The organism is Roseateles chitinivorans, from assembly GCF_050632235.1.
Classification (GTDB): Bacteria; Pseudomonadota; Gammaproteobacteria; order Burkholderiales; family Burkholderiaceae_C; genus Roseateles; species Roseateles chitinivorans_A.
Genome location: NZ_CP192584.1, coordinates 1,872,268 through 1,929,938, shown reverse-complemented (window position 1 = coordinate 1,929,938; position 57,671 = coordinate 1,872,268). Strand labels below are relative to the sequence as shown.

The 57,671-nt window shown below is 69.0% G+C and carries 43 protein-coding genes, 1 other RNA gene and 2 pseudogenes (2 of these 46 only partly in view); 14 read left to right on the top strand and 32 right to left on the bottom strand.

The genetic code is table 11. The features are described 5' to 3' along the window. The 5 genes from ACQ859_RS08615 to ACQ859_RS08595 all read left to right on the top strand — a co-directional run. On the top strand, positions 1-531 hold the 3' portion of the coding sequence (locus tag ACQ859_RS08615; RefSeq protein WP_197507037.1) for an RNA polymerase sigma factor. The gene continues 3 nt to the left of window position 1, outside the view; only the last 531 of its 534 coding nucleotides appear in the window; its start codon lies beyond the left edge, outside the window; the stop codon is at positions 529-531. A 10-nt stretch (positions 532-541) separates the two neighbouring features. Beyond that, entirely contained in the window at positions 542-1,453 is a 912-nt protein-coding gene (locus ACQ859_RS08610; RefSeq protein WP_431265433.1) for an anti-sigma factor family protein, read from the top strand. A 64-nt stretch (positions 1,454-1,517) separates the two neighbouring features. Continuing rightward, positions 1,518-3,275 (top strand): ABC transporter ATP-binding protein, encoded by a 1,758-nt coding sequence (locus ACQ859_RS08605; protein WP_431265432.1) that lies wholly within the window; start codon positions 1,518-1,520, stop codon positions 3,273-3,275. Further along, a complete protein-coding gene (locus ACQ859_RS08600; protein WP_431265431.1) occupies positions 3,262-5,037 on the top strand; it encodes an ABC transporter ATP-binding protein in 1,776 nt (591 codons plus the stop codon). The genes ACQ859_RS08605 and ACQ859_RS08600 overlap by 14 nt, the downstream gene beginning before the upstream one ends. Before the next feature lie 149 nt (positions 5,038-5,186). Continuing rightward, the gene (locus ACQ859_RS08595; protein ID WP_431265430.1) at positions 5,187-8,144 is read left to right on the top strand and encodes a PKD domain-containing protein; all 2,958 of its coding nucleotides are present in this window, start codon (positions 5,187-5,189) and stop codon (positions 8,142-8,144) included. Between the two features lie 105 nt (positions 8,145-8,249). Here the strand turns inward: ACQ859_RS08595 and ACQ859_RS08590 are convergent, their stop codons facing one another. From ACQ859_RS08590 to ACQ859_RS08500, 19 genes and pseudogenes are all read right to left on the bottom strand, one after another. Further along, positions 8,250-8,435: a hypothetical protein gene (locus tag ACQ859_RS08590; RefSeq protein ID WP_431265429.1), complete on the bottom strand. Its 186-nt coding sequence runs from the start codon at positions 8,433-8,435 to the stop codon at positions 8,250-8,252. Between the two features lie 19 nt (positions 8,436-8,454). After that, positions 8,455-9,390 carry a UDP-3-O-acyl-N-acetylglucosamine deacetylase gene (lpxC, locus tag ACQ859_RS08585; RefSeq protein WP_431265428.1) on the bottom strand — a complete coding sequence of 312 codons (936 nt, stop codon included), beginning with the start codon at positions 9,388-9,390 and terminating at the stop codon, positions 8,455-8,457. Positions 9,391-9,414: 24 nt separating this feature from the next. Next, positions 9,415-11,514, bottom strand: a complete 2,100-nt coding sequence (locus ACQ859_RS08580; RefSeq protein ID WP_431265427.1) for an ATP-binding protein — start codon at positions 11,512-11,514, stop codon at positions 9,415-9,417. 349 nt (positions 11,515-11,863) lie between these two features. Then, entirely contained in the window at positions 11,864-13,099 is a 1,236-nt protein-coding gene (gene ftsZ, locus ACQ859_RS08575) for a cell division protein FtsZ (RefSeq protein WP_088406129.1), read from the bottom strand. A gap of 123 nt (positions 13,100-13,222) precedes the next feature. Beyond that, positions 13,223-14,452, bottom strand: a complete 1,230-nt coding sequence (gene ftsA / locus ACQ859_RS08570) for a cell division protein FtsA (protein ID WP_431258925.1) — start codon at positions 14,450-14,452, stop codon at positions 13,223-13,225. 8 nt (positions 14,453-14,460) lie between these two features. Beyond that, positions 14,461-15,297, bottom strand: coding sequence for a cell division protein FtsQ/DivIB (locus tag ACQ859_RS08565; RefSeq protein ID WP_431258926.1), 837 nt, complete (start codon positions 15,295-15,297; stop codon positions 14,461-14,463). Between the two features lie 52 nt (positions 15,298-15,349). Further along, positions 15,350-16,375, bottom strand: a complete 1,026-nt coding sequence (locus ACQ859_RS08560; protein ID WP_431265426.1) for a D-alanine--D-alanine ligase — start codon at positions 16,373-16,375, stop codon at positions 15,350-15,352. After that, entirely contained in the window at positions 16,372-17,832 is a 1,461-nt protein-coding gene (gene murC, locus ACQ859_RS08555) for a UDP-N-acetylmuramate--L-alanine ligase (RefSeq protein ID WP_431265425.1), read from the bottom strand. Before murC ends, ACQ859_RS08560 begins: the two co-directional genes overlap by 4 nt. Further along, complete coding sequence (gene murG, locus ACQ859_RS08550; protein WP_431265424.1) at positions 17,829-18,938, bottom strand: undecaprenyldiphospho-muramoylpentapeptide beta-N-acetylglucosaminyltransferase; 1,110 nt, start codon at positions 18,936-18,938, stop codon at positions 17,829-17,831. Before murG ends, murC begins: the two co-directional genes overlap by 4 nt. Continuing rightward, the gene (gene ftsW, locus ACQ859_RS08545; RefSeq protein ID WP_431265423.1) at positions 18,935-20,218 is read right to left on the bottom strand and encodes a putative lipid II flippase FtsW; all 1,284 of its coding nucleotides are present in this window, start codon (positions 20,216-20,218) and stop codon (positions 18,935-18,937) included. The genes murG and ftsW overlap by 4 nt, the downstream gene beginning before the upstream one ends. Then, positions 20,215-22,206 (bottom strand): UDP-N-acetylmuramoyl-L-alanine--D-glutamate ligase, encoded by a 1,992-nt coding sequence (gene murD / locus ACQ859_RS08540; RefSeq protein WP_431265422.1) that lies wholly within the window; start codon positions 22,204-22,206, stop codon positions 20,215-20,217. The genes ftsW and murD overlap by 4 nt, the downstream gene beginning before the upstream one ends. A gap of 17 nt (positions 22,207-22,223) precedes the next feature. Further along, entirely contained in the window at positions 22,224-23,402 is a 1,179-nt protein-coding gene (gene mraY, locus ACQ859_RS08535) for a phospho-N-acetylmuramoyl-pentapeptide-transferase (RefSeq protein ID WP_067276945.1), read from the bottom strand. Further along, entirely contained in the window at positions 23,392-24,864 is a 1,473-nt protein-coding gene (locus ACQ859_RS08530; RefSeq protein ID WP_431266495.1) for a UDP-N-acetylmuramoyl-tripeptide--D-alanyl-D-alanine ligase, read from the bottom strand. Before ACQ859_RS08530 ends, mraY begins: the two co-directional genes overlap by 11 nt. Before the next feature lie 59 nt (positions 24,865-24,923). Next, a complete protein-coding gene (locus ACQ859_RS08525; protein ID WP_431265421.1) occupies positions 24,924-26,435 on the bottom strand; it encodes a UDP-N-acetylmuramoyl-L-alanyl-D-glutamate--2,6-diaminopimelate ligase in 1,512 nt (503 codons plus the stop codon). A 13-nt stretch (positions 26,436-26,448) separates the two neighbouring features. Further along, on the bottom strand, positions 26,449-28,281 hold the full coding sequence (locus tag ACQ859_RS08520) for a peptidoglycan D,D-transpeptidase FtsI family protein (protein ID WP_431265420.1): 1,833 nt from the start codon (positions 28,279-28,281) through the stop codon (positions 26,449-26,451). After that, positions 28,278-28,616, bottom strand: coding sequence for a cell division protein FtsL (gene ftsL, locus ACQ859_RS08515; protein WP_431265419.1), 339 nt, complete (start codon positions 28,614-28,616; stop codon positions 28,278-28,280). Before ftsL ends, ACQ859_RS08520 begins: the two co-directional genes overlap by 4 nt. Further along, a pseudogene (gene rsmH, locus ACQ859_RS08510) lies at positions 28,613-29,628 on the bottom strand (16S rRNA (cytosine(1402)-N(4))-methyltransferase RsmH). Before rsmH ends, ftsL begins: the two are co-directional and overlap by 4 nt. A gap of 5 nt (positions 29,629-29,633) precedes the next feature. Further along, a complete protein-coding gene (gene mraZ / locus ACQ859_RS08505; protein ID WP_431265418.1) occupies positions 29,634-30,062 on the bottom strand; it encodes a division/cell wall cluster transcriptional repressor MraZ in 429 nt (142 codons plus the stop codon). A gap of 398 nt (positions 30,063-30,460) precedes the next feature. Then, complete coding sequence (locus ACQ859_RS08500) at positions 30,461-31,573, bottom strand: MBL fold metallo-hydrolase (protein WP_431266494.1); 1,113 nt, start codon at positions 31,571-31,573, stop codon at positions 30,461-30,463. A gap of 218 nt (positions 31,574-31,791) precedes the next feature. On the opposite strand from ACQ859_RS08500, the gene ACQ859_RS08495 reads away from it, so the two are divergent. Continuing rightward, positions 31,792-32,478 (top strand): TetR/AcrR family transcriptional regulator, encoded by a 687-nt coding sequence (locus ACQ859_RS08495; protein WP_431265417.1) that lies wholly within the window; start codon positions 31,792-31,794, stop codon positions 32,476-32,478. A 15-nt stretch (positions 32,479-32,493) separates the two neighbouring features. Here ACQ859_RS08495 and ACQ859_RS08490 read toward each other — a convergent pair whose 3' ends face one another. From ACQ859_RS08490 to ACQ859_RS08480, 3 genes are all read right to left on the bottom strand, one after another. Next, positions 32,494-34,320: a methyl-accepting chemotaxis protein gene (locus ACQ859_RS08490; RefSeq protein WP_431265416.1), complete on the bottom strand. Its 1,827-nt coding sequence runs from the start codon at positions 34,318-34,320 to the stop codon at positions 32,494-32,496. Between the two features lie 221 nt (positions 34,321-34,541). Beyond that, positions 34,542-35,552 (bottom strand): carbonic anhydrase, encoded by a 1,011-nt coding sequence (locus tag ACQ859_RS08485; RefSeq protein ID WP_431265415.1) that lies wholly within the window; start codon positions 35,550-35,552, stop codon positions 34,542-34,544. 87 nt (positions 35,553-35,639) lie between these two features. After that, positions 35,640-36,863: a multidrug effflux MFS transporter gene (locus tag ACQ859_RS08480; protein WP_431265414.1), complete on the bottom strand. Its 1,224-nt coding sequence runs from the start codon at positions 36,861-36,863 to the stop codon at positions 35,640-35,642. A gap of 221 nt (positions 36,864-37,084) precedes the next feature. Between ACQ859_RS08480 and ACQ859_RS08475 the strand changes: the two genes are divergently transcribed. The 4 genes from ACQ859_RS08475 to ACQ859_RS08460 all read left to right on the top strand — a co-directional run bounded on the left by ACQ859_RS08475 (position 37,085) and on the right by ACQ859_RS08460 (position 40,194). Then, the gene (locus ACQ859_RS08475; RefSeq protein WP_431265413.1) at positions 37,085-38,044 is read left to right on the top strand and encodes a Gfo/Idh/MocA family protein; all 960 of its coding nucleotides are present in this window, start codon (positions 37,085-37,087) and stop codon (positions 38,042-38,044) included. Between the two features lie 44 nt (positions 38,045-38,088). Continuing rightward, an RNA gene (gene rnpB, locus ACQ859_RS08470) (RNase P RNA component class A) lies at positions 38,089-38,424 on the top strand. Between the two features lie 96 nt (positions 38,425-38,520). Beyond that, positions 38,521-38,988 (top strand): GNAT family N-acetyltransferase, encoded by a 468-nt coding sequence (locus ACQ859_RS08465; protein WP_431265412.1) that lies wholly within the window; start codon positions 38,521-38,523, stop codon positions 38,986-38,988. Positions 38,989-39,081: 93 nt separating this feature from the next. Continuing rightward, positions 39,082-40,194, top strand: coding sequence for an acyltransferase family protein (locus ACQ859_RS08460; protein ID WP_431265411.1), 1,113 nt, complete (start codon positions 39,082-39,084; stop codon positions 40,192-40,194). Positions 40,195-40,209: 15 nt separating this feature from the next. On the opposite strand, the gene ACQ859_RS08455 is transcribed toward ACQ859_RS08460, so the two are convergent. The 3 genes from ACQ859_RS08455 to ACQ859_RS08445 all read right to left on the bottom strand — a co-directional run bounded on the left by ACQ859_RS08455 (position 40,210) and on the right by ACQ859_RS08445 (position 44,093). Beyond that, entirely contained in the window at positions 40,210-41,274 is a 1,065-nt protein-coding gene (locus ACQ859_RS08455; protein ID WP_431265410.1) for an FHA domain-containing protein, read from the bottom strand. Continuing rightward, entirely contained in the window at positions 41,256-42,701 is a 1,446-nt protein-coding gene (locus ACQ859_RS08450; protein WP_431265409.1) for a S1 family peptidase, read from the bottom strand. Before ACQ859_RS08450 ends, ACQ859_RS08455 begins: the two co-directional genes overlap by 19 nt. Positions 42,702-42,791: 90 nt before the next feature. After that, positions 42,792-44,093, bottom strand: coding sequence for a cyanophycinase (locus tag ACQ859_RS08445; protein WP_431265408.1), 1,302 nt, complete (start codon positions 44,091-44,093; stop codon positions 42,792-42,794). A gap of 422 nt (positions 44,094-44,515) precedes the next feature. Between ACQ859_RS08445 and ACQ859_RS08440 the strand changes: the two genes are divergently transcribed. Next, entirely contained in the window at positions 44,516-47,350 is a 2,835-nt protein-coding gene (locus ACQ859_RS08440; RefSeq protein WP_431265407.1) for a TonB-dependent receptor, read from the top strand. 158 nt (positions 47,351-47,508) lie between these two features. On the opposite strand, the pseudogene pyrC reads toward ACQ859_RS08440, so the two are convergent. The 7 genes and pseudogenes from pyrC to ACQ859_RS08405 form a co-directional block, all read right to left on the bottom strand. Continuing rightward, positions 47,509-48,542: pseudogene (gene pyrC, locus ACQ859_RS08435) on the bottom strand (dihydroorotase). Between the two features lie 178 nt (positions 48,543-48,720). After that, complete coding sequence (locus ACQ859_RS08430; protein WP_088406152.1) at positions 48,721-49,455, bottom strand: amino acid ABC transporter ATP-binding protein; 735 nt, start codon at positions 49,453-49,455, stop codon at positions 48,721-48,723. Positions 49,456-49,465: 10 nt separating this feature from the next. Further along, positions 49,466-50,131, bottom strand: coding sequence for an amino acid ABC transporter permease (locus ACQ859_RS08425; protein ID WP_431265406.1), 666 nt, complete (start codon positions 50,129-50,131; stop codon positions 49,466-49,468). 1 nt (position 50,132) lies between these two features. After that, complete coding sequence (locus tag ACQ859_RS08420; RefSeq protein WP_431265405.1) at positions 50,133-50,867, bottom strand: amino acid ABC transporter permease; 735 nt, start codon at positions 50,865-50,867, stop codon at positions 50,133-50,135. A gap of 78 nt (positions 50,868-50,945) precedes the next feature. After that, positions 50,946-51,839: an amino acid ABC transporter substrate-binding protein gene (locus ACQ859_RS08415; protein ID WP_431258948.1), complete on the bottom strand. Its 894-nt coding sequence runs from the start codon at positions 51,837-51,839 to the stop codon at positions 50,946-50,948. A gap of 164 nt (positions 51,840-52,003) precedes the next feature. Beyond that, positions 52,004-52,933 carry a LysR substrate-binding domain-containing protein gene (locus tag ACQ859_RS08410; RefSeq protein ID WP_431265404.1) on the bottom strand — a complete coding sequence of 310 codons (930 nt, stop codon included), beginning with the start codon at positions 52,931-52,933 and terminating at the stop codon, positions 52,004-52,006. Between the two features lie 11 nt (positions 52,934-52,944). Further along, positions 52,945-54,801, bottom strand: a complete 1,857-nt coding sequence (locus tag ACQ859_RS08405; RefSeq protein WP_431265403.1) for an ABCB family ABC transporter ATP-binding protein/permease — start codon at positions 54,799-54,801, stop codon at positions 52,945-52,947. A gap of 98 nt (positions 54,802-54,899) precedes the next feature. Between ACQ859_RS08405 and ACQ859_RS08400 the strand changes: the two genes are divergently transcribed. The 3 genes from ACQ859_RS08400 to ACQ859_RS08390 all read left to right on the top strand — a co-directional run. Further along, a complete protein-coding gene (locus tag ACQ859_RS08400; protein WP_431265402.1) occupies positions 54,900-55,367 on the top strand; it encodes an acyl-CoA thioesterase in 468 nt (155 codons plus the stop codon). A gap of 286 nt (positions 55,368-55,653) precedes the next feature. Beyond that, positions 55,654-56,994: a dicarboxylate/amino acid:cation symporter gene (locus ACQ859_RS08395; protein ID WP_431265401.1), complete on the top strand. Its 1,341-nt coding sequence runs from the start codon at positions 55,654-55,656 to the stop codon at positions 56,992-56,994. Between the two features lie 277 nt (positions 56,995-57,271). Further along, positions 57,272-57,671: the 5' portion of an ABC transporter substrate-binding protein gene (locus tag ACQ859_RS08390; RefSeq protein ID WP_431265400.1), read on the top strand. Its footprint extends 959 nt past the window's final position; only the first 400 of its 1,359 coding nucleotides appear in the window; its start codon is at positions 57,272-57,274; its stop codon lies off the right edge, out of view.

Genomic DNA, 57,671 nt, shown 5'->3' with positions numbered 1-57,671 from the left:
CCCCTGGTCCTCGACGAAGCGCTCCCGCTGCTTCCCCGCCTGCGCCGCCACGCGCGGCTGCTGTGCGGCGACCATGCCCGGGCGGACGACCTGCTGCAGGACACGCTGGAACGCGCCGCCCGCAAGGGCGCGCTGTTCCATGCCGAGCCCGGACCGACGCGCCAGGACGCCCTGCGCAACTGGCTGCTGACGCTGATGCACCGGCTCTACCTGAACCAGCGGCGCGACGCGCGCGAGGCGCTGCACGATTCGCTGGACGAGGACGACGCGCCGCAGCCGGCGATCGAGGAACCGCAGCAACGCGTCGCCATGCGGCTGGATCTCGAACGGGCACTGGCGGCCCTGCCCGCGACCGCGCGCGAGATCCTGCTGCTGGTCTGCGTCGAGGAACTCAGCTACCAGGACGCCGCCCGCGTGCTGGACGTTCCGGTGGGCACGGTGATGTCGCGGCTGTCGCGCGCCCGCGAGCGGCTGCGGCTGTCGATGGACGGCGCGGCACCGGGTCGCCCGCCGCTGCGGGTGGTGAAATGAGCGCCGCACCATGACGCCCGACGACATCGACTTCGACGAATCCACCCTCCACGCCTACGTGGACGGACAACTGCCGCCCGAACGCGCCGCCCAGGTGGCGGACTGGCTGCTGCGCCATCCGCGCGCCGCGCAGCAGGTGCTCGGCTGGCGCGAACAGCGCGAGTCGCTGAAGGCGCTGCATCGTGACTGGCTCGATGAGCCCGTGCCGGCATCCCTCACCACCGCGCTGCGCCCGCCCGCGGCCGCGAATGCGTCGCGCTGGCCGCGCGCGTGGGCGGCGGCGCTGCTGCTGGCCGTCGGTCTCGGTGCCGGTGGCGCCGGCGGCTGGGGCGGTCATGCGTGGTGGTACGGCAAGAAGGAAGCCGCCGAGATGGCCGCCGCTGCCGCAGCGGCGCGTGCCGCCGGCCGCGACCCGTCCATCCCCGAATACGTCCGCGACGCCGCCATCGCGCACGCCGTGTACCAGCCCGAGAAGCGCCATCCGGTCGAGGTCGGCGCCGACCAGGCCGACCACCTGATCCAGTGGCTGAGCAAGCGGCTCGGCCAGCCGCTGTACGCACCGGTCCTGCGCGACTACGGCTGGAAGCTGGTCGGCGGCCGCCTGCTGCCGGCCGGCGACGACGCCACGGCCGGAGCGTCCGCCAGCGCGGCGCTGGCCCGCGCACAGTTCATGTACGAGAACGAGGCCGGCGAGCGCTTCACGCTCTACGTCAGCACCGGCGCGAGCTCGCCCGAAGCGCCGGTGGCCTTCCGCCTGATGCGGCGCGTCGAAGCGGGCCAGACCACGCGCAGCCTCTTCTGGATCGACGGCAAGCTCGCCTACGCGCTCAGCGGCAACTTCGACGAGCGGCGCCTGCGCGTGCTCGCCGACCTGGTCCACGCGCGCATCGGCATGATCGCGCGGGCGTCCTCCGCGCCCTGAGGCTCGCCCGGACCATGGCCCTGACCTTCCGGCGGTCAGGACCCGGCGGGCACAATGCGCCGCCATGTCGTCGTCCCTCTCACGCCTGATCCTCGGTCACATCCGCGGCCATTGGCGGCCGTACGCGGCCAGCGCGCTGATGCTCAGCACCATCGCCGTCCTGACGGTCTGGATCCCGCGACAGGTCGGCCACGTCGTCGACGCGCTGGTGTCGCACCGCCTCGCCGGCTGGCACCTGATCGGTCAGCTCGGCCTGCTCGTGCTGGCCGGCCTCGCGATCTACCTGCTGCGCGTGGGCTGGCGCCTGGCGCTGTTCCGTACCGCCTACGAACTCGGCCGGCAGCTGCGCATGCGGCTGTACGCGCAGCTGACGAATCAGGGCCCCGCGTTCTTCCACGCGCAGCGCACCGGCGACCTGATGGCGCTGGCAACCAACGACGTCGACGCCATCGAGATGGCCGCCGGCGAGGCGCTGCTCGCCGCCTTCGACGGCTCGCTGACGCTGGTCCTCGTGCTCGGGATGATGACCATCAGCGTCGACTGGCGTCTGGGCCTGGCCGCGCTCGTGCCCTTCCCGCTCATGGCCTATGCGTTCTGGCGCATCTCGTCGCGGATCCACGTGGCCTCGGCCGACTCGCTCAAGCGCTTCTCGACGCTGAACCAGCAGGTGCAGGACAGCCTTGCCGGGGTGCGTACCGTGCGGGCGCTGGGCCTTGTGCGTCGCAGCCGCGAGCAGTTCGGCGAGCTCGCCCGCGAGGCCGGCGACGCCGCCTACCAGGCGCAACGCTGGGAGGCGATGTTCGAGCCGGCCGTGGGCCTGTCGCTCGGCGCGGCGACGGTGATCGCGCTGGGCGTGGGGGCCTGGCTCGTCGGCACGGACGTCATCAGCATCGGCCAGTTGACCGCGTTCACGATGTACCTCGGCCAGTTGATCTGGCCGATGTTCGCGGCGGGCTGGGTGCTGTCGCTGCTGGAGCGCGGTCGCGCGGCCTGGTCACGGCTGCAGCCGGTGCTCGACGCGCCGGTCAGTCTGGTGGACACCGGCACCCGCGAGGTGCCGGCACATGCCGACCTCGCATGGGACCAGGTGTCCTTCCGCTATCCCGGCATGGCGCAGTCGACGCTCGAGGACATCGCCCTGACGCTGCCGCCGGGCCGCACGCTGGGCATCGTCGGCGCGACCGGTTCGGGCAAGTCGACGCTGCTGCGCCTGCTGCTGCGGCAGTACGAGCCCGACGCGGGCACCGTGCGGCTGGGCGGCATCCCCGCGCCGGAGATCCGCCTGGCCGCGCTGCGACGCACGCTGGCCTGGGTGCCGCAGGAGCCCTTCCTGTTCTCGGCGTCGGTCGCGGACAACATCGCCCTCGCGCGCCCGGATGCGACGCGCGAGCAGATCCGCGCGGTGGCGGAACTCGCCGCCGTGCACGACGACATCACGCGGCTGCCGCAGGCCTACGACACGCTGGTCGGCGAGCGCGGCGTGACGCTGTCCGGCGGCCAGCGCCAGCGCATCGCGATCGCGCGGGCGCTGCTGGCCGAAGCGCCGGTGCTGCTGCTGGACGATGCGCTGTCGGCCGTCGACAGCGGCACCGAGACGCAGATCCTCGACCACTGGCGCGCGCTGCGCCAGCGGCATCCCGAGCGCAGCCTCGCCGTCGTCAGCCACCGGCTGTCGGCAGTGATGGAGGCCGACGAGATCGTGGTGCTGAAGCAGGGCCGCATCGTCGAGCGCGGCCGTCACGACGAACTCCTCGCGCTGGGCGGCTGGTACGCCGGCCAGTGGCGCTATCAACAACTGGAGGCCAGCCTTGACGCCGCCTGAGAAGAGCGCCCAAAGCGCTCAGAACGACCACTCCCCGCGCGAGGCGCTGGCGCTGCTGGCGCAGGCCGCCGCGCCGGAGCGCCGCGGGCTGCTGAAGGGCCTGGGCTGGCTGGTCGTCGCCGCGTCGCTCGAGGCGATCGGCCCGATCCTGGGCAAGCACTTCATCGACGCGCACGTGCTGCCGCGGAATTTCGAGCTGGGCTCGATGGCGCTGCTGCTGGGCGCGATGCTGCTCGCGGGCTGGACCGCGAGCCTGCTGCGCTACGCGCAGCTGCGCCGCATGGCCTCGGTCGCGCGGCGGTCGGTGCTGCGCCTGCGCGAGCAGGTCTATGCGCACGTGCTCGCGCAGCCGATGGCCTTCTTCGACCGCAGCATCACCGGACAGCTGCTGAGCCGCATCACCAACGACACCGACGCGGTCAACAACCTGTACCGGCAGGTGCTGTTCGTGATGCTGGACTCGACCATCGTCGTGGCCGGCGCGCTGGTCGCGATGGCGTGGCTGGACTGGCGGTTGATGCTGATCGTTCTGGCGCTGGTGCCGGCCAGCTCCGGGATCATCTGGCTCTACCAGCGCGCCAGCAGCGGCCCGGTGCAGCGGGCCCGCGCGCTGCGCGCCGAGCTCAACGCCCAGATGGCCGAGAGCATGGCCGGGATGGCGATGCTGCAGTCGGCCGGCGCGGCGCAGCGCTTCGCGGCGCGCTACGAGACCGCCAACCGCGCGCAGCTGGAGGCGCGCGTGCAGGAGCTGCGCGCCAACGCCTGGCTGCTGCGTCCGGCGCTGGACCTGCTCAACGTGCTGCTGATCGTCACGGTGATCTACGGCTTCGGGCTGCGCGAGGTGTCCGGCATCGAGGTCGGCCTGCTGTACGCGTTCCTTGCCTACATCGCGCGCGTCGTCGAGCCCCTGATCCAGATCACGATGCAGTTCAGCCAGCTGCAGCAGGCGCTGGTCGCGGCGTCGCGCGTGCGCGCGCTGCTGCGCGAACCCAGCGAGCCGCGCTCGTATCGGCCGGACCTCGTCGTCGGCGCGGGCGCGATCCGCTTCGAACACCTGCAGTTCGCGTACAAGCCGGAGCAACCGGTGCTGCGCGACCTGGACCTCGACATCCCGGCCGGCAGCTTCGTCGGCATCGCGGGTCACACGGGCTCGGGAAAATCGACTCTGCTGGCGCTGCTGCTGCGCTTCTACCAGCCGCAGCAGGGCCGCATCCTGATCGACGGCCAGCCGCTGGACCAGTTGCCCGACGAGACCTTCCACGCTGCACTGGGCTTGGTGCCGCAGGAGCCTTACCTGATCGCCGGCAGCGTGCGCGAGAACATCCGCATGGGGCGAGCGATTTCCGACGAGAAGATCGAGGCGGCCGCCCGCGCCTCGCGCGCGCATGAGTTCCTCAGCGCCCTGCCGCAGGGTTACGACAGCCGGCTGGGCGACGGCGGGCTGGCGGTGTCGACGGGGCAGAAGCAGCTGATCGCGCTGGCCCGCGCACTGGCCGGCGATCCGCGCATCCTGCTGCTGGACGAGGCGACGGCCAACATCGACAGCGCCACGGAGGCGCAGGTCGGCGAGGCGCTGCGCGCGCTGCGGGGCCGGGTCACGGTGATCGCGATCGCGCACCGGCTCTCGACCATCCGCGAGGCCGACCAGATCGTGGTGTTGAACCACGGCCATCTGGACGAGCGCGGCACGCACGACGAGCTGATGGCGGTCGACGGCGGGATCTACCAGCGACTGGTGCAGCTGCAGGCCTTGGAGGAGTGACCCGACGGGTCGCACATCGCACAGGCATGAACTGACCCTCCTCGAATGAGGGATCAGAACAGCGTTGAGGCACGGGCGAGTGGCGCCCGATTCCCTAGAATCCGCGCGCCCTGGACGTCAGATCCTGCGGCTTCCAGGGAGTTCTCCTCATGCATCGATTCCTTCGCGGGGCGCGTCGCGTCCTGCTGTCCGCCGTTGTCTTGTCCGCGCTGAGCGCCTGCGGCGGCGGCGGCGGCGGCTCGACGCCGGTCACGCCGGTGGCGACCAACAATCCACCGCGCGCCAGCATTCTGGGCGGCGGCGATGTGCGGCCCGCTGCCGACGGCGCCGCGGGACTGGCCGCGACCCTGGGCGGGCTCGTGCGTCTGGACTCCGGAAGCAGCACCGATCCCGACGGCGATCCGCTCAGCCAGGAATGGAGCCTCGTGGCCAAGCCGACCGGCAGCCAGGTGACGCTGACCGACACGCAAGCGCGCGCGCTCCAGTTCCGACCGGATGTGATGGGCGTCTACACGGTCGCGCTCAAGCTCACCGATGGCCGGGGAGGCGTCATGACGCAGCAGGTGTCCATCAACGTGGACAACCGTGCGCCCTCGGGCAACGTCGTGGTCACCCCGGTCTTCACGGCAGTGCCGACCGAGCTGCCCCAGCAGTCCATGAGCATCGGCGGCACGGCGCTGTTCGACGCGGCGCAAAGCAGCGATCCGGACGGACACCCCGTCTCCATCCGCTTCGAACTGACGAGCCGGCCCGACGGCAGCGCCGCCCGACTGACCGTCGACGGCAAGCAGGCGAGGCTCGAGGCCGACCTGGGCGGCCTCTACCGGGTCAAGGTGATCGGCAGCGACGGCCGCGCCAGCTTCGAGACCACCTACTCGATCTCCGCCGACCACCGCGCGCCTACGCCCACCGTCACGGTGCAGACCGAATTCAAGCCGGTACCGACCGAAGAGCCGCCGCGCAGCATCACCGTCGGCGCCACGATCGTCGTCGACGCTTCCGGGAGCATGGGCTCGGACGGACGGCTGGCGGACCTGCGCTTTGAACTGGTGGGCAAGCCGGCGGGCAGCGCCGCGGTCATGGCACCGGACAACCGACGCATCTTCCTCGGCACCGATCTCGCGGGCACCTACAAGGTCAAGGTCACCGGCACCGACTCGCGCGGCGCCAGCTTCGTGAACACGCATGTCTTCGTCGCCGACAACCGCGCGCCCCTGCCGGTGATGGTCAACTCCATCCTCGTCAGCGAGCAGTTCACCGCGCCGGTGACGCTGGACGGCACGGTGGGCTACATGGCCCAGCTGGACAGCAGCAACTCGACCGACCCCGACAACAACATCACCGGCCGGACCTGGAACCTGACCAGCCGACCGGCAGGCAGCGCGACCGCGCTCTCGGCCACGACGGGCGCGTCGATCAACCTGCTGCCTGACACGCTCGGCGACTATGTCGTCTACCTGACCGTCACCGACGCCCTGGGCGCGCGCAGCAGCAAGGTCATCACCGTGCGCGTGGGCAATCGCCGCCCGGTCGCCGAGATCGGCACCAACTCGACGCCGCAGGCGCTTCCCGCCGCGCCCGTGCAGAACCTGGCCAGCGGCACCCAGATCACGCTGCGCGGCGGCAACAGCGTCGATGCCGACGGCGATCCGCTGACCTATCTGTGGACGATCGACAGCCGGCCCGCAGGCAGCACCGCCGCCCTGTCTTCGAGCAGCGCCGTCAACCCGAGCCTGACCGTGGACCGGGATGGGACCTTCGTCATCCGCCTGCGGGTGACGGACACCGCGGGCGCCTATTCGGAACGCACGATCCAGTTGAACGTCGGCCCTCGCGGCCCGGTGGCCCTGGTCGATCGCGCCCGCGTGACCATGGTCACCGGCGACACGGCACGCGCCACCGGCGCGCTGAGCTTCGACCGCGACGGCGGAAGCCTGAGCTATCAGTGGACGCTCGACGTCCGGCCGGCCGGCAGCAGTGCCACGATCCCGACCCCCAGCCAGGCCGCGCTGAACCTGGTGCCGGACGTCGCCGGCCAGTACGCGGCCACCGTCACCGTGTCCAACGGCCAGCAGAGCGCCAGCGCCACGGTCGAGCTCAACGTGATTCCCGCCATCGGCGCCAGCGCGACGCTGGCCTTCACGCCGCTCGAGGCGCACTACAGCGCTTCGCTCGACAAGCTGGTCCTGTCGACCGCGTCGCCCGACGCCTTGCGCGTCGTGGATCCCTTCAGCGGCTCGGTGCAGACGATCGCGCTGCCCGCCCCGCCGTTCAATTTCAGCGTGAGCCCGAACGGGCGTCTGGCAGCGGTGATCCACCAGGGCGGCCTCGTCACCCTGGTCGACCTGGTCACGCTCACGGCGATCCGGACCTCGCATACCGGAGGCAGCCAGTACGAGGCGCTCGTGGACGACGAGGGGTTCATCATGCTGCTCGCCGGCGGCGCGAACTCCCTGCTGATCACGATCAACGGCTACACGGGCGCCTACGTGATCGACCACGACTACGCCTCCGTCAGCTACGACGTGGGCAGCAGCCGCGGCGGCGTCGTGGCAGGTCGACTGAACCGCGTCTTTTCGGTGGATAGCATGTCCTCGCCGGGCGTCACCGGCTTCTCCTACCGCTCGCCGACACCGGCCACGGTGCCTCCGCCTCCCAGCAGCGTCCCGCAGAACAACACCTACTACGCCGAGGCCCCGTTGTCCCTGACGGAAATCCAGGATGTGGTGGTCTCGACCAACGGACGTTATTTCCGTACTGCGGACCGGCAGTACGCCGGCGCGCTCAACGGTGTCGTGAACGGCGTCGTCAGCTTCAGCAACTTCGCGGCGACCGGAGAATCGCTGGTCGTGGAGCCCACGACGATGCAGTACGGCAGCGGCTGGTGGTACGGCGGCGCCTACGACCTGCCCACCACCTACAAGCGCTTCACGACCGGGCTCTTCCTGCCCGACGCCGCGCCGCTGCCCGCGCCGGTCATCGGCGGCCAGCAGAGCCGCCTGCTGCGGGTGTTCCACAGCACCGCGGGTCGCCACGTGCTGCTGCTGCAGACCGGCGGCACCACGCCGCGGTCCTCCGGCACCAGCTACTACGTGGTCGCGCGCTGACGCGCCGATACAGGCAGCGCCATGACAAAGGGCCGCCGGATCACTCCGGCGGCCCTTCTTCATTCAGGCGTCGCGATGCACTCCGCGGCAATCAGCCACCGGCGCTCACACCAGCAGCACCAGCCGCTCCAGGATCAGCACCGCGAAGAAGCCGATGCCGGCGATCACAGTCCGCTTGATGAGCAGGATGCCGCGGCGACGCCAGATCGGCTGTCGGGTGCCGATGTAGACGGCGAAGCACAGCAGGCCGGCGGCCAGCAGCAGCGCGAAGACGAGACGGAAGACCAGCACCTTCAGCGACCCGCCGCGCTCACCACGCCGGCGCCAGCTCGGCGAAGCCCACCGGCGCCTCGCGCTCGTCCTCGAAGGTGACGATCTCGTAGGCCTCGGCGTCCGACAGCAGCTCGCGCAGCAGCAGGTTGTTCAGCGCGTGCCCGCCCTTGAACGAGGTGTACGCCGCCAGCAGCGGATGTCCCACGACCTGCATGTCGCCGATCGCGTCCAGGATCTTGTGCTTCACGAACTCGTCGTCGTAGCGCAGGCCCTCGGCGTTCAGCACGCGGTAGTCGTCGACGACGATCGCGTTGTCCATGCTGCCGCCCAGCGTCAGGCCGCGCGAACGCATCAGCTCGATGTCCTTGGTCATGCCGAAGGTGCGCGCCCGCGCGATCTCGCGCTTGTACTGGCCGCTGCCCATGTCGAACACGTACTGCTGCCCCGTCGCCGACACCGCCGGGTTGTCGAACTCGATCTGGAAGCTCAGCGTGTAGCCGTGGTGCGGCGTCAGCTTCGCCCACATCAGGCTCTTGCCCTCGCCCTTGCGCACCTCCACGGGCTTCTTCACCCGCAGGAACTGCTTGGGCGCGTTCTGCAGCTCGATGCCCGCCGACTGCAGCAGGAAGACGTAGCTCGCCGCCGAGCCGTCCAGCACCGGGACCTCGTCCGCGTTGATGTCGATCAGCAGGTTGTCCAGCCCCAGCCCGGCGCAGGCCGACAGCAGATGCTCGATCGTCTGCACCTTGGGCAGGCCCGGATCGCCCTGCGGGCTGATCGTCGTGGCCATGCGCGTGTCGCAGACGCTGTGCGTGTTCACCGGGATGTCGACCGGCTGGGCCAGGTCGACGCGCCGGAACACGATGCCGGTGCCCGGCGCCGCCGGCCGCAGCGTGATCTCCACCTTCTGGCCGCTGTGGATGCCGACCCCGACCGCGCGGGTCAGCGATTTGATGGTGCGTTGCTTGATCATGAGGCGCATTGTCCCAAAACGGGGTCAACCCTGCTGGGCACTGGCCTGGATCACGGCCACGTGGTCGGCCACCGCCACCGGCAGCCGCAAGGTCACCACCGTGCCGTGCCCCGGGCTGCTGTCGACCCGCAAGGAGCCACCCAGCACCTTCGCGCGCCGCTGCAGCCCGCGCAACCCGCGGCCCTGCGCGATCGAGGCGACATCGAAGCCCTCGCCGTCGTCCTCGACGCGGATCTCGACGCGCTTGCCGAGGTCGCGCGTGACCACCCGCACCCGCGACGCCCGCGCATGCTTGAGCGCGTTCGTCAGCGCCTCCTGCATCAGCCGCAGCACGTGCAGCGCATCGGGCGGCTCCAGCCACTCCAGCGGCGGCAGGTCGTGCACGTCCCATTCGAGCTTGAGCCCGCCCAGCTGCAACCGCTTGCCCAGCCGGTAGCGCATCGTCGCCAGCAGCGACACGATGTCGTGGCCCACCGGCTCCAGCGAGTCGATCACCAGCCGGAGATCGTCCACGCACTCGCGCAGCACGGTCACGACCTGCTCCTGCGGCATCGTGCCCTGCTCCACCGCCACCATCGCCGACAGCAGCGACGAACCCAGCCCGTCGTGCATGTCCTGCATGATCCGCTGCCGCTCCAGCAGCAGCGCCTGCTGGCGCTCGACCTCGCGCAGCTTGTCGTGCTGCGCGCTCAGCTCGATGCTCTGCTCCTGCAGCCGCTGGGCGAGTTCCCCGTTGGCGCGCTCCACGCCGCGCAGCGCCTCGATGTAGCGGAACTGCACCGCGTACAGGAAGCTCGCCAGGATCACCAGCGTCGCGAAGGGCATCAGGTAGATGTGCTCCGGCCACCACCAGCCCGCGAGCAGGCCCAGGTCGTGCACGCCCAGCGCGACGCCGATCACCAGCGCGCCCGCCATCACACGCAGCTCGCGCGTGCCCTGGCGCCAGGCCACGCTGGCGACGAACCCCGTGCCCGCCAGGCCGACGACCGCGTTGCAGATATGCAGCAGCACCAGGGCGTCGAAACCGTTGCCCCACAGCGGCACCGACGACAGGCTGGAGATCAGGACGAAGAGCGCAACGCCCTTCTCGAAGCGGGCGAAACGCTGCCGCGCGAACCGCAGCGCGAAGAGGAAGGTCAGCAGCATCACCCACGACATCGACGCGTGCGTGACCCACCAGAACCATTCGAGCGCGTCGCGCGTGCGCGGCAGGTCCAGGTGGTAGTGCAGGTTGCGAACCAGCCACGCGACGGTGGCCAGCGAGAACAGCAGGTAGGAGGAATCCTCGCGGCGCTTGATCCACAGCACGAGCGCGAACAGTCCCAGCGTCACCAGCGTCAGCCCGGTCGCCTGAGGCACGCCGATCTGCAGCACCCAGCGCCGGTCATGGCGCGGCTCCAGGTCCTCGCGCGCGCCCAGCCACACGCTGGACACCGAGTAGTAGCCGGACTGCATCACCGGCACCGCGATGACGACCTCGATCTCGCGCGCCTGCTGGATCTCGGTCAGCGCGGCCGGCAGCACCACCCACAGCGGCCGCACCCATTGCTCGCGCGCGCCGGACTGGTTGTCGAAGACAGGCCGCCAGCCGTCGTCGGTCTTCACCAGCACCGCCGCCGCCAGCGCCACCAGCCGCGGCATGTAGAGCGCGACGCTGGTCGGCCAGCGGCCGTTCGGCGCGGCGTAGCGGACGCGGTACCAGCGCATCTGGAAGCGCGCATCGCCGGTGTTGCTGGTGGCGTCGCGCTGCTGCACCTCGGGCAGCTCGACCCGCTGCCACGCCGTCGGATCCGCCGGCGGCAACAACCCCTGCGGCAGCGCGCCGTCCGCGCCGTCCATGACGCGCAGCGCGCGCCACCAGGCCTTCAGCTGATCCGGCGTCCAGTCGCTGGTGGCGACCTCCGCCGCGATCGCGCGCTGCGCGCCGGCGGGCGGAGCGACCTCGGGCACCGGCCGCGCCGGTCCGAGCGGCGACGCCTGCAGGACCTGCGCATGCGGTGCCGCGCCGGTCGCATGCGCGGGCTGACCGCCCTGCGCGCGCCCCACGTCGGGCGCCAGCGCGAACAGCGCCAGCACCAGGCTGGCCAGCAGCGCGATCAGCAGCGGCGTGGACGGACGTCGCACCCACGCTCGCGCCCGAGGCGCGCGCGCGGCCGACGACGTTTCCCCAACCTCACCCTGGACCATGCATCCGCTCTGTCTTGTGATCGCGCGCCAGTGTGCCGAAGTTCACAGTCCGGGACGAGCCTTGAATTGCAACAAAGGCCCCTTGAATGCGGGCGCCCAGCAGCTGCCGCAGCCACCGGTTGGGATGCACCGCTAGGCGCAAACCGCAGCCATAGCCCAGCTATGGCGAGGATTTGCAACGACGCGGGGCGCCCAACTGGCGGCTGTGGCGGCTGCTGGGACGAAAAAGGCCGTGGCCCTTGCGGGACACGGCCTTGAAGCTGATGGCGTTCGAGGGAGGTCGGTCTCAGTCCGCCTGCTTGCGCAGGAAGGCCGGGATCTCGATCTCGTCCATGCCGTTGGACGACAGCGCCTCGACCTTGGCCGCGGCGGTGCGGCCATGGCGCCAGACGCTGGGCACGCTCATGCCGCCGAAGTCGGAGGCCGACATCGGCGCAGCGGCCGGCGAACCCTGCGCGGCGGCCGAACCCGGCATCACCACCGGCTGCGTCAGCACCGGCATGTTGTCGGTGCCGGTGCGCAGCTGCGGCTGCTGCACGACCAGCTGCGGCTGCTGGCGCGCCGCGGCGCGCTGGCTCAGGCCGGTCGCGATCACGGTGACGCGCAGCTGGTCACCCAGCGATTCGTCGTAGGCCGTGCCGTAGATGATGTGCGCGTCTTCAGCGGCGTAGCGCTTGATCGCGGTCATCGCGTTGCGGCTCTCGGCCAGCTTGAAGTTGTTGCGGCTCGCCGCGATCAGCACCAGCACGCCGCGTGCGCCGGACAGATCGATGCCTTCCAGCAGCGGGCAGGCGACGGCGCCTTCCGCGGCCTTGGACGCGCGGTCCGGACCGGCCGCCACGGCCGTGCCCATCATCGCCTTGCCCGGCTCGCTCATCACGGTCTTCACGTCTTCGAAGTCGACGTTGACCAGACCCGGCATGTGGATGATGTCGGAGATACCGCCGACCGCGTTCTTCAGCACGTCGTTGGCGTGCGCGAAGGCCTGGTCCTGGGTGACGTCGTCGCCCAGCACTTCCAGCAGCTTGTCGTTCAGCACGACGATCAGCGAGTCCACGTTGGCCTCGAGTTCCTGCAGGCCCAGGTCCGCGGCCTTGCCGCGGCGGTTGCCTTCGAACTCGAACGGCTTGGTGACCACGCCGACGGTCAGGATGCCCATTTCCTTGGCCACGCGGGCGATCACGGGCGCCGCGCCGGTGCCGGTCCCGCCGCCCATGCCGGCGGTGATGAACAGCATGTGCGCGCCGGTGATGGATTCGCGGATGCGCGCCTCGGCTTCCTCGGCGGCGGTTTTGCCGACCTCGGGTTTCGCGCCGGCGCCCAGGCCGGTATGGCCCAGTTGCAGGAGTTGATCGGCCTTGGAGCGATTCAGGGCTTGGGCATCCGTGTTGGCCACGATGAATTCCACGCCCTGGACACCTTGGCTGATCATGTGCTCGACCGCGTTGCCGCCGCCGCCGCCCACGCCGATCACCTTGATCTGGGTGCCTTGATCAAACTCTTCGATCATCTCGATCGCCATATCAAACCTCCTGTCCATATTGTGCAGTTGCCATCAGCAAAATAGAAGTGGGATCCACCCTTTTTTAGGGGGCAAAACCCTCAAACGTCGTAAAGAAAGCGTGAGCCGGTCAGTGCCAGCTTCTTAGAAATTCCCCAGGAACCAGTCCTTGGCGCGACCGAACAAGGTCTTCACGGACCCCGCCTGCTGCGCCGCCTTGAATCCCCGTGTGCGCGACAGCCGCGCTTCCTCCAACAATCCCATCACGGTGGCCGAACGGGGATTCGCCACCATGTCGAACAACGCGCCGTTGTAGGTCGGATTTCCCCGACGTACCGGTTTCAGGAAAATATCCTCGGCCAGTTCCACCATCCCCGGCATCACCGAGGACCCGCCCGACAGGACGATTCCCGACGACAGCAGCTCTTCATAGCCGGATTCCCGGATGACCTGGTGGACCAGCGAGAAGATTTCCTCGACCCGAGGTTCGATGACCCCGGCCAAAGCCTGCTTGGAGAGCATGCGGGGTGCCCGGTCGCCCAAACCCGGCACTTCCACCTGATCCGACGGATCCGCCAGCAATTGCTTGGCCACGCCGTGCTCGACCTTGATTTCCTCCGCATCCTTGGTCGGGGTGCGCAGCGCCATCGCGATATCGCTGGTAATCAGGTCGCCGGCGATCGGAATCACCGCGGTATGGCGGATGGAACCGCCGGTGAAAATCGCCACGTCGGTGGTGCCGGCGCCGATGTCGACCAGCGCCACGCCCAGGTCGCGCTCGTCGGAAGTTAGTGCTGCCAAACTGGAAGCGCTAGGATTCAGGACGAGTTGCTCGACCTCCAGCCCGCAGCGGCGCACGCACTTGACGATGTTCTCTGCGGCGCTCTGGGCGCCGGTCACGATGTGGACCTTGACCTCCAGGCGGCCGCCGCTCATGCCGATCGGCTCTTTCACCTCATGGCCGTCGATGACGAATTCCTGCGGCTCCACCAAAAGCAGGCGCTGGTCGTTCGGGATATTGATGGCCTTGGCGGTTTCCACCACCCGGGCGACATCCACCGGCGTGACTTCCTTGTCCCGCACGATGACCATCCCGGTCGAGTTCTGGCCGCGGATATGACTGCCGGTAATCCCGGTATAAACCCTCGAGATCCGGCAGTCGGCCATCATTTCGGCCTCTTTCAGGGCCTGCTGGATGGACTGGACGGTGGCGTCGATATTGACCACGACGCCGCGCTTGAGACCGTGACTCGGCGCGACGCCCAGACCGGCGATGCGCAATTGGCCGTCCCCCATCACCTCGGCCACCACCGCCATGATCTTGGCGGTGCCGATGTCCAACCCGACGACCAAATCCTTGTATTCCTTGGCCATGCCTGTCCTCAATTCTTCTTGGCGCCCTTGGGCGCAGTGGTAACCGTCGTCACGCCCGCGAGCCGGACCGCATATCCGGATTCGTGGCGGAGGTCCGCCGATACCAGCGCGGTGCGGTAGCGGGCGGTGATCTGGGGAATGCTGGCGATGAATTGGCCATACCGGGCGACGACCTCGGCCTCGCTGCCGCGGCCGAGTTCCACGACGGCGCCCTTTTCCAGGGTGGCCTTCCAGGAGCCGCGACCCGACAAATCCAGCCGGGCGACGCCCTCGTCCAGTTTTCCGTGGGTCAGCGGATCGAGTTGCCGCCACATCGCCAGCATCGCCGCCGAGGATTTGGCGGGACCGGCCAGCGTGGGCAGGTCCTCGTCCTCGACGTCGCCGAGATTGGCCTCGAAAACCTCGCCGAAACTGTTGACCAGCCGGGTATCGACGACCGCCTCGCTGTCGGCGTCGGCGTTGTCGGCCTTGGTTTCCCAGTAGGCGGCGGGCCGGTGCTCCTCGAGCGCGACGATCAGGTGCAGCGGCCAGACGCGGCGCACCGTGGCGTGACGCACCCAGGGCACCGCCTCGAAGGCGGCGCGCGCCTGCTGCAGGTTCATCGTCAGGAAATTGCCGCTCAGCCGGGGCAGCGCGTTCGCGCGCAGCGACGCGCTGCTGTTGCGGCTCACGTCGCCCTCGACCGTGATCGACTTGATCGAGAACGCCGGTTGTCTCGCCAGCCAATGCAGACCCACCGCCCCCGCGGCCAGCGCCACGATGGCCAGCAGCAGGCCGGCCACGCCGTTCATCACGCGGATGTCCGGCGGCAGCGGGCTGGCGGTGTGGGTGAAGGTGGCGCCCATGGCGGTGGCTCGGGGTCTCGTGCGCGTGTCTGCGGGGTCGTCGAGGGCCGACTCAGGCCTGGCTGTCCAGCCGCGATTGCGACAGGAGATACAGGCACAGCTTCGGATAGGAGATGCCAACGGCGGCGGCCGCCTTCGGCACCAGGGAATGGGAGGTCATGCCCGGCGAGGTATTGATCTCCAGCAGGAACAGCTGACCGTCGGACTTGCGGCGCATCACGTCGACGCGGCCCCAGCCGCGCGCGCCCAGCGAACGGTAGGCGGCGAGGACCAGGTCCTGCACGCGGGCCTGCTCGTCGGCCGGCAACTGACCGACCAGATACTGGGTCGTGTCGGTGAAGTACTTGTTCTGGTAGTCGTAGTTGCCGCCCTCGGCGCGGATCTCGATGACCGGCAGCGCGATCGCGTCGGCGCCCTCGCCCAGCACCGGGCAGGTCAGCTCGGCGCCGTCGACGAATTCCTCGCACAACACTTCGGCGTCGTACTTCGCGGCGAGTTCGACGGCTTCCTGCATGTCGGAATAGCCCATCACCTTGCTCGCCCCGATGGAGGACCCCTCGTGCGGCGGCTTGACGAAGATCGGCAGGCCGAGCTCATCCGGCACGACGCGGACGCGCTCGCGCTGCAGCTCGCCGCGCTTGAGGCTGACCCAGCGCGGCGTCGACAACTTGTCGGCCAGCCAGACGCGCTTGGTGGTGATCTTGTCCATCGCGATGGCCGAGGCCATCACGCCGGAACCGGTGTACGGGATGCCCATCAGTTCGAGCGCGCCCTGCACCGTGCCGTCCTCGCCGTGGCGGCCGTGCAGCGCGATGAAGGCGCGCTGGAACCCTTCGGCTTTCAGCTCGAGCAGGTTGCGCTGGCCCGGGTCGAAGGCATGCGCGTCGACGCCTTCCGACTGCAGCGCGGCCAGCACGCCGCTGCCCGACATCAGCGAGACCTCGCGTTCGGCGGAGTCGCCGCCGAAAAGCACGGCGACCTTGCCGAGCGACTTCGCATCGATGCGATCGATGGCCAGGTGCTGATACAGCGCGGACGGCGCCGAAGGTGCCGAGGAGTTGTTGAGGTCCGTGGTCATGCGCGGCCTCCCTTCGTCATGAGTTCAACGGTGCGCGCGGGGACGGCGGCGATCGAGCCGGCCCCCATCACGATCACCACATCGCCGGCGCGCGCCTGGTGGGCGATCGCCTGCGGCAGTCCCTGCCAGTCGCCGACGAAGCCCGCCGCGGTGCCGCGGTCGGTCACCGCGCGCGCCAGGCTTTCGCCGCTGATGCCGGGCAGCGGGGACTCGCTGGCGGCATAGATCTCGGTCAGCAGCACGCCGTCGGCCTGCGCCAGGACGTCGGCGAATTCCTCGAAGCAGTCGCGGGTGCGCGTGTAGCGGTGCGGCTGGAAGGCCAGCACCAGCCGGCGGCCCGGGTACGCGCCGCGCGCGGCCTTCAGCACGGCCTGCATCTCGACGGGGTGATGGCCATAGTCGTCGATGAGCAGTGCGGTGCCAGTGCCTGCCGCGTCGGCCGATGCCGCATCGGCGCTCGCCCCTGCGTTCATCACCGGCAGCTCGCCGTAGGACTGGAAGCGACGGCCCACGCCGCCGAAGTTCGCCAGGCCTTGCAACAGCGCGGCGTCGTCGACGCCCAGCTCCATCGCCATCGCGATCACCGACAACGCGTTCAGCACGTTGTGCTGGCCGTTCAGGCGCAGCAGCACCTTCAGCGGCGGCAGCTCACGGCCCTGGCGATCGCGACGCATCGCGACGAAGCGCATGCCGCCGCCCGCCTCGGCCGCGACGTCGGTCGCGCGCACGGCGTTGCCGTCTTCGAGTCCGTACAGGATCACCGGCCGCGACAGCATCGGCACGATGCTGCGCACGCCCGCGTCGTCGCCGCACAGCACCGCCGCGCCCCAGAAGGGCATCCGGTGCAGGAAGTCGACGAAGGCCTGACGCAGACGGGCCATGTCGTGCCCGTAGGTGTCCATGTGGTCGGCGTCGATGTTGGTGACGATCGCCAGCTGCGGCAGCAGGTGCAGGAAGGAGGCGTCGGATTCGTCCGCCTCGACGACCATGTGCAGCCCGCCGCCCAGTGCCGCGTTGGCGCCCGCGGCCAGCAGCTGTCCGCCGATCGCGTAGCTCGGATCAAGTCCCGCCTGCTGCATCACCGTCGTCAGCAGCGAGGTCGTCGTCGTCTTGCCGTGCGTGCCGGCGACGGCGATGCCCAGGCGCGGGCGCATCAGCTCGGCCAGCATCTGCGCGCGCAGCAGCACCGGGATGCCGTGCTGGTGGGCGGCCATCAGCTCGGGGTTGTCGGCCTTGATCGCGCTGGACTTCACCAGCACCTGCGCCGCGCCGACGTGCTCGGCCGCGTGGCCGATCATCACGTCGACACCGAGCGTGCGCAGGCGGCGCGTGGTGTCGCTCTCGCCCTGGTCGGAGCCGCTGACGCGGTAACCCTGTGCCGCCAGCAGTTCGGCGATGCCGCTCATGCCGGCACCGCCGATGCCGGTGAAGTGGATGCGCTGGAGGGCGTGTTTCATGCGCGCGCTCCATGGGTGGACTTGGCGTCCCGTGCATTCACGAGCGCTTCCAGCTCGTCGGCCACGCGGCCTGCCGCGCGCGGACGCGCCAGCGAGCGTGCCTTGGACGCCATCGCCAGCCAGTGTTCGCGCGGCTGCTGCAGCAGGTCGAACAGCGCCTGAGCGCTCAGCTCGCCCTGCGGCAGGTGCGTGCCGGCACCGTGCTGCGCCATGTACTGCGCGTTGTCGCGCTGGTGCGAGGTCGTGCTGACGACCAGCGGCACCAGGAGACTGGCGACACCGGCGGCGCACAGCTCGGACACCGTCACCGCGCCGGCGCGGCAGATCACCACGTCGGCGTCGGCCAGGCGCTGCGCCATGTCGTTGATGAAGGGAACGACTTCAGCCTGCACGCCGGCCTTCGCGTAGGCGGCCTGCACGAGCGGGAAGTTCGCCTCACCCGTCTGGTGCGTGACCAGTGGGCGCTGATGCTCGTCCCACAGCGCGAGCGTCTGCGGCAGCACGTCGTTGATCGCGCGCGCGCCCAGCGAGCCGCCGACCACGAGCACCTTCAACGGGCCGGTGCGATCGGCGAAGCGCAGCTCGGGCGCGGGCAGGTCCTCGATCTCGACGCGGACCGGATTGCCGGTGACGACGCTCTTCTTCTGCTGCGCGGCGGCGAGGCCGTCGAAGCCGAAGGCGATCTTCTTCGCGACCGGCGCCAGCGCCTTGTTGGACAGCAGCAGCGCCGCGTCGGCGTTCACCAGCATCAGCGGACGGCGCATCACCCAGGCCATCAGGCCGCCGGGGAAGCAGACGTAGCCGCCCATGCCGAGCACCGCGTCGGCCTTGCGCGCGCTGAAGACGTGCGCGCTCTGGCCGAGCGCCTTGAACATGCGCACGACGCCCAGCAGCGAATGCTTCAGGCCCTTGCCGCGCAGGCCGGCGAAGGACAGGCGGTCCATCGGCAGTCCGGATGGAGGCACGAGCTTGTTCTCCATGCCCGCCTCGGTGCCGAGCCAGGACACGGTCCAGCCGCGGCGCTGCATCTCCGCAGCGACGGCCAGTCCCGGAATCACATGACCGCCGGTACCGGCTGCCATCACGACGAGGTGACGCGTGCTCATGCGCGGCCCCCTCGCATCAGTTGTCTGTTCTCGATATCGATTCGCAAGCAGATCGCCAGTGCCACGCAGTTGAGGACGGTGGCCGAGCCGCCGTAGCTCATCAGCGGCAGCGTCAGACCCTTGGTCGGCAGCGCGCCGAGGTTGACGCCCATGTTGATGAAGGCCTGACCGCCCATCCAGATGCCGATGCCCTGCGCATAGAGACCGGCGAAGACGCGATCCAGCGCGACGGCCTGGCGGCCGATGTGGAACAGCCGGCGCGACAGCCAGAAGAACGCGAAGATCACGATGGCCACGCCGATGAAGCCGAGCTCCTCGCCGATGACGGCGAGCAGGAAGTCGGTGTGGGCCTCGGGCAGGTAATGCAGCTTCTCGAGGCTGGAGCCCAGGCCCTGGCCGAAGAACTCGCCGCGGCCGAAGGCGATCAGCGAATGCGTCAGCTGGTAGGCCTTGCCCTGCGCGTACTTCTCGTCCCACGGGTTCAGGTAGGCGAAGATCCGTTCGCGGCGGAAGTCGCTGAAGGTGATCATCAGCACGAAGGCGCCGATCAGCACCGCGACGCTGAGGAAGAACATGCGGCCGTTGACGCCGCCCAGGAACAGGATGCCCATCGCGATGGCCGCGATGACCATGAAGGCGCCCATGTCCGGCTCGGCCAGCAGCAGCATGCCGGTGAAGGCCAGCGCGGCGGCCATCGGCCACACGGCGCGGACGAAGTTCTCCTTCACCTCCATCTTGCGGACCATGTAGTTGGCCGCGTACATCGCGATGGCCAGCTTGGCCAGCTCGGAGGGCTGGAAGTTCATGACGCCCAGCGGCAGCCAGCGGCGCGCGCCGTTGACGCCCTTGCCGACGTGCGGGATCAGCACGATCATCAGCAGCGCCAGCGCGACGACGAAGAGCTTGGGCGCGTGACGTTCCCAGAAGCTCACCGGCACCATCACGGTGATCCAGCCGGCCAGCAGGCCGATCACGATGAACAGGCTCTGACGCACGAAGAAGTGCATCGGCTGGTACTTCGCGAACTTGGGGTTGTCCGGCAGCGCGATGGACGCCGAATAGACCATCAGCAGGCCCAGCGCCAGCAGCGCCAGCACCACCCAGATCAGCGTCAGGTCGAAGCCGAGCAGACGCGTGGGCTGGCCGGCCGAGGTGGACACCCAGTCGCGCACCGGCACGTCGACGCTGCCCGCGCCGCCGGCGCCCGCGGCGGACGGACGGCGCGAGGCCAGCGCGCGGACGCGCTCGCTGATGGTCTCGAAGAAGGACGTGGCGCTCATCCGATGAGGCCCTCGTCTTCCGCCATCTCGCGCACGGTGGCGATGAACACCTCGGCGCGATGGGCGTAATTGCGGAACATGTCCAGGCTGGCGCAGGCCGGGCTCAGCAGCACGCTGTCACCGGATTGCGCCTGCGCGAGCGACCAGTGCGCCGCCGCCTCGAGCGAGTCGTGGCGATGCATCACCACGCCGCAGTCCTGCAGCGCGGCTTCGATCTGCGGCGCGTCGCGGCCGATCAGCGCCACCGCGCGGGCATGCAGCGCGATCGGCGTGGCCAGCGGGGAGAAGTCCTGCCCCTTGCCGTCGCCGCCCAGGATCATCACCAGCTTGGCCGGCGCACGGTCGGCGCCCAGGCCCATCACGGCGGCGACGGTCGCGCCGACGTTGGTGCCCTTGGAGTCGTCGTAGAAATCGACGCCCTTGATCGAGGTGACGAACTCGACGCGGTGCGGCTCGCCGTGGTACTCGCGCAGGCCATGCAGCATCGGCGCCAGCGGGCAGTCGATGGACGTGGCGAGCGCCAGCGCCGCCAGCGCATTCGCGGCGTTGTGGCGGCCGCGCACGCGCAGCGCGTCGGCGGGCATCAGGCGCTGGATGATGAGTTCTTCCTCGTCATCCTTGCGGCGCTTCAGGCCCTTGAGTTCTTCTTCCTGTTCACGGGCACGGACCAGCCACGCCATGCCGTTCTCGACCAGCAGACCGAAATCGCCCGGACGGCGCGGTGCGTCGAGGCCGAAGCGGACGACGTTGCGTTCCACGACTTTCGCCGGGCGGCCGCGGCCTTGCTTCACCGTGATCGGCGCGGGCACCAGCGCTTCGACCTCCGGGTCGTCGCGGTTGATCACCAGCACGCCGTGCTCGCCGAAGACGCGGCCCTTGGCGCGCGCGTAGGCCGGCATGTCGCCGTGCCAATCCAGGTGGTCTTGCGTGATGTTCAGCACCGCGCCGGCGCTCGGCTCGAAGCCCTTCACGCCGTCCAGCTGGAAGCTCGACAGCTCCAGCACCCAGACCTGCGGCAGCACCTCGAACTCGGCCGGCTTGGGCGGTGGCGGCTTGATCGGCAGCGGTTGTTCGTCGAGCAGCTCGGCCACGGTCTCCAGCGCGGTGCGGTCATCGGTCGATGCCTGCGCAGCAGCGGACTGCGCCGCAGGTTCAACCGATTCAACCGATTCAACGGACTCGGCGGCCTCGACAGCCTCGACCGGCACGGTGGAATCGGCGGTGTCGGCCGGCTCGATCTCGTTCGCGTCAAAGGACTCCAGCAGCACGTCGGCATTCGGCACCTCGGGCACGTCGCCGACGTCCTCGATGGCCACGGTCGTGCCGGACTCCACCGACACCACGGACTCCACGGCCAGGTCGACGACGGCTTCATCCGCGGCGTCGGCCGCATCGGCCTCGGCGGCGATGTCGGCGGCGACCTCGTCCTCCTTCGGCTGCGGCATCGGCTCCCTGTCGAGCGCGTCGCTCAGGGTCCCCAGCAGCGTCGGACCGATGTTGCCCGCCATCGCGACGCGGCGGCCGGCGCGCTCGACCAGCAGTGCGGTCATGCTGGTCGTCGTCGTCTTGCCGTTGGTGCCGGTGATCGCCAGCACGCCCGGTTCGTAGCGATAGAGCGTCTTGAGTTCCGCCAGCGCCTGCGCGAACAGCTCCAGCTCGCCGCGCACGCGCAGGCCGATCTCCTCGGCGCGCTCGAACAGCGGCTTCAGCCGCGCGTCCAGCGGCGACAGGCCGGGGCTCTTCAGCAGCACCCAGCTGTGGTCGATCGTGGCCAGCAGTGCCGGCGAGAACCCGCCGTGCTCGAACGCGGCCTCCGGCAGGCGCTCGCGCAGCGCGGCCAGTTGCGGCGGCTGCTCGCGACTGTCCCAGACGGTGACGCGCGCGCCCAGGCGCGCGGCCCAGGCCGCCATCGCGAGCCCGGAATCGCCCAGGCCCAGCACGAACGCGTGCCGGTCCTGGAAGAGCGCCGGGAAGTGGAGGGAGGACATCGTCGTTCCGTTCCCGCTCAACGCAGCTTCAGGCTGGCCAGGCCGACCAGGCACAGCAGCATGGTGATGATCCAGAACCGGATGACGACCTGCGTCTCCTTCCAGCCCGACTTCTCGAAGTGGTGGTGCAGCGGCGCCATCTTGAAGATGCGCCGCCCTTCCCCGTACTTCTTCTTCGTGTACTTGAACCAGGTCACCTGCAGCATCACCGACAGCACCTCGGCGACGAAGACGCCGCCCATGATGCCGAGCACGATCTCCTGGCGCGTGATCACGGCCAGGGTGCCCAGGCCGCCGCCCAGCGCCAGCGCGCCCACGTCGCCCATGAACACCTGCGCCGGATGCGCGTTGAACCACAGGAAGGCCAGCCCGGCGCCCGCCAGCGCGGCGCAGAAGATCAGCAACTCGCCAGCGCCCGGGATGTAGGGGAACAGCAGGTAGCGGCTGTAGACCGACGAGCCGGTCACGTAGGCGAAGACGCCCAGCGCCGAGCCCACCATCACCACCGGCATGATCGCCAGGCCATCCAGGCCGTCGGTGAAGTTCACCGCGTTGCTGGTGCCGACGATGACCAGGTAGGACAGGCCGATGAAGCCGAACACGCCCAGCGGATAGCTGATCGACTTGAAGAACGGCAGCATCAGGTCGGCCTTGGGCGGCAGCTCGGTCGAGAAGCCGCTCGTGACCCAGCGGAAGAACAGCTGCACGACGCCGAGGAAGCTGGTCTCCGACACGCTGAACGCGAGATAGATCGCCGCGATCAGGCCGATGATCGACTGCCACATGAACTTCTCGCGGCTGCGCATGCCCTCGGGGTCCTTGTTGACCACCTTGCGGTAGTCGTCGACCCAGCCGACCAGGCCGAAGCCCATGGTCACCAGCATCACCACCCAGACGAAGCGGTTGGACCAGTCGAACCACAGCAGCGTGGACACGCCGATGCCGATCAGCACCAGCACCCCGCCCATCGTCGGCGTGCCGCTCTTGGCCAGATGCTGCTGCACGCCGTACTCGCGGATCGGCTGGCCGATCTTGAGCTCGGTCAGGCGGCGGATCACCCACGGGCCGAAGGCCAGGCCGATCAGCAGCGCCGTCAGCGCCGCCATCACCGCGCGGAAGGTGATGTAGTTGAAGACGCGGAGGAACCCGAGTTCAGAGTAATTGGCCTGCAGCCATTGGGCCAGACTAAGCAGCATGGGGGTCTCCTGGGCCGCCGGACTGCAAGGCGGCCACGATCTGTTCCATCTTCATGAAGCGCGAACCCTTGACGAGGATGTTCTGCACTTGCGGCGCGTCCTTCAGCGCGCCGATCAATTCGGCGACGGTGTCGAACGCGCGAGCGCCCGCGCCGTAGGCGGTCGCGGCGTCGCGCGCGGCGGCGCCGGCGGTCCACAGCGCGGCCAGACCCTGGTCGGCGGCGTGCGCGCCGACTTCCTCGTGGAAGGCAGGCCCCTGCTCGCCCACTTCGCCCATGTCGCCGAGGATCAGCCACGACGCGCCCGGCAGCTCGGCCAGGACGTCGATGGCGGCGCGGACGCTGTCGGGGTTGGCGTTGTAGCTGTCGTCGATCAGCGTGATGCGACGGCCCTGCCACACCGCCGTCTGCAGTGCGGAGCGGCCCTTCACGGCCTTGAACGACTGCAGTCCGTCGCGGATCGCCGCGAGTGGCGCGCCCGCGGCCAGCGTGCAGGCCGCGGCGGCCAGCGCGTTGCGGACGTTGTGTTGCCCGGCCATCGCCAGCGCGACCGGGATGGATCCGGCGGGGGTGAGGATCTCGATCGCCCAATGACCCGCACCGCCGGCACCGCCCGCACCGCCCGCACCACTGGCGAGGGCAGCGGCGACGCTCGCGTCGGTCGGCGCGACCCACTGCGCGCGGCCCATCACGTCGGCCTGGCCTTGCAGCGCGAAGGTCAGCGTCGCGCGGCCCACGGCCTGCGACTGCCACACCGGCGCGCACGGGTCTTCAGCGGGGAACACCGCGACCCCGGCCGTGCCGAGCGCGCCCATCACGGCGCCGTTCTCGCGCGCGACCGCCTCGACGGTGTGCATGAACTCCTGGTGCTCGCGCTGCGCGTTGTTCACCAGCGCCACCGTCGGCTGCGTCATCGCGGCCAGCGGCGCGATCTCGCCGGGGTGGTTCATGCCGAGCTCGACCACCGCCGCGCGATGCCACGCGGCCTCGTTCTGGCGCAGGCGCAGCAGCGTCAGCGGCACGCCGATCTCGTTGTTGAAGTTGCCTTCGGTCGCGAGCATCGCCGCGTCGCCCAGCCAGGCGCGCAGGATGGACGCGATCATCTGCGTCACCGTCGTCTTGCCGTTGCTGCCGGTGACGGCGATCACCGGCAGGTGATGCTGTTCGCGCCAGGCTTGCGAGAGCAGCCCCAGCGCGGCCTTCGCGTCGGGCACGAGCAGGCCCGGCAGCTCAGCCTCGGCCAGGCCGCGTTCGGCGATGGCCGCGGCGGCACCGGAAGTCTTCGCCTGCGCGAGGAAATCGTTCGCGTCGAATCGCTCGCCGCGCAGCGCGACGAACAGGTCGCCCGCGCGCAGCGAGCGGGTGTCGGTGTGCACGCGCAGCAGCGGCGTCGAAGGCTCGCCCACGAGCGTCGCGGCGGGCAGCAGCGGCGACAGCAGTTCGAAGGCGCGACCGAGCGTCATCATCGGCGCACCCGGCACAGCCGAAGCGGCTGCACTGGCAGTGATCGGCGTTGCGTCGCTCACAGCCCCGCCCTTTCAATCAGCGCGGCGCGCGCCGCCTGCACGTCGGAGAACGCGCGGCGTTCGCCGTGGATTTCCTGGTAGTCCTCATGGCCCTTGCCGGCGACCAGCACGACATCGCGGGCGCCCGCCTGATCGACGGCGCGCGAGATCGCCTCGGCGCGGTCCGCGATCACTTCACGCGCGACACCGGCGGGCAGGCCAGCTTCGATGTCAGCGAGGATCTTCAGCGGATCCTCGGTGCGCGGGTTGTCGCTGGTCAGCAAGACGTGCGCGGCCAAGCGCGCGGCGATCGCCCCCATCAACGGACGCTTGGTCGGATCGCGGTCACCACCGCAGCCGAACACGACGCGCAGCTCACCGCCGCGCGCGGCGGCCAGCGGCTGCAGTGCGCTCAGCGCCTTGTCCAGCGCATCGGGCGTGTGGGCGTAATCGACCACCAGTTGCGGCAGCTCGCGGCCACTGCCCACGCGCTGCATGCGGCCCGGCACCGGCGTCACCAGCGCGGCGACGCGCGCGATGTCTTCGAGCCCATGGCCCAGCGCCCGCAGACCGGCGATCACGCCGAGCAGGTTGGACACGTTGTAGTCGCCGATGAGGCCGGTCTGCACCGGCACCGACGTGGCGCCCTCACGCAGCGTGAACGCGAGACCGCTCGCGTCATGACGCAGGTCGACGGCGCTGAGGCGCGCATCGGCACGGTCGAGTCCGTAGGTCCACACGTCGAGCTTGCCGGCGGCGCTCAGCTCGGCGGCGAGCTCGACGCCCTTCGGATCGTCGAGGTTCAGCACCGCGGCCTTCAGGCCGTCCCAGTCGAACAGCTTGCGCTTGGCCACCCAGTAGGCGTCCATGCCGCCGTGGTAGTCCAGGTGGTCCTGCGTGAAGTTGGTGAACAGCGCGACCTGGATCGTGGTGCCGCTCAGCCGGTGCTCCTCGATGCCGATCGAGGAGGCTTCGATCGCGCATGCGCCATAACCGTCGTCGGCCATGCGCTTGAAGGCTTCCTGCAGACGGACCGGGTCCGGCGTCGTCAGGCCGGTGGCTTCGATCGACGCGTTGGTCGTGGCACCGGGCACCGGCGGCTGGCCGACACCCAGCGTGCCGATCACGCCGCAGCGCGATCCCAGCAGCGTCAGCGCCTGCGCGATCCACCAGGCGCTCGACGTCTTGCCGTTCGTGCCGGTGACCGCGAGGACGTTCAGGCGCTTGCTCGGTTCGCCGTAGAACGCCGACGCGATGCGGCCGCAGTTCAGCTTCAGATCGGGCAGCGACGCGATGCGCGCGTCGGTGAAGCCGTACTCGGCCGCGCCGGCGTGTTCGACCAGCGCCGTCGCTGCGCCGGCCGCCAGGGCGCCGGCAACGAACTGCCGCGCGTCCTTGGCATAACCCGGCCACGCGATGAACGCGTCGCCCGCGCCCACGGCGCGGCTGTCCGTGCGCAGCTGGCCGCTGGGCGTCCATTCCTGCAGCCAGCGGGCGGCGGCTTCGGGGGATTTCAGATGCATCAACATGGTTCGTGCCCGCTCAGAAACTCTCGTCGACGGCCTGCAGCCGTTGCTGCGCCACGATCTGCGGCTTCACGTCGAGGTCCGGCGCCTCGCCCAGCAATCTGAGCGTCTGCGCCACGACCTGGCTGAAGACCGGCCCCGCCACGGCACCGCCGAAGTACTGGCCGTTCTTCGGCTCGTCGACCATCACCGCCACGATGATGCGCGGCTTGGAAATCGGTGCGATGCCCACGAACCACGAGCGGTATTTGTGGCTCGCGTAGCCCTTGCCTTCCTGCTTGTGCGCCGTGCCGGACTTGCCGCCGACGCTGTAGCCGGGGACCATCGCCTGCGGCGCGGTGCCGCCCGGGCCGGCCGCCATCTGCAGCATCCCGCGAATGTCCGCGGCGACCTTGGGGCTGAAGACCTTGATGCCGTTCACCGGCTGATCGGCCGGGTGCTTGGTCATCGTGATCGGGATGATGTCGCCGTCGCGCGCGAACACCGTGTACGCACGCGCCAGCTGCAGCAGCGACGCGGACAGGCCATAGCCGTAGCTCATCGTCGCCTGCTCGATCGGGCGCCAGCTCTTCCACGGACGCAGCTTGCCGGTCACCGCGCCGGGGAAGTCGATCTGCGGCCGCTGGCCCAGGCCGATCGCGGTGAACATCTCGTGCATCTCGCGCGGCTGCATCATCAGCGCCATCCGCGCGGCGCCGATGTTGCTCGACTTCTGGATCACCTGCGTCACGGTGAGGTCGCCGTGCGGATGCGCGTCGGTCGGCGACCAGCCGGAGATGACCACGCTGCGCGGACCGGTGCTCAGCAGCGTGTCGGGCCGCACGCGGCCGGTCTCCAGCGCCAGCGCGGTGGTGAACGGCTTCATCGTCGAGCCGGGCTCGAAGACGTCGGTCAGCGCGCGGTTGCGCAGCTGCTCGCCGGACAGGTTCTGCCGGTGGCCGGGGTCGTAGCTGGGGAAGTTGGCCAGCGCGAGGATCTCGCCGGTGTGCGCGTCCAGCACCACCACCGAGCCCGCCTTGGCGTTGTTCTCGGCCACCGCGTCGCGCACGCGCTGGTAGGCGAAGAACTGCACCTTCGCGTCGATCGACAGCTCGATGTCCTTGCCGTTGGTCTCGGGCACGCGCTCGCCGATGTCCTCGACGACACGGCCCAGCCGGTCGCGCACGACCGAGCGCGAGCCGTCACGGCCCTGCAGGTCCTTCTGGAACGCGAGCTCGATGCCTTCCTGGCCCTGCTCCTCGATGTTGGTGAAGCCGACGATGTGCGCGGCGGCCTCGCCCTCGGGGTACTGGCGCTTGTATTCGCGGTCCTGGAACACGCCCTTCAGGCCGAGTTCCTTGATCTTGCGGGCGGTCTCGTCGTCGGCCTGGCGGCGCAGGAAGACGAAACGGTTGGCGGGGTCGAGGCGCTTGTCGAGCTCCGAGCGCGACATGTCGAGCAGCTTGGCGAGCTGGCGGCGCTTGTCGGGATCGGTATCGACCTCCTTCGGGAACGCCCAGATCGACGGCACGGCCACGCTGGCCGCCAGCACCTGGCCGCTGCGGTCGCTGATCTTGCCGCGGCTGGCGGGCAGCTCCATCTTGTGGGCGTAGCGGGCCTCACCCTGGCGCTGGAAGAAATCCTCGCCGATCAGCTGGATGTAGGCCGCGCGCGCCAGCAGGCCGGTGAACGCGAGGCCCACCAGCGCGACCAGGAAACGCGAGCGCCACGGCGGCGTCTTCGACGCCAGCAGCGGGCTGCTCGAATAGCTGACGCCGCGCGTCGAGCCGTTTCTGGCGGCACTTCTGGAAACGTTACGCGAGGCATTGCGGGCGCTGTTGCCCAGTTTCTTGCGGAGCTTGCCGATCATCGGGCCGCTCCTTGAGTTCCAGCTTGCGCCGCGGCTTGCGGACGTCCGCGCACGCCGCTGGCCTCGATCGCCGGCGCATCGGGGTTGAAGGTGATCGCCGGCGAGATCGGGCGCATCTTCAGGCGCTCGCGCGCGACCTGCTCGACGCGCAGGTTGGTCGCCTGCGCCTGTCGGTCGGCCATCAGCTTCTGGTAGTCGGCCTCGAGCCGGCGGCCCTCGGTCTGCGCGCGGTCGAGTTCGGTGAACAGCCGGCGCGAGTCATAGGCGCTGCGCACCATGTAGACGCCGGAGACGAGCACCGCGACGATCAGCAGCAGGTTCAGGCGACCGATCATCGGCGACCGCCCTTCTTGCGCTTGCCGGTGTCTGCCGGCACGGGAGGCGGCAGCGGGGCGTCGGTGCGCTCGGCCACGCGCAGGATCGACGAGCGCGCGCGCGGATTGGCCGCGACCTCGGCCTCGCTCGGCTTGATGCGCGCGATGGCCCGCAGCGGCTGCGGCTTGGGCTCGGCGAAGGGGCGCGGCGGTCGAACACTTCCTTGCTGTGTTCGGCGATGAAGTTCTTGACGATGCGGTCTTCCAGCGAATGGAAGCTGATCACCGCCAGCCGGCCGCCCGGCTTGAGCTTGGCCAGCGCGGCGTTCAGCCCCTGCTGCAGCTCTTCAAGCTCGGCGTTGACGAATATCCGTAGAGCCTGAAATGTGCGCGTCGAAGGGTCCTTGCCCGGTTCGCGGGTTTTGACTGCACCAGCCACGACTTGGGAAAGCTCGGCGGTCGTTCGAACAGGGCGCCCGCCTTCCCGGCGAGCCACAAGCGCCTTTGCAATCGGGAGAGCAAACCGTTCTTCACCATAGTCGCGGATCACCTGTGCAAGTTGGTCCACCTCCGCGCGGGCGATGAAGTCCGCGGCGCTTTCGCCCCGCGTCGTGTCCATGCGCATGTCGAGGGGACCGTCGAAGCGGAAGCTGAAGCCGCGCTCCGGGTTGTCGATCTGCGGGCTGGACACGCCCAGGTCCAGCAGGATGCCGTCGACCTGGTCGACGCCCAGCGCGTCGAGCTGCGCGGCCATGTCGGCGAACGCGCTGTGGCAGATGTGGAAACGCGGGTCGTCGACCCGCGTTGGTCCGAACGTCGCGGCCGCGACCGCCTCCGGGTCGCGGTCGATGCCGATCAACCGCCCCTTCTCCCCCAGCCTCGACAGCAGCAGGCGCGAGTGGCCGCCGCGTCCGAAGGTGCCGTCGACATAGATGCCGTCGGGGGTCGTGAACGCGCCGTCCACCGTCTCGTGCAGCAGCACGGTCGTGTGGGTGAAGGCGGGGGCGGCGGAGGAAGGGGACTGCTCGCTCATGTCGGTCAGAAGCTGAAGTCCTGGAGCACGGCCGGCATCTCGGACTGCATGACGGCGGCCTCATGGGCGGCGTAGGCCTGCGCGTCCCACAGCTCGAAGTGGCTGCCCATGCCGAGCAGCATCGTGTCCTTCTGCAGGCCCGCGGCGGAGCGCAGCTCGGGGGCGATCAGGACGCGGGCGGCCGCGTCGATCTCGACGTCCTGGGCGTTGCCGAGGAACACGCGCTTCCAGCCGGCCGCCGACATCGGCAGCGCGGCGACCTTGTCGCGGAACTGTTCCCAGGCAGGACGGGGGAAGACCATCAGGCAGCCTTCGGGGTGCTTGGTCAGCGTGAGCTGGCCGCCACACAGCGCCTGCAGGACCTCGCGATGCCGAGCAGGGACGGTCAAGCGCCCCTTGGCGTCCAACGCCAAGGCACTCGCCCCCTGAAACACGACATTCGCCACTTTGCCCCACCGGATTGCACTTTCTCCCACTTTAATGGCGAGATGTATCCCGGTCAAGGAAATCTGGCGTTTTTCCCAATCAAATCAATTACTTAGCTCCCATTTTCAAGCCAGCTCATGAAATAAAAGTCGTTAAGAATGAAGGACTTAAGGACTGCTGTGCAAGTGATGGATCAACTCGAGCCGGTCGCCGTGCCCCCCTGAAACCAGGACAGCCGGATCCGGGCGGTCGCACCGATGTGGGCGCCGACCGCCCGCCGTCCCCCTTCGGATCGGCCTGGAACCGCCCGGAATCGCCCAGAAGTGTCGGAAAAGTGGGAGCAATGCAAAAGCCCGGCAGAGCCGGGCTTTCGCGAAGGGAGCGGTTCGAGCGGTGCTGATCGAACTCAGGGCGCGACCGCGGACGCCGCCGGTGTGGCCGACGATTCGCCCTTGCGCGCCTCGGCGGCGCCCTGCCACCACTGCGGCGTCGGCCCCGGCTGCTCGATCGCCAGCGGGGAACCGATCACCGGCGTCACCAGTTCCACATTGCGCAGGCGAGCCAGCGCGCTGATGCGCTCGAACGGATCCTGCCAGCGGTGCATCGCGAGGTCGAAGGTGCCGTTGTGGATCGGCAGCAGGCGCTTGCCCTTCAGGTCGACGTGCGCCTGCATCGTCTGCTCGGGCTGCATGTGGACATAGGGCCAGCGCGGGTCGTAGGCGCCGGTCTCCATCAGCGTCAGGTCGAAGGGGCCGAAACGCTCGCCGATCGCCTTGAAGCCGTCGAAGTAGCCGGTGTCGCCGCTGAAGAACACGCGCAGGTCGTCGTCGATCAGCACCCACGAGGCCCACAGCGTCGAGTTGCGGTCACTCAGGCTGCGGCCGGAGAAATGCTGCGCCGGCGTCGCCGTCAGCTGCACGCCCGCGATCGACGTGCCCTGCCACCAGTCGAACTGCTGCACCTTCGCCGCGGGGACGCCCCAGTCGATCAGGCGCTGCCCGACGCCCAGCGGCGTCACGAAATGGCGCACCTTGGGTGCCAGCGCCAGCACGGTGTCGTGGTCGAGGTGGTCGTAGTGGTCGTGCGACAGGATCACGGCCTCGATCTCCGGCAGCTCGTCGAGCGCGATCGGCGGCGCATGGAAGCGCTTCGGGCCCATGAACGAGAACGGCGACGCACGCTCGGAGAACACCGGGTCCGTCAGCCAGAAGCGGCCGCGCAACTTCAGCAGCACCGTCGAGTGGCCGAGGCGGAACAGCGTCCGGTCGGGCGCGGCCAGCAGCTGGGCCTTGGTCAGCGCCTGCACCTCGATGGGCGCGTCCGGCGCGGTGCCGGCGGGCTTGTGGAACATGAAGTCCCACATGATGCCCATCGTCTTCCAGAAGCCCTGCTCGGGCTCCACGGCCGGGTTGTGGAACTGGCCCTTCGCCCATTGGGGCGACTGCTCGAGGGCGGGCTGGGTGCCCTCCGGCGCGGGGGAGGAAACCCCGTTCGAGGGCACCACGGCGGGCGAGGACATCACGCGGGAAGCGGTCATGGCAAGGGCTCCAACAATCAGGACGGCGGCGACGCCGCTCAGGGCAGTGAGCGAGCGCGGCATCAGCGCGCGGGCAGTACGGACGACGGGGGTCGGGGAGGTTGCGGGCTCATTTGAAAACTTGCACTACACAGTGTAGTTTTGCAGCAGTCTAGACGCTGGAATCCGAAAAGTAAACTCCCCGGTGTAAGATTGATCCCATGACTTCCGACGCCGTCCGCCCCCTGCCCGCGCCGCTCGCTCCCGAAGAACTCGCCGCCATCGGCGACGCCGAACGGGTGCGGCTGACCGACCGCAAGCGGCAGGCGATCGTCGACGCGGCGATCGCCGAGTTTCGCGAGCATGGGTTCGAGGTCGCGAACATGGACCGCATCGCGGGCCGCGCGCAGGTGTCCAAGCGCACCGTCTACAACCACTTCAGCGGCAAGGACGCGCTGTTCGACGCGATCCTGGAGCGTCTGTGGGTCGCGACCGAAGCCAAGCTGAAGCTGACCTACCGCGCCGATCTCTCGTTGCGCGAGCAGTTGCTGTCACTGGTCGAGCAGAAGCTCGCGATGAGCGACGACCCGCAGTTCCTGGACCTGGCCAGGGTGCTGATCGCCGAGGCGATCCACGCGCCGCAACGGGCGCGGGAGATGCTGTGCCGGCTCGGCGGCCGCGAAGAGGCGCTGACCGTGTGGATCCGCGCGGCGATGGCGGATGGTCGGCTCAAGGAGGGCGATCCGGCGTTCGCCGCGGCGCAGCTGCAGGCGCTGGTCAAGGGCTTCGCCTTCTGGCCCCAGATCACGATGGGGCAGCCGCCGCTGGACAAGGCGCAGCAGCGCCAGGTGGCCGATTCGGCGACCGACATGTTCCTGCGCTTCCACGCGGTCGATCCGGCGCGCTAATCGGCGCGCCTTGGCTCAGAACGTCGTCGAGGACGTCGACGCCGAACCGCTCAGGCGGAAGGTGCCGACGACGTCGGCCAGCTTCTGCGCCTGGTCCTTGAGGCTCTCCGCGGCGGCGGCCGATTCCTCGACCAGCGACGCGTTCTGCTGCGTGACCTGATCCAGCTGCGCGACGGCCACGTTCACCTGGCCGATGCCGTGGCTCTGCTCCTGCGCGGTGTGGCTGATCTCGCCGATCATCTGCGCCACGCGCTGCACGCTGCCGACGACCTCGTTCATCGTCTCGCCGGCGGAGGACACCTGGCGCGCGCCGGTGTCGACGCGCTCGACGCTGGCCGTGATCAGCGTCTTGATCTCCTTGGCCGCGCCGGCCGAACGCTGCGCCAGTGCCCGCACCTCGCTCGCCACGACCGCGAAGCCGCGGCCCTGTTCGCCCGCGCGCGCCGCCTCGACCGCCGCGTTCAGCGCCAGGATGTTGGTCTGGAACGCGATGCCGTCGATCGTGCCGATGATGTCGCCGATCTGCCGCGAGCTGGTGCTGATCTCCTGCATCGTCGCGACCACCTGCCCCATCGCCTCGCCGCCCTGGCGCGCGACGCGGCTGGCGGTGTCGGCCAACTGCCGCGCCTGGTCGGCGTTGGCGGCGCTGTTGGCCACGGTGCTGTTGAGTTCCTCCATCGAGCTGGCGGTCTCCTGCAGGTTGCTGGCCGTCTCCTCGGTGCGCTGGCTGAGGTCATGGTTGCCGGCGGCGATCTGCCGCGACGCGACCGCGATCGACTGGCTGGTCTCGCGGACCTGCAGCATGACCTGTTCGATCTTGTGCACGAACTGGTTGAAGCCGCGCGAGATGTCGGCGAGTTCGTCCTCGCCGCGCACCTGCAGGCGCTGGCTGAGGTCGCCCTCGCCGGCGCCGATGTCGTTCATCGCGCGCTTGATGCCGGCCAGGCCCTTCAGCAGCGCGCCCACGGCGGCCGCCGCGACCAGCGCCGCCACGACCGTGACCACGAGCATCGTCAGGCCCGCGTTGCGCAGCACGTCGGACAGCGCGGCCAGGGCCTCGTTGCGCTCGGCGGCGGCGACCAGCACCCAGTCCGTGCCGGGCACGTCCACGGCTTTCAGGAAGAAACGGTGGGCGCCGACCTCGGCCAGCGTCGGCTCGTCGCCGTGCGCGGTCGTCAGCAGCGCGCCGTCGATCGCGGCGGACAGGTCCTTCACCGGCTTCAGCGTCAGCGCCGCGTCCGGGTGGGCGATCACGGTGCCCTGCTTGTCCAGCAGCATCGCGAAACCGCTCGCGGTCGGCTTGATGGACTTCATCGTCGCGACGATGTCGTCCAGCGCCACGTCGGTGCCGACCACCGCCTTGATCTCGCCGCCCGCGCGCACCGCGCTGGCGAAGGTCACCACCAGCTTCTTGCTCGACGCCGCCACGTAGGGCGCCGTGATCACCGCCTGGTCCGTGCCGGACGCCAGCTTGTACCAGCCGCGGCCGGTGGGGTCGTACTCCGCGGGACGCTGGCGGTCGGGGATGGAGATCATCCGCTTGTCCGCGCCGCCGACGTAGGCCAGGTCCAGCCGGCCCGACTGCAGCGCCTGGGTCAGCACCGCGCGCGGGTCCTCCAGCGTCGCGGCCGGCGCCATCGCGGCAACCACGTCCTTCTGCGTCTTCACCCAGGCGGCGACGCCTGCGGCGTTGGCGGTGGCCAGGTCGGTCAACTGCGCCTGCACCTGGCGGCGCGCGTGATCGCGCACGGCCCAGTAGCTGGCGAAGGTGGCGAGCGCAACAGCGGCCACCACGATGAGGATGCTGATCGCGATCAGGCGCGACTTGATGGTCTTCAACACGGCGGGGTCCTGGGAGAAAGAGCCCTCTCCAAAGTCGGAGCGGGCGGGTGAGGATTCGCCGCAAGTCATTGATACAAATCAAGAATCGCGCAGATCGCGATCGCGGCGGCCCGGATTCTCCTGGCGTTTCGGCCAAAACCAAGGGTTTCCACCAAGAAGAAGGCCGGTGCCGTGACGGTGGTCACGGCACCGGCCCGAAGCGGGACGCGAGGTCCCGCGGCTCAGTTCGATTCCTTGATCAGACGGCCCGACGGCGCCTGCAGCGGGCGTGCGTTCATCGGATACAGGTGCGAGAACACCGAGATCTGCTGCGAGGAGACCTGCACCGGCTGGCGCAGGACCAGCCACAGCACGCCTTCGGTGCAGGGCGGCGTCGTCATCGACCCCATGTACGAGAAGTAGCCCTGGTCCTTGGGCAGCAACTGCGTGAGGTCGATCGGGACCGGCGCCGTGTAGGTGTCGCCGCGCTCGAGCGGCAGGTGGTTCCAGACCGTCTGGATCAGCGCCTGGTCCTGGCCGCGCTCCAGCAGCACCGCGACGGTGGCCTCCTTCCCCGCGGCGTCCTTGTGGACCAGGTGGGCGACCATGTCGTACTGGCGGCCGTTGATGCGCTCTTCGCTCGGGCGGTGGAAGTGGAACTGCTGCAACTCGTAGCGCCGGCCCATGATCGTCAGGCCGTTGCCCGGCGCCACGTTCACCTGGATCGTGTGGCCGTTGTCGACGACCGAGAAGCTGCTGGGCTTGTAGTCGAACTGGATGCGCTCCTGGTCGACCTTGATCGTGTCTCGCAGGTCGATCGGGCTCTGGCGGGTCCCGATCGTGCACTGGCGGAATTCGGGCTGCAGCTGGCCCCACTTGTCGGGCGCGCCGTCGCCGGTGTAGGACCAGGGCGTCGACGACTTCGCGCCCGAGGCGGCCGCGGCGGGCTTGGCGGCACGGCGGGCGCGCAGGTCGACCGGGTTGTTCGTCCTGACGTCCGCGGTGGCGCCAGCGGGCTTGGTGCTCAGCTTGAGCGCGGCCGCATCTTCCTTCAGGCGATCCGCCAGGCGATCACGCAGCTGCTCGCCGGACGCCTCCCCTTCGGCGCAGGCGCAGGCGCGGGCTCGGCCGCGCGCAGCGTGGCGGGCAGCAGCAGGGAGAGGCTGAGGCTGAGGCAGAGGGCCGCCGGCAGCGAGGCGCCGGACGCGGGACGGTCGGACATGAAGGAGGGCTCCGGGAACAGGTCCGCGCAACAGCGCTGGGCGGCGCGGGACAGAAGGATCACCCCCTCTATTTCGGAGCCTGGCCCGCCATCTTGAGGCCGGGCCGCTGTCCCGATGTCACACCGGAGGCGGCGCCGCGGACACCTCGCGCTTGACCCAGGTCCAGGCGGCCAGACCGATGCACATCATGGCGGCCGAGGTCACCGCCAGCGCCAGCATCGAATGCATCACCAGCGGCACCAGCACGCCGGCGACCAGGCCGTTGGCCGCGCTGCCGATGCAGGCCTGCAGCGAGGACGCCATGCCGCGGCGCTCGGGCGCCTGGTCCAGCACCAGCAGCGTGACCACCGGCACCATCAGCGCCCAGCCGAAGGCGAAGCTGCTGATCAGCGGGAAGGCCCAGAACGGGCTGTGGGGCAGCGTCAGGTTGCAGACGACGTTGGCGATGGACGTGACGCCCATGATCAGGAAGCCGCGCCGGATCTGCTTGCGCGGCGCGATCTTGCCGGCGAGCCGGCCGCTGAGCCAGGCGCCGCCCATGATCCCGCCGATGCTGAACAGGAAGAAGATGAAGAACTGCGTCGGCGCCAGGCCCAGGTGTTCGCCCAGGAACACCGGCGCGGCCAGCACGTACAGGAACATGCCGTTGAACGGGATGCCGCTGGCCAGCGCCAGCAGCAGGAAGCGGCGGCTGCCGACGAGCGAGCGGTAGCCCCGCAGCAGCGAGCCGACGTGGAACGGCTGGCGGTGGTCCCGGTGCAGGGTCTCCGGCATCAGGCGCCAGGTGACCGCGAACAGCAGCGCGCCGATGAAGACCAGGAACCAGAAGATCGCGTGCCAGTCGGCGTGGACGTAGAGGAAGCCGCCGATCATCGGCGCGATCGCCGGCGCGAGGCCGAAGAAGATCGTCACCTGCGACATCACCCGCTGCGCCTCCGACGGCGGGAACATGTCGCGGATGATGGCGCGCGAGACGACGACGCCCGCCCCCGCCGACAGCCCCTGCACCGTGCGCCAGAACACCAGCTGCCCGATGCTGCCGGCCAGCGCGCAGCCCATCGAGGACAGCGCGAAGACCGCCATGCCCCACAGCACGACCGGGCGGCGGCCGAAGCTGTCCGACAGCGCGCCGTGGAAGAGATTCATCACCGCGAAGCCGAGCAGGTAGCCCGACAGCGTCTGCTGCATCTCGATCGGCGTGGCGTCCAGCGCCTGGGCGATGCCGGCGAAGGCCGGGATGTAGGTGTCGATCGAGAACGGTCCGACCGTGGCCAGCGCGGCCAGCAGGATGGCGAGGGCCCAGCGCGGGGCGCGCCACAGTTGGCTGGCTTCGGGGTTCATGCGTGGATGCGGTGGAGGGTGCGGGGAAGCCGCCGACGATAACGCCGGGCCGTCCGCGGGACACCTGTCATGCCGACCGGGAACGCCGCTTGCGGGAGAAGCGTGCGCGGGTCGCCCGGGCGGCCCGCGCGATGACCGGCAGTGTAGCGGGGCCCCTACACTGCGGGACTTTTGCGGAACTTCGGGCGGGGAACGTGGTGCCAGGCGTATTGAGCATTGGGGTGGTCGGGCTGGGCGTGATGGGGCAGCGGATGCTGGCCCGTCTGGCCGGGCACGCCCGGCTGCGGGTGACCCGGGTCTGGGACCAGAATCCCGAGGTGCTGGCGCAGGCGCTGGCCCACTACCCGCTGCTGCGCGCGGCCACCAGCGCCGAGGCGCTGATCCGCGAGCCGGGCCTGCACGGCCTCTACATCGCGACACCGCCGGGACCGCACATCGCCTTGACGGAGCAGGCCTTCGACGCCGGCCTGCCGGTGCTGTGCGAGAAGCCCCTCACCACCGACTTCGAGGCCGCGCGCGCCTGCATCGAGCGCATCGAGCGCGAGCGGCAGCGGGCGGCGGTCAACTACTCGCTGGCCTCGTCGACCGGTCTGGCCCAACTGCAGCTGGCCTTCGGCGCGGGCTCGCGCCGGCCGATGGGCGCGCTGCACGGCGTCAGCATCGATCTGCGCTTCGCCGCCTGGCCGCGTCCGTGGCAGGCCGGCGCGGGCGCCTGGCTGGCGCAGCGCGCCGAGGGCGGCTTCTCGCGCGAGGTGCTGTCGCACTTCATCTTCGTGCTGCAACGGGTGCTGGGCCCGGCACAGGTCGTGCGCAGCCGCGTCGAGTATCCGGACGACGGCGTCGGATCGGAACTCGCGGTGGAGGCGGAACTGGTCGCCGCCGGCGTCCCGGTGACGATCAGCGCGGGCCTCGGCGGCGAGCGCGCCGACGACAACCGCATGCTGTGGCGCGCGAACGAAGGCGAGATCGAGTTGCGCGACTGGTTCGGCGTGACGCAGCAGCGTCAGGGCGAACGCATCCAGAGCATGGGCGACGCGGAGACGCTGCGCATGAACGGCATGACCGACCAGCTCAGCCACTGGTCGGCGATGCTGGACGGCCACTCGCACAGCCTGCCGGGTTTCGCGGAGGCGTTGGCGGTGCAGAAGACCATCGAGACCCTGCTGGCCGGCAAGGCCTGAGCCTCGTCCGGGCGGGTGGCGCCGCAGGGTAAACTCGCCCCCGTGAAGCGAGCCAGACCGCCGCTGGTGCGAGCGTGGAAACACGGCACTGGAGGAAGGTCCGGACTGCATAGAGCGGCGTAGCAGCTAACGGCTGCCCGGCGAAAGCCGAGGATCAGAGCAACAGAGACGAGTCGGTGCGGGCGCAAGTCCGCATCGGGTGAAACGGGCAATCTCTACGCGCAGCAACACCAAGTAGGCCAGCGTCGATGCGGCTCGCAGAGCTGGCGGGTAGGTGGCACCGAGCCGGGCAGTGATGCCCGGCCCAGAGGAATGGCGGTCACGCGGGGAATCGCAAGAGGATCCGCGCACAGAATCCGGCCTATCGGCTTGCTTCACGCTTATGACACGCTGCAAGCGAACATCGGCTTGCAGATCTTTTCAGGGTCTTTCGCGGATCCCGCCCGGTTGGGCACATCGGTTGCTATCTTGAGGTCATGCAGATCGAACCTCTGGACCCCCACAGCCCCGCCGCGATGTCCCTGCTGGCGCAGTCGGACGCGTACATGGCGGCCCTCTACCCGAGCGAGAGCAACCACCTCGAGGATCCGCACGCGCTGGCCCAGCCGAAAGTGCGTTTCATCGGGGTGTGGCTGGCGGAATGGCTGGCCGGATGCGCCGCGGTGAAGGTCGTCGACGACGCCGAGGGCCCGTACGGCGAGATCAAGCGGGTGTTCGTCCAGCCACATTTCCGGGGACGCGGGATCTCCAAGGTGCTGATGGAGGAGCTCGAGTCCCACCTCAGGGCGCAAGGCATCGAACTGGCGCGTCTGGAGACCGGCGTGCACCAGCCGGAAGCGCTCAAGCTCTACGAGACGCTGGGGTACGACCGGCGCGCGCCGTTCGGCAGCTACGCCGCCGACCCGCTGTCGGTCTTCATGGAAAAGCGGCTCACCGCGAACTGAGCCTAGTCGCCGCTCCCCGTCCCGGGGGAGTCCGGGTGGGCGGACGGCGGGACACCGGCTTACAGTGCCGCGCTAGTCCTGCAATCGCCGACCATGGCTCCGAACGCCCCCTCCCCTGTCGCTTCCCACGCACCGAAGCTCGCCTCCATCGAGGCTGCCCGGGCAATCGCCGCGCTGGCGGTGGTGCTCATGCACGCCACGCACCTGATGCGCGTGCCGCAGTTCAGCGGCCACGTCGCGCTCGGCGGCCTGTTCGACTTCGGCTACGTCGGCGTCGATTTCTTCTTCGTGCTGAGCGGCTTCATCATCACCTTCGTCCACCACGCGGAACTCGGCCGCGGCGCGGCCCGCTGGCCGGGCTACCTGTGGAAGCGCTTCGTGCGCGTGTTCCCGATCTACTGGATGGTGCTGGCGATGACCGCCGGGCCGTCGATCCTGTCGCGGTTGCTGACCGGCCGCACGCCGGTCTCGGAACTCGGCAGCGACGACATCCCCGGCACGCTGCTGCTGTGGATCGGCGGGAACTTGCCGGAATACGTCGGCGTCGCCTGGTCGCTGCAGTACGAGGTGCTGTTCTACCTGAGCTTCTGCGTGCTGCTGTGGCATCTGCGCGGTGGCCTCGCGCTGTACGGACTCTGGGCCGTGCTCGTGACGGCGCAGTCCCTGGGCGCGCTGCCGGGCGAACTCCCCTGGCATCTGGGCGACCCGCACTGCCTGCAGTTCCTGATGGGCGTCACGACGGGGCTGCTCGCCCGTCGCGTGACGCTGCCGCTGATCCGCCGCCAAGGGCTGTGGGTGGGCGCGGCCTTCGTGGCCGCCGTGCTCTACGAGCGGCTCGGCCCGCAGGGCGCGCATGCGTTCGGTGGACGCATCGCGCTGGGGCTCGCCTCGGCGCTGGTGCTGGCGACGCTCGTCGCCATGGAGAGGCGACGGGCGGTGCGGGTGCCGGCCGTGCTCGCTCAGCTCGGTGCGGTGTCGTACTCGCTGTACCTCGCCCACTGCCTGCTGATCAACATCGTGCTGGCCCTGCTGGCGAAGGCAGGCGTGTATCGCGCCCTGCCGGAAGTGGCGACCTTCGCGATCGCCGTCGTGCTGGCCGTTGCCGGCGGCTGGCTCATCGGGCGTTGCCTGGAGCTGCCGGTGGTCGCCTGGCTGCGCCGGCGCACCGCGCCACGCGCGGTGCCGGTCCCGGCGACCACGGCCTGAGCTCGGCGCCCGAGGCTACTCCTCGTTGTCGCCGCTGCCGCCGGCCTGCTCGTTGCGCTTCTCCGCCTGCTTCAGCAGCGGCGCCTCGAGCTGGTCCATGCCGTCGATGAAGCTGTCCACCGGCTTCGGCGAGACCAGGCGCAAGGAGGGCGGCGCCAGCGTGGCCATGTAGTTCGGGCCGAGCCAGTACTGCTGCTCGGTGCGCCGTCCCACGGTCAGCACCAGGCCGACCACGCACATCGCGCCGATGCCCACCGCCACGCGCCGCGAGGCGCGCGGCCAGACCACCGTCGCGTGCCACCACAGCAGCAGCGCGGCGCCCACCGACATGAGCACCGGTTCCAGCGCCAGCAGTCTGGGCGCATTGACCATGTAGGCCACCAGCGGCAGCAGCAGGTCCAGCAGCTGCATCGCGACGGTCGCGACGAGCGCCCGCCACAGGTGCGCGCCGAACGCGAACCAGTGACGGAACAGCTGCGTCACGAGCGCCCAGAGCGCCGACCAGATCAGCGCCACGCCGATCGGCGCCAGCAAGGCGCTCACCGTGTCGACCCAGCTCGCGGAGCCGTCATTGGCGGCCCAGTTGGCGCCCCACAGCATCAGCGCCCACAGCGCCAGCAAGGCCGGCAGCGCCCACGCGGGGCGCGCGTCGCGCTTGACCGGTTCGTCGGCGCGGTTCATGGGCTTCTCGGCGGGCAGCGGGTCGAGCGCGGTGCGCAGCCGCAGCCGCGTGGTGCCGATCTGCAGCAGCGTCGACGACGGCCACGGCGCGCGGCTGCCCGCCGCGAGCCGGCGCCCGTCGAGCCATCCGCCGTTCTGGCTGGGCAGCAGCTCCAGCACCGGGCCGCCGGACACGGGCGCGGGCGCGGCCTGGTCGTCCCCGGTCTCGTCGACGCGCCCGGCCGCCGGTTCGCCGCGCTCCCAGTGCAGCAACGCATGCGCGCCGGCCAGGTGCGGGTCGGACAGCACCAGGTCGCAATCGGGCGACCGGCCGATGCGCAGCGGCCACGCGCGCACCTTGTGGCTTTCCCGGCAATGACCGTCCCGGTCGACGATCTCGATTACCGCGGCGTGGTCCATGCGAATCCTTGCAGATAGTGACGCGTCAGCTTGGTGGCGTTCGCGAAGCTGACGCCGCGGGCGTCGAATCGTCCGAGGGCGCCTTCGGTCGAGGCGTCCACGTTGGTGACCAGCACGGTCAGGTCGAAGAGTCCCTCCAGCTTGCGGTAGGCCCGCAGGCAGGCGACCGCGCGCAGCGGCGGGCCGTCCTTCTGCTGGACGAAGTCCTCCTTGCAGTACGGCGCGGTGCGGTCCCGGTCCGGACCGCCCAGGCGCTCGTTGCGGAAGCTCGCCGAGTAGATCGCCGAGAAGCGGACCGCACCGAGCTTGCTGCCGTCGTAGACCTCCTCGGTGACACCGAAATAGCCGGTCTGCAGCGACTCGTTGATGAAGAGCGCGTGCTCCATGCGGCATTGCGTGCGCTGCATCTGCAGGCCCTGCTCCTCGGCGGAGGAACCGCTGCCCCAGCAGCGCATGTATTCCTCCTGCGGGATCGGGAAGCGGTAGCGCGGATGCGTGAGCGTGCGCCACGGCTGCGCCACGAAGTTGCGCGAGAGTTCGTCCTGGTAGGCCATCAGCTGCTGGCGCAGCTTGGGCCAGGCGGCGCCCTTCATCGGCGCCGCGTTGCGGCTGCGCGCGAGCAGCGCGGCCGCATGCTCGCCGGGGACGAGGAAACTCATCTGCTGCGCGAAGATCATCGTCGACACGTTGATGCCGACGATCTCGCCGTCCTCGTCGATCACCGGGCCGCCGCTCATGCCGGGGTTGATCGAGCCGGAGTAGTAGATCAAGGGGTCGAAGCTGCGCTCCACCAGGCCGTTGTAGGTGCCCTCGACGACGGCGAACGCGACGTCGTGCGGGTTGCCCATCGAGTAGATGCGCTCGCCCTTGGCCAGCGGCTGCTCGGCCTTGCGGAACACCAGCGGCGTGGCCGTCATGCGGGCGATGAGGCCCTTGGGATCCGGGGTGTCGCCCTTGCGCACGATGCGCAGCAGCGCGAGGTCGCGACGGGCGTCGAAGTCCAGCAGCTCGATGTCGCCGCCGTCGCCCTCGGGCGTCTGGTACTGGAGGCGGTAGCGCTCCGGCTCCAGCGCATGCTGGCTGACGACGTGATAGTTGGTGATGACGTGGCCTTCGGCGCTGACGACGAAGCCCGAGCCCACCGAGGCCTGGCTGCCGTTGTACAGCGTGCGGACCTGCAGCAGCTGGGCGCGGCTGCGGTCATAGAGCCGGCGGGCGCTGGCCGAGACCGGCGCCGAGGGCATCGCCTGGCTGGCGGCGATCGCCGGGGCGCTGGCAGCGATCGCCGGCGTGGCCGGGACGACGGGCGCGGCCGGCGGCGGCGCGGGGCGTGTCTGCGCCGTGACGGGCAGACCCAGTGCCGCAGTCAGCAGCAGCAGGACCGCCCCGGCGGCGGCACGCCCGGGGGTGAGAAGTTTTCGCGACAACGCAGGAGACTCCAGGAGAAGAGCAGGAAGGGCAGACAAACGGAACAGGAAGGGGAACGGGAACGGCGCAATGAGAGCGGACGCCGCATGCTAGCGGCTTTGCCAAGGGCGCCAGCAATCGGGATGCCGGACGGCCTTGCCGGCGTGCGCGGGCGGCACGCCTTCCCCTTCGCGCTCACTGCGGGGGCGCTCGCCGGCCGGCGGTTCCTCGGCCGCGGCCGGTTGCTTCGGGCGGGCCTCGCCGGGCCAGGGACCGAACAGCGGCAGCGGCATGCGCACCGGCGTCACGTCCAGGTAGAGGTTGACCACCGTGTAGTCCTCGGGGCCGAGTTCGTCGGTGCTCCAGCCGATGCTGCCCGGGCCCTTGTAGAGCCGGAACAGGAAGCCCAGATCCGCCAGCGTGTCGCCGGCCTTCGGCGCGGCCTCGAAGCTCAGGCCGCGGAACTCGGGCTGCACGCTGTCGATCAGGATGGACATCGCCGTGGAGATCGTCGAGTCGCCCAGCATGTCCGTGTAGAACTGCGGCAGCGTGTAGTAGGGCTTGTAGTCGGGCGCGCCGGGCTCGAGCTTCTGCCCGCGCAGCTTCAGCGCGGAAGGCGTGACGCCGCGCGTGCGCAGGTTCATGCGGTCGCCGTGGTCGAGGTAGGTGAGCCGGGCGTTCTTCAGGTTGAAGACGCCGAGCTTGCGGTCGGACGAGGCCTCGCTGAGATCGACCAGCAGCGCGCCCTTGTGGCCGATGATCTCGACCTCGTCGCCACGGATCACGGCGGCGGAGTTCTCGTCCACGCCCAGGCCCAACTGGTAGTTCTTGGCCAGCATCAGCGGCACCATGCGGCCGAAGCGCCCGCGCTTGAGGAAATGCTGGTCGACGAAGAGGTGGGGGCCGACGAAGCCGAGGCCGCGGTCGATCTGCTTGCCCTCCTCCCACTGGCCCTTGAGGATGCTGATGACGCTGGGCGCGTCGCGGAACATCACCGTGCTCATGATCGCGGCGCCGGCCGAGGTGCCGGCCACGACGCCGCCCTTGCGGTAGACCTCCCAGATGGCGTCGAGCATCGGCGTCGAATGACCGCCCGGGTTGAGCACGTCGACGATGCGCTCCTGCGAGCCGCCGGTGAAGAAGATGCCCTTGGCGTTGCGCACCTTGGCGATCAGCGCGGCGTCGCGCACGACCTTGCTCAGGTCGACCCACGAGAACTTCGGCGCGACGGGCAACGCCTCGGCGAACGCGCCGCGACGCTGCAGTTGCTCGACGACCTGCTTCGCGCTGGCCTCGGGATCCTCGGCGGCGGTGCCGAACACGACGAATCGCGCGCCGCGTCCGCCGGCCAGGGCGATCAGGCGGTTCCAGACCTCGTCGTTGTCCGCTTTCAGCGCGCCGCCGATGGCCATCGCGTGGCCTTTAATGGGGACATCTGACGCAGGGGCAGGCGTTGCCTGCGCGCCCGAGGCGGGGACGGCGGCAACAGTGGCGGCAGAGGGCGCGGCGGGCTTGACGGCGGTCGCAGCGGAGGCGGGCCGCGACGGTGCAGGCGTGACAGGTGGCGCGGCGAACGCCGGCAGCACGGACCATGTCACCAGGAGCGTGCCGACGGCGCGGCGCAGCAGACAGCGATCGAACATCGTCAGGGCCTCCCGCCGCGCGAAGGCGGCTTTGCGTATCACCATAGCCTCCCGCACCCACCAACGGATAACCATTGGTCACAGGTCAGTTGCTTCGTCGCGACTGTCGCGGGTCATCACCCTTGTCCGTGACGGTCCGCTCCCTAGACTGGTCCGACAGAGCCACCCCCACCGGCCCCAGGGAGCCCGCCATGACCGTCCGCCTTCCGCGCGTCCCGCCCTCGCGTGTCCCGCATGCTCCACCGTTCGCGGCGCGCGCCTGCGCGGCCGCCGCCCTGATCGCGCTGTGCGGCGCCGTGCACGCGCAGGTCGCGCCGCCCGCGTCGGCCGCCTCGGCGCCGCCCGCCCCGGCCGAGCCGCAGAAACTGCAACGCGTGCAGATCACCGGCTCCGCGATCAAGCGCATCGCCGATGAAGGCGCGCTGCCCGTGCAGGTCATCAACCGCGGCGACATCGTCAAGGCTGGCGTCACCACCGCGGCCGAAATCATGGCGACGGTGTCGTCCATGAGCAATGCGTTGACCGACGGAGCCAGCATCGGCACCGGCGGCTTCAAGGACCAGATGGGCTTCAATTCGGCGAACCTGCGCGGGCTCGGCACGTCGTCGACGCTGGTGCTGTTGAATGGCCGGCGCATGGCCAACTTCGCCTCGCCCGGCGATGACAACGGCGTCGACCTGAACAACATCCCGGCCGCGGCGATCGAACGCGTGGAAGTGCTGCTCGACGGCGCCTCCGCGATCTACGGCACCGATGCGATCGGTGGTGTCGTCAACTTCATCACCCGCAAGGACTACCAGGGCGTGCAGCTCGACGCCTACGGCGGCAAGACCGGCGAAGGCGGCGCCAGCAAGCGAACCGCGTCCATCGCCGCCGGCCACGGGGACCTGGAGCGCGACGGCTTCAACGTGATGGGCGTGCTGGACTTCCAGAAGACCGGCTCGCTGCGGACATCGCAGCGCGACTTCATCTCCGACCTGCGCATCCCGGAGCGGCTGCCGCACCTGCTGTCCTCAGCCGGCTTCCCGGGCAACATCCGGCTGAGCGACTCCCAGCTCGAGACCTTGCAGCAGGACGGCTTCCAGCTCAACGGCCGCGGGATCACGTCGAACCAGATCAACCTGAGCATCCCCAACTGCCAGGCGCCGCACACGCTGTACCTGCCCGCCGGCATCGGCGGCGTGGACGGTTGCACCTACGACTACATGCGTGACCTGGAGCTCTATCCGAAGACGGACAAGAGCAGTTTCCTGGGCCGCGGCGTACTCAAGCTGGGAGACCGGCACGAGGCCTTCGTCGAGGCCGCCTACACGCGCAGCAAGAGCTGGTACGTCGGCACCAGCAACCGGGTGGACGCGGATCTCGACGTCGCGTTGATCCCCGCGCTGGCCGCGACCTCGCTGGGCGCCCTGCCGTCGGATTCAGAAGACCGTCTGATCACCGTACGCACCCGCATGCTGGAGGCCGGGCCGCGCGCCAGCGAACTGCTCAGCACCGGCAGTCGCGTCGTCGTGGGCATGACCGGCTCGATCGGCGCCTGGGACTACGACTGGGGCTTCAACCACAGCGTCAACCGCGTGTCCGACCGTGACGTCCGCGGCTACCTGCCCTACGAGGAGACGTTGCAGGCCTACGCCGACGGTCTGCTGAACCCGTTCGGTCCGTCGAGCGCGGCGGGCCTGGCCTTCCTGCGCGACAACAACATCAATCAGGAGGTACGTCGCGCCCGGGGCACGATGGACAGTCTCGACGCGAAGGCCACCCGCAGCCTCGCCAAGCTCGGCGGCGGCGACCTGGCGATCGCGATCGGCGCGGAGCTGCGCCGCGAGAAGTCGACCTCTGCCGCGAGCGATCTGCTGATCTCGGACAACATCCTGGGCGACTCGACGCCGGGTGACGCGCAGTTCACCAGCAACTCGCGCAAGATCTGGGCGGCCTACGGAGAGCTGCTGGCGCCGATCACCAGGGAGTGGGAATTGCAGTTCGCGGTTCGCCATGACCATTACCAGAACATCGGCGCGACGACGAATCCGAAGATCGGCGTGCGTTTCGCGCCGATGAACAATCTGACGTTCCGCGCCTCGGCGGGAACGGGCTTCCGCGCACCGTCGATGAACGACCTCTACCGGTCGGTGAAGGTCGGCGAGACGGCGACGCTCGCAGACCCCATCTGCCTGCGGGAGAACGACAACGATCTCGGGTACTGTGCCGACAACTTCGAGACGCGGACCTATTCGAATCCCAACCTCAAGCCGGAGAAGTCGCGACAGTTCTCGATCGGCATGCTGGCGGATCCGACGCCCGAGCTGAGCGTGGGCATCGACTACTGGCACATCGAGAAGCGCAACCTGATCAGCACGATCGGCGACGACGTGATCCTGGCCAACCTCGGCAAGTACGAGCCGCTCGTGCATCGCTACAACGAGAACGAGGGCCTGCCAGGCTGCGATTACGACCCGGACGACTCCAACATCTGCTACATCGAGCTGCACAAGGAGAACCGCGGCAAGCAGAAGGCCTCGGGGCTGGACCTCACGCTGCAGTACCGTTCTCCGGCAACGAACTGGGGACGCTTCGGCGCGAAGCTGGTAGGAACACTGACCTTGAGCTCGAAGAAGCAGACAGGCAATGGCGATCCCTACCTCAGCGACCTCGGACGCTTCGTCACCGATGGCGTCGTTCAGCGCTGGAGGCATCGGCTGAACTTCGACTGGTCACGCGGACCTTGGAGCGTCAACCTCGCGAACTCGTTCTACAGCGGCTACGACGACCAGAACTCGGCGATCGACATCAACACGGGTCTGGTCGTCGGGAAGAACAAGGTCAAGGCGTATTCGCTCTGGGACCTGTCGGGCGGGTGGGAAGCCACCTCCGCCCTCACCCTCCGGGCCGGGGTGAAGAACCTGTTCGACACGGCGCCGCCGTTCTCGAACCAGGCCTACTTCTTCATCTCGGGATATGACCCGAGCTATACCGATCCGCGCGGACGGTTCTTCTATCTGTCGGCGTCGTATCAGTTCAAGTGAAGACGGCTTCGTGCTGAGGTCTGTGCGTTGGCCGCCAGAGCGCAGGGCCCCGGCGGCAAGCGCCGAAACCCCTCGCCCTGCCGTCCCCAACCACTGCCGTACTTCCTCGGTTTTGCCATCGAGAACTCGGACGAGTGCCCGGTCTTGCTACCGAGGACTCAGTCGAGCTTCCAGCTCATGACCTCGCCGCCGCGCAGCGGCTTGAGCTGGGCTGCTTCGCCGAAAGGAACGGCGTCGGGGAGCGTCCAATCGGTCTTGCGCAGCGTGACCTGCGTGGTGTTGCGCGGCAGGCCGTAGAAGTCGGCGCCGTTGAAGCTCGCGAAAGCCTCGAGCTTGTCGAGCGCACCCGCGGCCTCGAAGGCCTCGGCGTAGAGCTCGATCGCGGACAGCGCGGTGAAGCAGCCGGCGCCGCACACCGAGTTCTCCTTCATCACCGAGGCATGCGGGGCGCTGTCGGTGCCGAGGAAGAACTTGGCGCTGCCGGAGGTCGCTGCCTTGATCAGCGCGAGGCGATGCTCCTCACGCTTGAGCACCGGCAGGCAGTAGTAGTGCGGCCGCAGCCCCCCATGAAGATCGCATTGCGGTTGTAGAGCAGATGCTGCGGCGTGACGGTCGCGCCGGTGAAGCGGTCGGCGCCAGTCACGTACTGCGCGGCTTCCTTCGTCGTGATGTGCTCGAACACCACCTTCAGCTCGGGGAAGTCCTTGCGCAGCGGTTGCATCACGCGGTCGATGAAGAAGGCCTCGCGATCGAAGACATCGACGTCGCCGTCGGTCACCTCGCCGTGCACCAGCAGCAGCAGGCCGGCCTTCTGCATGGCCTCCAGCGTCGCGTAGGTCTTGCGGATGTCGGTGACGCCGGCATCGCTGTTGGTCGTGGCGCCGGCCGGATAGAGCTTGAGCGCGACGACGCCCGCGGCCTTGGCGGCGGCGATGTCCTCGGGCGTGGTGCGGTCGGTCAGGTAGAGCGTCATCAGCGGCTCGAAGTCCACGCCGGCGGGCACCGCGGCGAGGATGCGCTGGCGATACGCGAGGGCCTGCTCGGCCGTCGTGATCGGCGGCTTCAGGTTCGGCATCGCGATCGCGCGCGCGAACTGGCGCGCGGTATACGGGACGACGCTCTGCAGGGCGGCACCGTCGCGCAGGTGCACGTGCCAGTCGTCGGGACGGGTCAGGACAAGGGTTTCGCTCATGGGGCAGGATTGTCTCATCGTGTCCGATCGGCGGATTTCCGCACTCCGGCTCGGACGCACGTGCGGCTCACCACACACAACCCACTCCACCCGGAAGAACGGCAGACGAAAGCAGAAGGCCCGCACCTTGCGGAGCGGGCCTTCTGGGCGGGAAACGGGACGCCGGAGGCGTCGCCGTTCAGTGCTGCAGGATCTTCGCCAGGAAGTCCTTGGCGCGCGGCGAGCGCGCTTCCGGATCGCCGAAGAACTCGTCGCGGGTGCAGTCCTCGATGATCTTGCCGGCGTCCATGAAGATGACGCGGTTGCTGACCTTGCGCGCGAAGCCCATCTCGTGCGTCACGCACATCATGGTCATGCCCTCGTTGGCCAGCTGGACCATCACGTCCAGCACCTCGCCGACCATCTCGGGGTCCAGCGCCGAGGTCGGCTCGTCGAACAGCATCACGATCGGGTCCATCGACAGCGCCCGGGCGATCGCCACGCGCTGCTGCTGACCGCCCGACAGCTGGCCCGGGAACTTGTCCTTGTGCGCCATCAGGCCCACGCGCTCCAGCATCTTCAGCCCGCGGGTCTTGGCGTCGGCCATGTTGCGGCCCAGCACCTTGACCTGCGCCAGCGTCAGGTTCTCCGTCACCGACAGGTGGGGGAACAGCTCGAAATGCTGGAACACCATGCCCACGCGCGAACGCAGCTTGGGCAGGTTGGTCTTGGGGTTGGTCAGGCTGGTGCCGTCGACCACGATGTCGCCCGCCTGGATCGGCTCCAGCGCGTTGACGGTCTTGATCAGCGTGGACTTGCCCGACCCCGACGGGCCGCACACCACCACCACCTCGCCCTTCTGGATGTTGGTGGAGCAATCGGTCAGCACCTGGAACGGGCCGTACCACTTGGAGACGTTCTTGATTTCGATCATGGAGCGGACCTCAGCGGATGATGGCGATCTTCTTCTGCAGCCGGCGGACCAGCATGGACAGGCTGAAGCAGATCACGAAATAGACGACGGCGACGAAGAGGTAGGTCTCCATCGGCCGACCGAAGTTCTTGCCGGCGACCTCGAAGCCCTTGAGCAGGTCGTACGCGCCGATCGCATACACGAGCGACGTGTCCTGGAACAGCACGATGGTCTGCGTCAGCAGCACCGGCAGCATGTTGCGGAAAGCCTGCGGCAGCACCACCAGGCTCATGGTCTGGCGGTAGGTCATGCCCATCGCGTACCCCGCGAAGACCTGGCCCTTGGACACCGACTGGATGCCCGCGCGCATGATCTCCGAGTAGTAGGTCGCCTCGAACAGCGTGAAGGTGATCAGCGCCGTCTTCTCGGGGCCCAGCGGTCCCGCGATGTACGGGATCAGCAGGAAGAACCACAGGATGACCATCACCAGCGGGATGGAGCGCAGCGTGTCGACGTAGATCGCCGCCGGCTTCTCCAGCCACCACTTGCCCGACAGCCGCATCAGCGCCAGCACCGTGCCCAGCACGATGCCGCCGATCATGGCCGAGACCGTCAGCTGGATCGAGAACCACAGGCCCTTGGCCACGAAGGACGTCAGGACGTCCCAGGTCAGGAACGAGAAATCGAGTTGCGTCATGTCACTTCGCCCCCAGGATGCCGGGCACGCGGACGTACCACTCGATGCCCTTGGCCACGCGGTTGATCGCGTAGGCGGAGACGAAGTACAGGATCGTCACCGGCAGGAAGATCTGCACGAAGCTCGACTGCTCCGAGGCCTGCAGCGCGAACTGCGCCAGGTCGGGAATGCTCACCGCGAAGGCCACCGCCGAGTTCTTGACGATGTTCATGCTCTCGCTGGTCAGCGGCGGGATGACGATGCGGAAGGCCATCGGCAGCAGCACGTGGCGGTAGGTCTGCGGCAGCGTCAGCCCCAGCGCCTGGCCCGCGTAGCGCTGGCCCTTGGGCAGCGTCAGGATGCCGGCCTTGACCTGCTCGGCGATCCGCGCCGACGTGAACAGCCCGATCGCGATCACCACCAGCACGCTGGGCGGCAGGTCCAGCACCGGGAACAGCCGCGGCACCACGTGGTACCAGATGAAGAGCTGGACGATCAGCGGAATGTTGCGGAACAGCTCCGTCCAGGACTCCCCGAACATCGCCAGCTTCCTGTTCGGCACCGTGCGCAGCACGCCGATCAGCGACCCGGCCACCAGCGCGACCAGCAGGCCCACGACCGAGACGAACATCGTCCAGCCCCAGCCGTGGATCATCGCGTCCAGGTAAGTCTCATAACCGGGGGCGCCGAAACACTTCGGCGCGACCTCCTCGGTCACCATGTCTGTGCAGTACAACTGCCAATCCCAGCTCGCCATGGCGTGCTCCATCCTTCAAAACGAAGGCCTGTTGCGACAAGGCGCCCCGCGGGGCGCCTTGTGCTCAGGCAAGGACTATCACTTCTTGAGGTATTCCTCGACCGGCTTGTCGTTCGGGTTCGCCCACGCGTCCTTGGTCGCCGCCGTCGCCGGCAGGCCGACCTTGGTGTTGGTCGGCGGGATCGGCTGGATGAACCATTTGTCGTACAGCTTCGAGATGTCGCCCGACTTCATCAGGCCCTTGATGCTGTCGTCCACGGCCTTCTTGAAGGCCGGGTCGTCCTTGCGGACCATGATGGCGATCGGCTCGACCGACAGCACTTCGCCGACGATCTTGAAGCCCGCCGGGTTGCGCGACTTGGCGATGTTGCCGGCCAGGATCTGGCCGTCCATCACGAAGGCGTCGGCACGGCCCGACTCCAGCAGCAGGAAGCTGTCGGCGTGGTCCTTGCCCAGCACTTCCTTGAAGTCCACGCCGTTGGCGCGCTCATGCTTGCGCAGCAGCTGGACCGAGGTCGTGCCGGTGGTCGTCGCGACCGTCTTGCCGTTCAGTTGGGCGATCGAGGTGATGCCGGAATCGGCCTTCACGGCGATGCGCACTTCCTCGACGTAGGTCGTGACGGCGAAGGCCACGTCCTTCTGGCGCGTCAGGTTGTTGGTGGTGGAACCGCACTCGATGTCCACGGTACCGTTCTGCACCAGCGGCACGCGGTTCTGCGAGGTCACCGGCAGGTACTTGATGTCCAGCTTGGCCAGGCCCAGCTGCTTCTGCACGTCGGCCAGCACGCGCTGGCAGATCTCGACGTGGTAACCGACGTACTTGCCGTCTCCCAGGGTGTACGACAGGGCGCCCGAGGACTCGCGAACGCCCATGGTCACGCTGCCTGTGTCCTTGATCTTCTTGAGCGTGTCGGCTTGCGCCACGCCAACCAACGCCGCGCCAAGGGCCAGTACCAGCAATGCCTTCTTCATAGATGCTCCTGCTTCGTTCGGATTCAAAAAGCGGATTCGAGGGAGGTTCGACCGGTGAGCCCCCCAACCGGCAGAGCAGACCATGAGCGGTCGCTTTGCTGGGTAGGGAGTATCACGCATCTCGACTTGTAGCGTGGCTTACGTATGCAGGTTCCGTGCCTGCTTCAGCCATCCGGATTCTCAACTTGAGTCAGGAAGTTCCACAGCGCCTGCGCGACCGGCTTCACCCGCCGCGTCGACCCCTGGCGTTCGCGGTACATGCGCAGTTCCATGTTGAGTTCGTACTGGCCAGGCTCGGCAGCCCGCACCAGACGGCGCGCCTTCACTTCCTTCTTCACCGAGCTGGCCGGCAGGAAGGCCAGTCCGTGGCCCTCGAGGGCCATGGCCTTGAGGCTTTCGGCCATGTCGGTCTCGAAGACCGATTCGAGGTTCAGCGGCTGCGCCGCGCCCTTGACGATCAGTTCCACCAATCGCCCGAGATAGGCCCCCGATGCGTAACTGAGGAAGGGGATCTTCTGCCCCGGGTGTCCGGAAATCCGGAACATCGGCGCGCCCGCTGTGTCACCTTTCGCATAGGCGGCCAGCGTCTCGTGACCGAGCGAGACCGATTCGTAACGTTCCGGGTCCAGCTGCAGCGGCTGGCTGGGGTGGTGGTAGACGACCAGCAGGTCGCAGTTGCCTTCGCTGAGCTGCAGCGTCGCGTCGTGCACGTTGAGGGCGTTCAGCCGGCACTTGACCTCGCCGAAGCGCTGGCGCAGCTCCATCAGCCAGTGCGGGAAGAAGCTGAAGGACAGCGAGTGCGGCACCGCGAACTCGATCATGTCCTGCCCCGCCGACTGGTGGCTGCGCAGCATGTTGCGCGTGGCCTGCAGGTTGCCGAGCAGGTCCACCGCCTGGCCGAGCAGCGTCTCGCCGGCGGCGGTGAGCCGCGTCGGATAGGACGAGCGGTCGACGAGGTCGACGCCCGCCCAGGCCTCCAGCGCCTGGATGCGGCGCGAGAACGCGGGCTGCGTGACATGCCGCAGTTGAGCCGAGCGGGAGAAGCTGCGCGTCTCCGCCAGGCTCACGAAGTCTTCAAGCCATTTGGTTTCCACGGCGGCGGAGTTTATCCGCGCGGATCCGCCGGGTCCTGACCATCCTGCTGGAGGGCCCACATCTGGGCGTACCGGCCGCGTTGCGCGAGCAGCGCCGCGTGCGTGCCGCGCTCGACGATGAGGCCCTGCTCCATCACCAGGATCTCGTGCGCGTCGACGACGGTGGACAGCCGGTGCGCGATCACCAGCACGGTCTTGTCCTGCGCGGCGGCCTCGAGCTCGGCCTGGATGGCGCGCTCGTTGCGCGAGTCCAGCGCGGAGGTCGCCTCGTCGAAGATCAGGATCGGCGGATCCTTCAGCAGCGTGCGCGCGATCGCGACGCGCTGCTTCTCGCCGCCGGAGAGCTTCAGGCCGCGCTCGCCGACCATGGTCTGGTAGCCCTGCGGCAGGTGGCGGATGAAGTCGTGGATGTGCGCGGACTTCGCGGCGGCCTCGATCTCCTCCGTCGTGGCCTCGGGCCGGCCGTAGGCGATGTTGTAGGCGATGGTGTCGTTGAACAGCACGGTGTCCTGCGGCACGATGCCGATCGCGCGGCGCACGCTGTGCTGGGTAACTTCGGCGAGCGACTGGCCGTCGATGGCGATGCGGCCGGACTGCGCGTCGTAGAAGCGGTACAGCAGCCGCGCCAGCGTGCTCTTGCCCGAGCCGCTCGGACCGACGACGGCGACCTTCTTGCCCGCCGGGATCTCCAGGCTCACGCCCTTCAGGATCGGGCGCTGCGGCTCGTAGGCGAAGTGCACGTCGTCGAAGCGCACGGCCGCGCCGTCCACGCGCAGCGGCTGGGCGCCGGGCGCGTCGGCGATCTCTCGCTCGCGGGCCAGCAGGCCGAACATCTTGTCCAGGTCGGTCAGGCTCTGCTTGATCTCGCGGTAGATCACGCCGAGGAAGTTCAGCGGGATATAGAGCTGGATCATGAAGGCGTTGATCATGACCAGGTCGCCCAGGCTCATGCGGCCGTCGACGACGCCCTGCGTCGCGCGCCACAGCATGGCCACCAGCGCGACCGCGATGATCACCTGCTGCCCGCTGTTGAGCAGCGACAGCGTGCGCTGCGACTTCAGCTGCGCGCGGCGCAGGCGCTCCAGGCTCTGGTCGTAGCGGGCGGCTTCGAAGTCCTCGTTGTTGAAGTACTTCACCGTCTCGTAGTTCAGCAGCGAATCGATCGCCTTGCTGTGTGCGTGCGAGTCCAGTTCGTTGAGCAGCTTGCGGTACTTCGTGCGCCACTCGGTGACGACGATCGTGAAGGCTATGTAGAACACCAGCGCCGCGCCGGTGATCCAGGCGAAGAGCACGTCGAACTTCACCGCGAGCAGGCTGAGCACCAGCACGACCTCGACCAGGGTCGGGAAGATGCTGTAGAGCGAGTACGAGATCAGCGCATGCACGGCGCGCGTGCCGCGCTCGATGTCGCGGGTCATGCCGCCGGTCTGGCGCTCGAGGTGGAAGCGCAGGCTGAGGTCGTGCAGATGGCGGAACACCTGCAGCGAGATGCTGCGCGACGCGCCCTCGGTGGCCTTGGCGAAGATCAGCTCGCGGGCTTCGGTGAACAGCGAGGTGCACAGCCGCAGCATCCCGTAGGCCAGCAGCAGCCCGACCGGCACGACCATCAGCGCCTGCGCGCTGCCGGCGGGGATGTCGAGGCTGTCGACCAGTTGCTTGAGCAGCAGCGGCACGCCGACGTTGGCCAGCTTGGCCGCGACCATGAAGCCCAGCGCGATGCCGACGCGCCAGCGGTAGCGCCAGAAGTACGGCAGCAGGCGGGCGATGGTGTGCCAGTCGCCGCGCGCTTCGGGCGCGGCCGCGGCGGAGCCGTCGGCGGGAGGAACCGGGGGAGTCGGCGCGGTGCCGGCGAGTGTGGAACGGCGCATGGGGAGGGAGCGTGGCCTTGCCGTGGAGTCGGGCACCCGCCCTGGCGAGGGCGGACATGCTGGACGACAATGCCGCTCATTGTCACCGTTTGCCCATCATGAGCGACTCCACCGATTCGAATGCCCCCGCCGCGTCGCCCTCGCCGTCGACGTCCACGACGCCCGGCAGCCTGCTCTCCCCCGAGACCATCGGTCCGCGCGAGCTCGTGATGCGCGTGATGCCGATGCCGGCGGATGCCAACGGCAACGGCGACATCTTCGGCGGCTGGATCATGGCGCAGGTCGACCTGGCCGGCTCGGTGCTGCCGGCGCGCATCTCGCGCGGCCGCATCGCGACGGTGGCGGTCAACCAGTTCATCTTCAAGCAGCCGGTGTCGGTCGGCGACCTGCTGAGCTTCTACGCGCAGGTCACGCGCATCGGCCGCACGTCGATCACGGTGCACGTCGAGGTCTTCGCCGAGCGCAACCCGGCCAATCCGCATGTGGTCAAGGTGACCGAGGCCAACCTCACCTATGTCGCGATCGATCGCGAGGGCAAGTCGCGCGCGTTCGGCCAGGAGGCCTGAGCGACGCCGGCACGACCGGGAAGCGACCGGGAAGCGACAGGGCGGGACAGGGCGCGACGCGCCATGCCCGCCGGCCGTCCTCGTTGCCCGTTCGTGAACGGCGCGGCCCCGGGATGGGGCCCTCCGGCTGGTCTGCGCCCAGCAGGGCGAATGGGCATTCGCGCACCAGGGTAAGTACGTAGATCCCGCACACACCGTGAAAAACTGGGTGGGATACTGCCCGGCCAGGGTGCGCAGACACGCCGGTGACGGCGCCTGCGGCCACCCGCAACCGGAGCCGACCCCCATGCTGACCCCTTCCGCCTCCGCCACGCCGGCCGCGCCCGTGCCGTGGTATCGCCACCTCTACCTGCAGGTGGTCATCGCGATCCTGATCGGCATCACGCTGGGCTATTTCGAGCCGGCGCTGGCCGTCAAGTTCCAGCCGCTGGGCGACGCCTTCATCAAGCTGGTGAAGATGATCATCGCGCCGGTGATCTTCCTGACCATCGTGACCGGCATCGCCAGCATGACGCAGCTGAGCGCCGTCGGCCGCGTGTTCGGCAAGGCGATGGCCTACTTCCTGTTCTTCTCCACGCTGGCGCTGATCGTCGGCCTGGTGGTGGCCAACGTCGTGCAGCCGGGCGCCGGCATGAACGTCAACGTGGCCGACCTGGACCAGAAGGAAGTGCACCGCTACGTCGAGAAGACGCATGACCTGACCCTGGTGAGCTTCCTGATGGACGTGATCCCGAAGTCGCTGATCGGCGCGCTGGCGGACGGCAACATCCTGCAGACGCTGTTCGTGGCGGTGCTGTTCGGCATCGCGCTGGCGCTGACGGGCGAGCGCGGCAAGCCGGTGCTGACCTTCTTCGAGTCGCTGACCGCGCCCGTCTTCCGGATGGTGCACATCCTGATGAAGGCGGCGCCGGTGGGCGCGTTCGGCGCGATGGCCTTCACCATCGGCAAGTACGGCGTGGCCTCGCTGCTCAACCTGGGCATGCTGGTGGGCAGCTTCTACCTGACCTCGCTGCTGTTCGTGCTGGTGATCCTGGGCATCGTGGCGCGGCTGTGCGGCTTCTCCATCCTGAAGCTGATCCGCTACCTGAAGGCCGAGCTGCTGCTGGTGCTGGGCACCTCCTCGTCGGAGTCGGCGCTGCCGTCGCTGATGGAGAAGATGGAGAAGGCCGGCTGCAAGAAGACGGTGGTGGGGCTGGTCGTGCCGACGGGCTACTCGTTCAACCTGGACGGGACCAACATCTACATGACGCTGGCGGCGCTGTTCATCGCGCAGGCGACCAACACCGAGCTGACGCTGACCCACCAGATCACGCTGCTGCTGGTGGCGATGCTGAGCTCCAAGGGCGCGGCGGGCGTGACGGGCGCGGGCTTCATCACGCTGGCGGCGACGCTGTCGGTGGTGCCGGAGGTGCCGGTGGCCGGCATGGCGCTGATCCTGGGCGTGGACCGCTTCATGTCGGAGTGCCGCTCACTGACCAACTTCGTCGGCAACGCGGTGGCGACCATCGTCGTGTCCAAGTGGGAGAACGCGCTGGACCACGACGCGCTGGACCTGGCCCTGTCGGGCAAGACCGCCGACCCGGACGACCTGCCAGTCCGCGTGGCCGGACCGGCCGAGACCGCGTGAGCGAACCCCAAGCATGAACGACAACGCGCCCCGAGGGGCGCGTTGTTCATTGTGCTTCGCGATCCGCGCCGCGCCTTCGCGGAATGGCAGGGCTGCATGGCCAGGGGACTGATACGGAATTGATCCAACCCCGGGATAACCGCAACACAGTGATGCAAAAGAGTATCTGCAGCTGAGCTTCCGGGTATCAACGGAGCAACTGCGAGTGGCTATCGTTCGACCTCAGCGCCGGCTCGACCCGGTGGCCAAGACCGATACCCATAACAGGAGACTCCCGATGCCCCGCTTCGTCCGTATCGACCGGTCGCGACAGCCCGTGTTCACCGCCCTCACGCTCGCCGGCCTGGTCGCCCTCTGTGGCCTTGTCGGCGCGGCCCAGGCCCAGACGCCGACCGAGCTGGTGATCGCCACCGTCAACAACGGCCACATGATCGAGATGCAGAAGCTCAGCAAGCATTTCGAGGAGGCCAACCCCGACATCAAGCTCAAGTGGGTGACGCTGGAGGAAGGCGTGCTGCGCCAGCGCGTCACCACCGACATCGCCACCAAGGGCGGCCAGTTCGACGTGATGACCATCGGCCTGTACGAGGCGCCGATCTGGGGCCGCAAGGGCTGGCTGCAGGAACTCAAGACCGACGCGGCCTACGACGTCGACGACCTGCTCCCCACCGTGCGCA

Bases quoted from the DNA above. Each gene is read 5' to 3' on its own strand.
- ACQ859_RS08610 (WP_431265433.1), top strand. From the start codon at position 542: ATGACGCCCGACGACATCGACTTCGACGAATCCACCCTCCACGCCTAC.
- ACQ859_RS08605 (WP_431265432.1), top strand. From the start codon at position 1,518: ATGTCGTCGTCCCTCTCACGCCTGATCCTCGGTCACATCCGCGGCCAT.
- ACQ859_RS08595 (WP_431265430.1), top strand. From the start codon at position 5,187: ATGCATCGATTCCTTCGCGGGGCGCGTCGCGTCCTGCTGTCCGCCGTT.
- lpxC (WP_431265428.1), bottom strand. From the start codon at position 9,390: ATGATCAAGCAACGCACCATCAAATCGCTGACCCGCGCGGTCGGGGTC.
- ftsZ (WP_088406129.1), bottom strand. From the start codon at position 13,099: ATGGCGATCGAGATGATCGAAGAGTTTGATCAAGGCACCCAGATCAAG.
- ftsA (WP_431258925.1), bottom strand. From the start codon at position 14,452: ATGGCCAAGGAATACAAGGATTTGGTCGTCGGGTTGGACATCGGCACC.
- ACQ859_RS08565 (WP_431258926.1), bottom strand. From the start codon at position 15,297: ATGGGCGCCACCTTCACCCACACCGCCAGCCCGCTGCCGCCGGACATC.
- ACQ859_RS08560 (WP_431265426.1), bottom strand. From the start codon at position 16,375: ATGACCACGGACCTCAACAACTCCTCGGCACCTTCGGCGCCGTCCGCG.
- murC (WP_431265425.1), bottom strand. From the start codon at position 17,832: ATGAAACACGCCCTCCAGCGCATCCACTTCACCGGCATCGGCGGTGCC.
- murG (WP_431265424.1), bottom strand. From the start codon at position 18,938: ATGAGCACGCGTCACCTCGTCGTGATGGCAGCCGGTACCGGCGGTCAT.
- ftsW (WP_431265423.1), bottom strand. From the start codon at position 20,218: ATGAGCGCCACGTCCTTCTTCGAGACCATCAGCGAGCGCGTCCGCGCG.
- murD (WP_431265422.1), bottom strand. From the start codon at position 22,206: ATGTCCTCCCTCCACTTCCCGGCGCTCTTCCAGGACCGGCACGCGTTC.
- mraY (WP_067276945.1), bottom strand. From the start codon at position 23,402: ATGCTGCTTAGTCTGGCCCAATGGCTGCAGGCCAATTACTCTGAACTC.
- ACQ859_RS08530 (WP_431266495.1), bottom strand. From the start codon at position 24,864: ATGACGCTCGGTCGCGCCTTCGAACTGCTGTCGCCGCTGCTGCCCGCC.
- ACQ859_RS08525 (WP_431265421.1), bottom strand. From the start codon at position 26,435: ATGTTGATGCATCTGAAATCCCCCGAAGCCGCCGCCCGCTGGCTGCAG.
- ACQ859_RS08520 (WP_431265420.1), bottom strand. From the start codon at position 28,281: ATGATCGGCAAGCTCCGCAAGAAACTGGGCAACAGCGCCCGCAATGCC.
- ftsL (WP_431265419.1), bottom strand. From the start codon at position 28,616: ATGATCGGTCGCCTGAACCTGCTGCTGATCGTCGCGGTGCTCGTCTCC.
- ACQ859_RS08500 (WP_431266494.1), bottom strand. From the start codon at position 31,573: ATGTCCTCGCCCGCCGTGGTGCCCTCGAACGGGGTTTCCTCCCCCGCG.
- ACQ859_RS08495 (WP_431265417.1), top strand. From the start codon at position 31,792: ATGACTTCCGACGCCGTCCGCCCCCTGCCCGCGCCGCTCGCTCCCGAA.
- ACQ859_RS08480 (WP_431265414.1), bottom strand. From the start codon at position 36,863: ATGAACCCCGAAGCCAGCCAACTGTGGCGCGCCCCGCGCTGGGCCCTC.
- ACQ859_RS08465 (WP_431265412.1), top strand. From the start codon at position 38,521: ATGCAGATCGAACCTCTGGACCCCCACAGCCCCGCCGCGATGTCCCTG.
- ACQ859_RS08460 (WP_431265411.1), top strand. From the start codon at position 39,082: ATGGCTCCGAACGCCCCCTCCCCTGTCGCTTCCCACGCACCGAAGCTC.
- ACQ859_RS08455 (WP_431265410.1), bottom strand. From the start codon at position 41,274: ATGGACCACGCCGCGGTAATCGAGATCGTCGACCGGGACGGTCATTGC.
- ACQ859_RS08445 (WP_431265408.1), bottom strand. From the start codon at position 44,093: ATGGCCATCGGCGGCGCGCTGAAAGCGGACAACGACGAGGTCTGGAAC.
- ACQ859_RS08440 (WP_431265407.1), top strand. From the start codon at position 44,516: ATGACCGTCCGCCTTCCGCGCGTCCCGCCCTCGCGTGTCCCGCATGCT.
- ACQ859_RS08430 (WP_088406152.1), bottom strand. From the start codon at position 49,455: ATGATCGAAATCAAGAACGTCTCCAAGTGGTACGGCCCGTTCCAGGTG.
- ACQ859_RS08425 (WP_431265406.1), bottom strand. From the start codon at position 50,131: ATGACGCAACTCGATTTCTCGTTCCTGACCTGGGACGTCCTGACGTCC.
- ACQ859_RS08420 (WP_431265405.1), bottom strand. From the start codon at position 50,867: ATGGCGAGCTGGGATTGGCAGTTGTACTGCACAGACATGGTGACCGAG.
- ACQ859_RS08415 (WP_431258948.1), bottom strand. From the start codon at position 51,839: ATGAAGAAGGCATTGCTGGTACTGGCCCTTGGCGCGGCGTTGGTTGGC.
- ACQ859_RS08405 (WP_431265403.1), bottom strand. From the start codon at position 54,801: ATGCGCCGTTCCACACTCGCCGGCACCGCGCCGACTCCCCCGGTTCCT.
- ACQ859_RS08400 (WP_431265402.1), top strand. From the start codon at position 54,900: ATGAGCGACTCCACCGATTCGAATGCCCCCGCCGCGTCGCCCTCGCCG.
- ACQ859_RS08395 (WP_431265401.1), top strand. From the start codon at position 55,654: ATGCTGACCCCTTCCGCCTCCGCCACGCCGGCCGCGCCCGTGCCGTGG.